This window comes from Paracoccus sp. NIOT.M2S5SZ12 (assembly GCF_057748165.1).
Window position 1 is genome coordinate 1 of sequence record NZ_JBYLFR010000003.1, and the last position, 55595, is coordinate 55595.

Annotated in this window: 56 protein-coding genes and 1 pseudogene (1 of these 57 running past the window's edge); 50 read left to right on the top strand and 7 right to left on the bottom strand. The window is 69.7% G+C overall.

Annotated elements, in window-relative coordinates; translation table 11 throughout:
• Nucleotides 1-305 precede the first annotated feature (305 nt).
• A complete protein-coding gene (locus AC2SGK_RS03505) occupies nucleotides 306-1109 on the bottom strand; it encodes an IclR family transcriptional regulator (protein ID WP_488322206.1) in 804 nt (267 codons plus the stop codon).
• A gap of 78 nt (nucleotides 1110-1187) precedes the next feature.
• Between AC2SGK_RS03505 and AC2SGK_RS03510 the strand changes: the two genes are divergently transcribed.
• The 8 genes from AC2SGK_RS03510 to AC2SGK_RS03545 are packed head-to-tail and all read left to right on the top strand — an operon-like array spanning nucleotide 1188 to nucleotide 11578.
• Nucleotides 1188-2822, top strand: a complete 1635-nt coding sequence (locus AC2SGK_RS03510; RefSeq protein ID WP_488322207.1) for a M81 family metallopeptidase — start codon at nucleotides 1188-1190, stop codon at nucleotides 2820-2822.
• Nucleotides 2777-4342 (top strand): ABC transporter substrate-binding protein, encoded by a 1566-nt coding sequence (locus tag AC2SGK_RS03515; protein WP_488322208.1) that lies wholly within the window; start codon nucleotides 2777-2779, stop codon nucleotides 4340-4342. The genes AC2SGK_RS03510 and AC2SGK_RS03515 overlap by 46 nt, the downstream gene beginning before the upstream one ends.
• 52 nt (nucleotides 4343-4394) lie before the next feature.
• Nucleotides 4395-5336 (top strand): ABC transporter permease, encoded by a 942-nt coding sequence (locus tag AC2SGK_RS03520; protein WP_488322209.1) that lies wholly within the window; start codon nucleotides 4395-4397, stop codon nucleotides 5334-5336.
• On the top strand, nucleotides 5336-6211 hold the full coding sequence (locus AC2SGK_RS03525) for an ABC transporter permease (protein ID WP_488322210.1): 876 nt from the start codon (nucleotides 5336-5338) through the stop codon (nucleotides 6209-6211). Before AC2SGK_RS03520 ends, AC2SGK_RS03525 begins: the two co-directional genes overlap by 1 nt.
• Nucleotides 6211-7884: an ABC transporter ATP-binding protein gene (locus AC2SGK_RS03530; protein WP_488322211.1), complete on the top strand. Its 1674-nt coding sequence runs from the start codon at nucleotides 6211-6213 to the stop codon at nucleotides 7882-7884. Before AC2SGK_RS03525 ends, AC2SGK_RS03530 begins: the two co-directional genes overlap by 1 nt.
• Nucleotides 7868-9037, top strand: coding sequence for a M20 aminoacylase family protein (locus AC2SGK_RS03535; protein ID WP_488322212.1), 1170 nt, complete (start codon nucleotides 7868-7870; stop codon nucleotides 9035-9037). The genes AC2SGK_RS03530 and AC2SGK_RS03535 overlap by 17 nt, the downstream gene beginning before the upstream one ends.
• On the top strand, nucleotides 9034-10164 hold the full coding sequence (locus AC2SGK_RS03540) for a M20/M25/M40 family metallo-hydrolase (protein WP_488322213.1): 1131 nt from the start codon (nucleotides 9034-9036) through the stop codon (nucleotides 10162-10164). Before AC2SGK_RS03535 ends, AC2SGK_RS03540 begins: the two co-directional genes overlap by 4 nt.
• A 7-nt stretch (nucleotides 10165-10171) precedes the next feature.
• Complete coding sequence (locus AC2SGK_RS03545; RefSeq protein ID WP_488322214.1) at nucleotides 10172-11578, top strand: amidase; 1407 nt, start codon at nucleotides 10172-10174, stop codon at nucleotides 11576-11578.
• Here the strand turns inward: AC2SGK_RS03545 and AC2SGK_RS03550 are convergent.
• Nucleotides 11575-12519 carry an NAD(P)-dependent oxidoreductase gene (locus AC2SGK_RS03550; RefSeq protein ID WP_488322215.1) on the bottom strand — a complete coding sequence of 315 codons (945 nt, stop codon included), beginning with the start codon at nucleotides 12517-12519 and terminating at the stop codon, nucleotides 11575-11577. The two genes, AC2SGK_RS03545 and AC2SGK_RS03550, sit on opposite strands and share 4 nt — an antisense overlap.
• Nucleotides 12520-12560: 41 nt before the next feature.
• Here AC2SGK_RS03550 and AC2SGK_RS03555 point away from each other — a divergent pair, with 41 nt between their 5' ends.
• The 7 genes from AC2SGK_RS03555 (at nucleotide 12561) to AC2SGK_RS03585 (ending at nucleotide 19272) form a co-directional block, all read left to right on the top strand.
• Nucleotides 12561-14051 (top strand): aldehyde dehydrogenase family protein, encoded by a 1491-nt coding sequence (locus AC2SGK_RS03555; protein ID WP_488322216.1) that lies wholly within the window; start codon nucleotides 12561-12563, stop codon nucleotides 14049-14051.
• A 129-nt stretch (nucleotides 14052-14180) separates the two neighbouring features.
• Nucleotides 14181-14348, top strand: coding sequence for a 50S ribosomal protein L33 (gene rpmG / locus AC2SGK_RS03560; protein WP_022707377.1), 168 nt, complete (start codon nucleotides 14181-14183; stop codon nucleotides 14346-14348).
• A gap of 145 nt (nucleotides 14349-14493) precedes the next feature.
• Nucleotides 14494-14952: a (2Fe-2S)-binding protein gene (locus tag AC2SGK_RS03565; RefSeq protein ID WP_488322217.1), complete on the top strand. Its 459-nt coding sequence runs from the start codon at nucleotides 14494-14496 to the stop codon at nucleotides 14950-14952.
• Nucleotides 14952-17177 (top strand): xanthine dehydrogenase family protein molybdopterin-binding subunit, encoded by a 2226-nt coding sequence (locus tag AC2SGK_RS03570; RefSeq protein ID WP_488322218.1) that lies wholly within the window; start codon nucleotides 14952-14954, stop codon nucleotides 17175-17177. The genes AC2SGK_RS03565 and AC2SGK_RS03570 overlap by 1 nt, the downstream gene beginning before the upstream one ends.
• Nucleotides 17174-17788, top strand: coding sequence for a hypothetical protein (locus tag AC2SGK_RS03575; protein ID WP_488322219.1), 615 nt, complete (start codon nucleotides 17174-17176; stop codon nucleotides 17786-17788). The genes AC2SGK_RS03570 and AC2SGK_RS03575 overlap by 4 nt, the downstream gene beginning before the upstream one ends.
• Nucleotides 17789-17908: 120 nt before the next feature.
• The gene (locus tag AC2SGK_RS03580) at nucleotides 17909-18742 is read left to right on the top strand and encodes an XdhC family protein (RefSeq protein WP_488322220.1); all 834 of its coding nucleotides are present in this window, start codon (nucleotides 17909-17911) and stop codon (nucleotides 18740-18742) included.
• A complete protein-coding gene (locus AC2SGK_RS03585; protein WP_488322221.1) occupies nucleotides 18739-19272 on the top strand; it encodes a nucleotidyltransferase family protein in 534 nt (177 codons plus the stop codon). Before AC2SGK_RS03580 ends, AC2SGK_RS03585 begins: the two co-directional genes overlap by 4 nt.
• Here the strand turns inward: AC2SGK_RS03585 and AC2SGK_RS03590 are convergent.
• Nucleotides 19269-20291 (bottom strand): AbrB family transcriptional regulator, encoded by a 1023-nt coding sequence (locus AC2SGK_RS03590; RefSeq protein ID WP_488322222.1) that lies wholly within the window; start codon nucleotides 20289-20291, stop codon nucleotides 19269-19271. The genes AC2SGK_RS03585 and AC2SGK_RS03590 overlap by 4 nt on opposite strands.
• Before the next feature lie 154 nt (nucleotides 20292-20445).
• Nucleotides 20446-21207 (bottom strand): annotated as a pseudogene (locus AC2SGK_RS03595) (alpha/beta fold hydrolase); the annotation flags it as partial.
• Here AC2SGK_RS03595 and AC2SGK_RS03600 point away from each other — a divergent pair.
• From AC2SGK_RS03600 to cysE, 31 genes are all read left to right on the top strand, one after another.
• Nucleotides 21104-21985 carry a LysR family transcriptional regulator gene (locus AC2SGK_RS03600; protein ID WP_488322223.1) on the top strand — a complete coding sequence of 294 codons (882 nt, stop codon included), beginning with the start codon at nucleotides 21104-21106 and terminating at the stop codon, nucleotides 21983-21985. The pseudogene AC2SGK_RS03595 and the gene AC2SGK_RS03600 overlap by 104 nt on opposite strands.
• 87 nt (nucleotides 21986-22072) lie before the next feature.
• The gene (locus AC2SGK_RS03605; protein WP_488322224.1) at nucleotides 22073-22543 is read left to right on the top strand and encodes a formate dehydrogenase subunit gamma; all 471 of its coding nucleotides are present in this window, start codon (nucleotides 22073-22075) and stop codon (nucleotides 22541-22543) included.
• Nucleotides 22540-24057 (top strand): formate dehydrogenase beta subunit, encoded by a 1518-nt coding sequence (locus AC2SGK_RS03610; protein ID WP_488322225.1) that lies wholly within the window; start codon nucleotides 22540-22542, stop codon nucleotides 24055-24057. Before AC2SGK_RS03605 ends, AC2SGK_RS03610 begins: the two co-directional genes overlap by 4 nt.
• On the top strand, nucleotides 24054-26990 hold the full coding sequence (gene fdhF / locus AC2SGK_RS03615) for a formate dehydrogenase subunit alpha (protein ID WP_488322226.1): 2937 nt from the start codon (nucleotides 24054-24056) through the stop codon (nucleotides 26988-26990). Before AC2SGK_RS03610 ends, fdhF begins: the two co-directional genes overlap by 4 nt.
• A 3-nt stretch (nucleotides 26991-26993) precedes the next feature.
• Complete coding sequence (gene fdhD, locus AC2SGK_RS03620; RefSeq protein WP_488322227.1) at nucleotides 26994-27821, top strand: formate dehydrogenase accessory sulfurtransferase FdhD; 828 nt, start codon at nucleotides 26994-26996, stop codon at nucleotides 27819-27821.
• The gene (locus AC2SGK_RS03625) at nucleotides 27811-28011 is read left to right on the top strand and encodes a formate dehydrogenase subunit delta (protein ID WP_488322228.1); all 201 of its coding nucleotides are present in this window, start codon (nucleotides 27811-27813) and stop codon (nucleotides 28009-28011) included. The genes fdhD and AC2SGK_RS03625 overlap by 11 nt, the downstream gene beginning before the upstream one ends.
• Nucleotides 28012-28080: 69 nt before the next feature.
• Nucleotides 28081-29037: a diacylglycerol/lipid kinase family protein gene (locus AC2SGK_RS03630; protein ID WP_488322229.1), complete on the top strand. Its 957-nt coding sequence runs from the start codon at nucleotides 28081-28083 to the stop codon at nucleotides 29035-29037.
• A 4-nt stretch (nucleotides 29038-29041) separates the two neighbouring features.
• Nucleotides 29042-29833, top strand: a complete 792-nt coding sequence (locus tag AC2SGK_RS03635; protein WP_488322230.1) for a metallophosphoesterase family protein — start codon at nucleotides 29042-29044, stop codon at nucleotides 29831-29833.
• A 187-nt stretch (nucleotides 29834-30020) separates the two neighbouring features.
• On the top strand, nucleotides 30021-31700 hold the full coding sequence (gene rpsA / locus AC2SGK_RS03640; RefSeq protein WP_488322231.1) for a 30S ribosomal protein S1: 1680 nt from the start codon (nucleotides 30021-30023) through the stop codon (nucleotides 31698-31700).
• Between the two features lie 229 nt (nucleotides 31701-31929).
• A complete protein-coding gene (gene ihfB, locus AC2SGK_RS03645) occupies nucleotides 31930-32214 on the top strand; it encodes an integration host factor subunit beta (protein ID WP_488322232.1) in 285 nt (94 codons plus the stop codon).
• A 55-nt stretch (nucleotides 32215-32269) separates the two neighbouring features.
• Nucleotides 32270-32662, top strand: a complete 393-nt coding sequence (locus tag AC2SGK_RS03650) for a LapA family protein (protein WP_488322233.1) — start codon at nucleotides 32270-32272, stop codon at nucleotides 32660-32662.
• Nucleotides 32663-32665: 3 nt separating this feature from the next.
• Nucleotides 32666-33301 (top strand): phosphoribosylanthranilate isomerase, encoded by a 636-nt coding sequence (locus AC2SGK_RS03655; protein ID WP_488322234.1) that lies wholly within the window; start codon nucleotides 32666-32668, stop codon nucleotides 33299-33301.
• 233 nt (nucleotides 33302-33534) lie between these two features.
• Nucleotides 33535-33936 (top strand): permease, encoded by a 402-nt coding sequence (locus AC2SGK_RS03660; RefSeq protein ID WP_488322235.1) that lies wholly within the window; start codon nucleotides 33535-33537, stop codon nucleotides 33934-33936.
• Between the two features lie 40 nt (nucleotides 33937-33976).
• Complete coding sequence (locus AC2SGK_RS03665; protein ID WP_488322450.1) at nucleotides 33977-35236, top strand: DNA-packaging protein; 1260 nt, start codon at nucleotides 33977-33979, stop codon at nucleotides 35234-35236.
• Between the two features lie 83 nt (nucleotides 35237-35319).
• Nucleotides 35320-36504, top strand: coding sequence for a phage portal protein (locus AC2SGK_RS03670; protein WP_488322236.1), 1185 nt, complete (start codon nucleotides 35320-35322; stop codon nucleotides 36502-36504).
• A 3-nt stretch (nucleotides 36505-36507) separates the two neighbouring features.
• Nucleotides 36508-36738, top strand: coding sequence for a GTA head formation protein, RCAP_rcc01685 family (locus AC2SGK_RS03675; RefSeq protein WP_488322237.1), 231 nt, complete (start codon nucleotides 36508-36510; stop codon nucleotides 36736-36738).
• Nucleotides 36739-36741: 3 nt separating this feature from the next.
• Nucleotides 36742-37272: an HK97 family phage prohead protease gene (locus AC2SGK_RS03680; RefSeq protein ID WP_488322238.1), complete on the top strand. Its 531-nt coding sequence runs from the start codon at nucleotides 36742-36744 to the stop codon at nucleotides 37270-37272.
• A 104-nt stretch (nucleotides 37273-37376) separates the two neighbouring features.
• A complete protein-coding gene (locus AC2SGK_RS03685; protein ID WP_488322239.1) occupies nucleotides 37377-38540 on the top strand; it encodes a phage major capsid protein in 1164 nt (387 codons plus the stop codon).
• A 193-nt stretch (nucleotides 38541-38733) separates the two neighbouring features.
• Complete coding sequence (locus AC2SGK_RS03690) at nucleotides 38734-39348, top strand: head-tail connector protein (RefSeq protein ID WP_488322240.1); 615 nt, start codon at nucleotides 38734-38736, stop codon at nucleotides 39346-39348.
• The gene (locus AC2SGK_RS03695; RefSeq protein ID WP_488322241.1) at nucleotides 39348-39686 is read left to right on the top strand and encodes a head-tail adaptor protein; all 339 of its coding nucleotides are present in this window, start codon (nucleotides 39348-39350) and stop codon (nucleotides 39684-39686) included. Before AC2SGK_RS03690 ends, AC2SGK_RS03695 begins: the two co-directional genes overlap by 1 nt.
• Nucleotides 39683-40102 carry a DUF3168 domain-containing protein gene (locus AC2SGK_RS03700; RefSeq protein WP_488322242.1) on the top strand — a complete coding sequence of 140 codons (420 nt, stop codon included), beginning with the start codon at nucleotides 39683-39685 and terminating at the stop codon, nucleotides 40100-40102. Before AC2SGK_RS03695 ends, AC2SGK_RS03700 begins: the two co-directional genes overlap by 4 nt.
• Before the next feature lie 12 nt (nucleotides 40103-40114).
• A complete protein-coding gene (locus AC2SGK_RS03705; protein WP_488322243.1) occupies nucleotides 40115-40528 on the top strand; it encodes a phage major tail protein, TP901-1 family in 414 nt (137 codons plus the stop codon).
• Entirely contained in the window at nucleotides 40528-40842 is a 315-nt protein-coding gene (locus tag AC2SGK_RS03710; protein WP_488322244.1) for a gene transfer agent family protein, read from the top strand. Before AC2SGK_RS03705 ends, AC2SGK_RS03710 begins: the two co-directional genes overlap by 1 nt.
• 53 nt (nucleotides 40843-40895) lie before the next feature.
• Nucleotides 40896-41141 carry a phage tail assembly chaperone gene (locus AC2SGK_RS03715; RefSeq protein ID WP_488322451.1) on the top strand — a complete coding sequence of 82 codons (246 nt, stop codon included), beginning with the start codon at nucleotides 40896-40898 and terminating at the stop codon, nucleotides 41139-41141.
• Complete coding sequence (locus AC2SGK_RS03720) at nucleotides 41098-41739, top strand: phage tail tape measure protein (protein ID WP_488322245.1); 642 nt, start codon at nucleotides 41098-41100, stop codon at nucleotides 41737-41739. The genes AC2SGK_RS03715 and AC2SGK_RS03720 overlap by 44 nt, the downstream gene beginning before the upstream one ends.
• Before the next feature lie 12 nt (nucleotides 41740-41751).
• Complete coding sequence (locus tag AC2SGK_RS03725; protein ID WP_488322246.1) at nucleotides 41752-42384, top strand: phage distal tail protein, Rcc01695 family; 633 nt, start codon at nucleotides 41752-41754, stop codon at nucleotides 42382-42384.
• On the top strand, nucleotides 42381-43217 hold the full coding sequence (locus AC2SGK_RS03730) for a DUF2163 domain-containing protein (RefSeq protein ID WP_488322247.1): 837 nt from the start codon (nucleotides 42381-42383) through the stop codon (nucleotides 43215-43217). The genes AC2SGK_RS03725 and AC2SGK_RS03730 overlap by 4 nt, the downstream gene beginning before the upstream one ends.
• Nucleotides 43210-43638, top strand: coding sequence for a C40 family peptidase (locus AC2SGK_RS03735; protein WP_488322248.1), 429 nt, complete (start codon nucleotides 43210-43212; stop codon nucleotides 43636-43638). Before AC2SGK_RS03730 ends, AC2SGK_RS03735 begins: the two co-directional genes overlap by 8 nt.
• 24 nt (nucleotides 43639-43662) lie before the next feature.
• The gene (locus AC2SGK_RS03740) at nucleotides 43663-47544 is read left to right on the top strand and encodes a baseplate multidomain protein megatron (protein ID WP_488322249.1); all 3882 of its coding nucleotides are present in this window, start codon (nucleotides 43663-43665) and stop codon (nucleotides 47542-47544) included.
• The gene (locus AC2SGK_RS03745) at nucleotides 47534-48244 is read left to right on the top strand and encodes a DUF2793 domain-containing protein (RefSeq protein WP_488322250.1); all 711 of its coding nucleotides are present in this window, start codon (nucleotides 47534-47536) and stop codon (nucleotides 48242-48244) included. The genes AC2SGK_RS03740 and AC2SGK_RS03745 overlap by 11 nt, the downstream gene beginning before the upstream one ends.
• A gap of 77 nt (nucleotides 48245-48321) precedes the next feature.
• On the top strand, nucleotides 48322-49149 hold the full coding sequence (gene cysE / locus AC2SGK_RS03750) for a serine O-acetyltransferase (protein WP_488322251.1): 828 nt from the start codon (nucleotides 48322-48324) through the stop codon (nucleotides 49147-49149).
• Here cysE and AC2SGK_RS03755 read toward each other — a convergent pair.
• Both AC2SGK_RS03755 and AC2SGK_RS03760 read right to left on the bottom strand, forming a co-directional pair.
• Complete coding sequence (locus tag AC2SGK_RS03755) at nucleotides 49146-50204, bottom strand: quinone-dependent dihydroorotate dehydrogenase (protein WP_488322252.1); 1059 nt, start codon at nucleotides 50202-50204, stop codon at nucleotides 49146-49148. The two genes, cysE and AC2SGK_RS03755, sit on opposite strands and share 4 nt — an antisense overlap.
• A complete protein-coding gene (locus tag AC2SGK_RS03760) occupies nucleotides 50201-50536 on the bottom strand; it encodes a DUF952 domain-containing protein (protein WP_488322253.1) in 336 nt (111 codons plus the stop codon). Before AC2SGK_RS03760 ends, AC2SGK_RS03755 begins: the two co-directional genes overlap by 4 nt.
• Before the next feature lie 141 nt (nucleotides 50537-50677).
• Here AC2SGK_RS03760 and AC2SGK_RS03765 point away from each other — a divergent pair, with 141 nt between their 5' ends.
• From AC2SGK_RS03765 to dacB, 3 genes are all read left to right on the top strand, one after another.
• Complete coding sequence (locus tag AC2SGK_RS03765; protein ID WP_488322254.1) at nucleotides 50678-52279, top strand: bifunctional metallophosphatase/5'-nucleotidase; 1602 nt, start codon at nucleotides 50678-50680, stop codon at nucleotides 52277-52279.
• 80 nt (nucleotides 52280-52359) lie between these two features.
• A complete protein-coding gene (locus AC2SGK_RS03770; protein WP_488322255.1) occupies nucleotides 52360-52959 on the top strand; it encodes a nicotinate-nucleotide adenylyltransferase in 600 nt (199 codons plus the stop codon).
• Nucleotides 52947-54320, top strand: coding sequence for a D-alanyl-D-alanine carboxypeptidase/D-alanyl-D-alanine endopeptidase (gene dacB, locus AC2SGK_RS03775; RefSeq protein WP_488322256.1), 1374 nt, complete (start codon nucleotides 52947-52949; stop codon nucleotides 54318-54320). The genes AC2SGK_RS03770 and dacB overlap by 13 nt, the downstream gene beginning before the upstream one ends.
• Here the strand turns inward: dacB and AC2SGK_RS03780 are convergent.
• Nucleotides 54317-54739: a tellurite resistance TerB family protein gene (locus tag AC2SGK_RS03780; protein ID WP_488322257.1), complete on the bottom strand. Its 423-nt coding sequence runs from the start codon at nucleotides 54737-54739 to the stop codon at nucleotides 54317-54319. The two genes, dacB and AC2SGK_RS03780, sit on opposite strands and share 4 nt — an antisense overlap.
• Before the next feature lie 88 nt (nucleotides 54740-54827).
• Here AC2SGK_RS03780 and AC2SGK_RS03785 point away from each other — a divergent pair, with 88 nt between their 5' ends.
• On the top strand, nucleotides 54828-55595 hold the beginning of the coding sequence (locus AC2SGK_RS03785) for a lysine--tRNA ligase (protein ID WP_488322258.1). 819 nt of this gene lie beyond the right edge of the window; only the first 768 of its 1587 coding nucleotides appear in the window; it begins with the start codon at nucleotides 54828-54830; its stop codon lies off the right edge, out of view.

Sequence of the window (55595 nt, forward strand, 5' to 3'; positions counted from 1 at the left end):
ATCTGAAACACTGCCCGACCAATCCGCAACAGACATGACAATCCCTCCCAATCCCAGAGAAAGATGAACCAGAAACGCAAGGCAAATGCAACTGTAGTACTAGGCTCCAGACTCATTGATCGTCAACCCCGTCAGTTCCGAAGCTTCAATCACACGGACCGAAATACATAGGTAAAATCGATTGTTTACAGGTCTAGAATGCTGCGAAACGCTGTCCGGGCTTCGGCTCAGTGCCGCCGTTTCCGCGCTCTGGGCGCAAAGCGGCAGCGGTGGTCATCGTCGGTCTGGCGGTCCTCTTCCGCGCGTCAGGCGGCGGTGATGCTGCGCACGGCTTCTGCGGCCAGGGGGGCGACGCGGCGGCGGAACTCCTCCGGCTCCCATTCCGACAGCGAGGCGACGATGTGGATCGCGCCCACCGGACGGCCCGATGCGTCGGGAATGGCCACGCCAAGCGCGACCTCGCCCATCAGCATCTGCTCCAACGCCAGCGCGTGGCCGGTCTCGCGCACCAGGGCCAGTTGCACGCGGATCGCGTCGGGGTCGGTCAGCGTGCGGGGCGTGACCGGGTGCAGCGGGGCCTGCGCCAGGATCGCGTCGGCCTCGGTCGGGGGCAGCATGGCCAGCACGGCCCATCCCCCCGAACTGCCCGTCACCGGGACACTCTTGCCCACCAAGGTGGCAAAGAACGTCTCGCGCTTGCTCTGCATGCGGGTGACATAGACCATGCGCTTGCCGTCGAACAGCGACAGGTCCACCCGTTCGCGCACGCTGCGGCGCAGCTCCAGCAGGATGGGATTCGCGCGCCGCACCAGCGGGTTCAGGCGCATGAAGTCATGCGTCAGGTCCAGGATCGGCAGATGCGGGCGGAAGCCGCGCCCGTCCTCGGCCTGGATCAGATAGCCCAGCCTGCGCAGCGTGTGGACCAGACGCTGCGCCGCGCTGCGCGTCATGCCGCTGCGTGCGGCGATCTGGGCCAGGGACAGCGGCCCCTCGGCGCCGCGGAACGCCTCCAGCACGCTTATTCCGCGGGCAAGCGACTGCACGAAGAGCGGGTCGGCCGGGCCCGATCCGTCCTCCGCGGACGGGTCGGAGTGAAAATTGCGCTCCATGCAGTCTCCGGCGTTGACAGGATCAATTTTGGCTCAATACACTCGCAATACAATGCAACTGTATCGGATGGCAATACATTGCGACAGACCGACCCTGCTGCGACCTCTGCTGACCGCCCGGACCGGCGGGCCTATCGCGTCGCGCTGGCGGGTTTCGTGCATGAGAGCAACTCCTTTGCCCCCAGCCCCGCCGACCGCGCGGCCTTCGCGCAGGGCGGCGGCTATCTGCCGCTGAGCCGGGGGGCGGAGATCCTGGCGCGCGCGCCGGGGGTGAACCTGCCGGTGGCCGGGGCGATCGAGCATGCGCGGGGGCAGGGCTGGGACCTGCTGCCGCTGGTCTGGGCGGGGGCCGTGCCCTCCGCGCCGGTCACCGCCGACTGCTTTGCCGCGATCACCGAGGAGATCCTGCGCGGCCTGCGCGAGGCCGGACCGTTGGACGGGGTGTTCCTGGACCTGCACGGGGCGATGGTGGCCGAGGGGGCGCCGGACGGCGAGGGCGCGCTGCTGGCGCGGGTGCGGGCGGTGGTGGGACCCGACGTGCCGGTGGTGGCGGCGCTGGACCTGCACGGCAACATCAGCCCGCTGATGGTCGAGAGCGCCGACCTGATGGTGGGGTTTCGCACCTATCCGCATGTGGACATGGCCGAGACCGGGCGGCGCGCGGCCGCGTGGCTGGACCGGCTGATGGCGGGGGCGCGCCCGGCGCGGGCCTTCCGGCAAGGGGATTTCCTGATCCCCATCGCCTGGCAGGCGACCGACCGGCAGCCCGCGCGCGACCTTTATGCGCAGGTGGCGGCGGGCGATGACCAAGGCGCCTGCCTGTCGCTGTTCATGGGCTTTCCGGCCGCCGACTTTGCCGATTGCCGCCCGTCGGTGCTGGCCTATGCCGACACGCAGGCCGAGGCCGATGCGCTGGCCGACGGCCTGGCCCAGGCCCTGCGCGGGGCCGAGGAGGGGTTCCGGGGCGAATGCCTGGACCCGGCCGAGGCGGTCGCCCGCGCCATGCGCCATCAGGGCGGCCCGATGATCCTTGTCGACACGCAGGACAATCCCGGCGCGGGGGGCGATTCCGACACGACCGGCATGCTGCGCGCGCTGGTCGCGGCGGATGCGCAGGACGCGGCCATCGGGCTGATCTGGGACCCCGAGGCCGCCCGCGCCGCCCATGCGGCGGGGCAGGGCGCCACCCTTGCGCTGGCCCTGGGCGGGCGGTCCGGCACGCCCGGCGACGCGCCCTTCGAGGGCCGCTTCACGGTCGAGCATCTGTCGGACGGCGCCTGCCACGCCACGGGTCCCTATTACGGCGGCGCGCATCTGACGCTCGGGCCCGCGGCCTGCCTGCGCATGGGCGGGGTGCGCGTGGCCGTGGCGTCGGAAAAGGCGCAGATGGCCGACCGGCAGATGTTCCGCTTCCTGGGCATCACCCCCGAGGATCAGGCCGTCTTGGTCGTCAAAAGCTCGAACCACTTCCGCGCCGATTTTGCGCCTATCGCGGCGGAAATCCTGACCTGCGCTGCGCCGGGACCGATGCCCGTCAGCCCGGCGGCGCTGCCCTTCCGCTGCCTGTCTCCCGGCCTCCGGATGGAGCCGGGAGGCGCCCCTTCACCCCATCCGCGCAAGGCTGACGCCAAGATCGGCCGCGCAACCCGACCAACAGAGAGGATGCCATGTTCAAGACCATCTCCGCGGGGCTTCTGGCCTCGACCATGCTGACCGGCGCGGCCTGGGCCGAAACCACGATCAAGGCCGTGATGCATTCCGGCCTGCGCGTGCTGGACCCGGTGATCACCACCGCGCACATCACCCGCAACCACGCCTACATGATCTATGACGTGCTGATCGCGCAGGACAGCCAGTTCCAGCCGCAGCCGCAGATGGCCGACTGGACCGTGTCGGAGGACGGGTTGACCTATACCTTCACCCTGCGCGACGGGCTGACCTTCCATGACGGCGCGCCGGTGACGGCGGCCGATGCGGTCGCCTCGCTGAACCGGTGGGCGCAGAAGGATGCCGGCGGGCAGGTCATCATGGACCGCACCGCGAGCCTAGAGGCCACAGACGACAAGACGATCACCTGGACCCTGACCGAGCCTTTCGTCCCGATGCTGGACGTGCTGTCCAAGCAGTCCGCGCTGCCACCCTTCATCATGCCCGCCCGCGTGGCCGAGACATCGGCCGACGAGGCGATCACCGACTATACCGGTTCCGGCCCCTTCCGCTTCGTCGAGGCCGAGTTCCAGCCCGGCCTGAACGTGGTCTATGAGAAGTTCGACGAATACGTCCCGCGCGACGAGCCCGCCGACTGGATGGCGGGCGGCAAGGTGGTGAACGTGGACCGCGTCGAATGGGTCAACATGCCCGACGTGCAGACCGCCGTGAACGCGCTGTCGGGCGGCGAGATCGACTATATCGAGGCGATGCAGGTCGACCTGATCCCGCTGCTGGAGGGCGATCCGAACATCGTCGTCGAAAAGCGCGAGCCGACCGGCATGCAGACCATGACGCGGATGAACTTCCTGCACCCGCCCTTCGACAATCCGCAGGTCCGCCAAGCCGCGCTGAAGGCCGTCACGCAGGAGCCGGTCCTGGCCGCCATGGTCGGCAACCCCGAATACTACCAGGTCTGCGGCGCGGTCCTGGGCTGCGGCACGCCCCTGGAGAGCGAGGCCGGGGCCGAGACGCTGACCCAGGGCGGCGGCACCGAGGAGGCGCGCGCGCTGCTGGAGCAGGCGGGCTATGACGGCACGCCCGTGGTCATCATGGCGCCGACCGACCTTGTGGCGCTGGTGACCCAGCCCGTGGTCGTGTCGCAGGCGCTGCGCGATGCGGGCTTCACCGTCGACATGCAGCCGATGGACTGGCAGACGCTGGTCACGCGCCGCGCGAGCCAGGGCGCGCCCGCCGAGGGCGGCTGGAACATCTTCATCACCAACTGGATGGTGCCCGAGATCTCGAACCCGATCTCGAACCCGATGCTGAACGGGCGGGGCGACGACGCCTGGTTCGGCTGGCCCACCGACGAGACCATCGAGGCGCTGAAGGAGGAGTTCATCGACGCCCCCGACGCCGCCGCCCAGAAGGCCGTGGCCGAGAAGATCCAGGCCCATGCGCTGGAGAACGGCCTGCTGATCCCCCTGGGCCAGTACACCCTGCCGCAGGCGCGCCGGACCACCATCACCGAGATGATCGACAGCCCCGTGCCGGTCTTCTGGGGCCTGCAGAAATCCGAGTGAGCCATGCCGGGGGCGGTCCCGCCGCCCCCATCCACCTGATGAGGGAAACCTGATGCTGGGCTATGTCTTGCGGCGGATTCTGGCTGTCATTCCGGTGATGCTGCTGGTCGCTGTCTTCGTCTTTCTGCTCTTGCGCCTGACGCCGGGCGACCCGGCCGCGATCATCGCGGGCGACATGGCCACCCCCGCCACGCTGGAGCGCATCCGCGAACAGATGGGCCTGAACCAGCCGCTGCACGTGCAGTTCATCACATGGGTCGGACAGCTGCTGCGCGGCGATCTGGGCGTGTCGCTGATCTCGAACACGCCGGTGGCCACGATGGTCGCGGACCGCATCGGGCCGACGCTGTCCATCGCGGTGCTGACCATCCTGATGTCGGTGGCCATCGCCGTGCCGATGGGCGTGCTGGCCGCGTGGAAGCACCGCAGCATCGCCGATTACGCGGTGATGACGTTTTCCGTGTTGGGCTTTTCGGTGCCGGTCTTCGTGATCGGATACCTGTTCATCCTGATCTTCTCGCTGCAACTGGGCTGGTTCCCGGTGCAGGGCTTCACGCCGCTGTCGGCGGGCCTGGGCGGGTTCTTGTCAAACGCCTTCCTGCCCGCGCTGACGCTGTCCACGATCTATGTCGCGCTGATCGCGCGCATGACGCGGGCCAACATGCTGGAGGTCCTGGGCGAGGACTACATCCGCACCGCCCGCGCCAAGGGCGCCCCGGAACGCAGGGTACTGTTCCGCCATGCGCTGAGGAACGCGGCCGTGCCGATCCTGACCGTGATCGGCACCGGATTTGCCCTGCTGATCGGGGGCGTGGTGGTGACGGAAACGGTCTTCAACATCCCCGGCGTGGGCCGCCTGACCGTCGATGCGATCCTCGCGCGCGACTATCCGGTCATCCAGGCGATGATCCTGCTGACCAGCTTTCTCTATGTGCTGGTGAACCTGCTGATCGACCTCAGCTACAGCCTCTTTGACCCAAGGATCCGTTACTGATGGCACAGGCACCGCAACCGACCTCGGCGATGCAGCCGGTCCTGCGCGCGCTGCGCCTGCCCCGGTTCGGGCTGGGCAGCCGCATCGCGGCCGCCGTGCTGGCCGTCATCGTCGTCCTGACGCTGCTGGCGGGCTGGATCGCGCCGCACGACCCGCTGACCATGAACCCGCTGGCCCGCCTGAAGGGACCCATCGAGGGCCACCCGCTCGGCACCGACAATTTCGGCCGCGACATCCTCAGCCGCGTGCTGATCGGGGGTCAGCTGTCGCTGATCATCGGCATCGCCACCGCGGTGGTGTCGGTCCTTCTGGGCCTGGTCATCGGCATGATCGCGGGCTTCTTCCGCACGGCGGACGCGATCATCATGCGGGCGATGGATGCGCTGATGGCGATCCCCTCGATCCTGCTGGCCATCGCGCTGGTGGCGCTGAACGGGCCGTCGGTCGGATCGGTCATCGCCGCGATCACCATCCCCGAGATCCCCCGCGTCGTGCGTCTGGTCCGCGCCGTGGTCCTGTCGGCGCGCGAGGAGCCCTATGTCGAGGCCGCGATCGCGCTCGGAACGCCGATGCGCAAGATCCTGGTGCGCCACCTGGTGCCGAACACCACGGCGCCCCTGATCGTGCAGGGCACCTACATCCTGGCCAGTGCCATCCTGACCGAGGCGATCCTGTCCTTCCTGGGCGCGGGCGTCAGCACCGAGACTCCCACCTGGGGCAACATCATGGCCGAGGGTCGGCTGTTCTTCCGCATCAAGCCGGAGCTGATCCTCTATCCCGGCATCGCGCTGTCGCTGTGCATCCTGTCGATCAACCTTCTGGGCGATGCGGCACGCGACATGCTGGACCCGCGGCTGAAGAAGAGGGCAGGCTGATGCAGTTCAAGACACGCAACTTCGACGCGGCCGACGTGGTGCTGGAGGCCCGCGACCTGACCGTGACCCTGCCCGAGACGCCGGGAAACCCCGCGGTCCTGAAGGGCATCGACGTGACCATCCGCGCGGGCGAGACCGTCTGCCTGGTGGGTGAATCCGGGTCGGGGAAATCGGTCACCTCGCTGGCGATCATGGGACTGCTGCCCGACGCGCTGCGCGTCGCGGGGGGCACGATCCGGCTGCAGGGCCGCGATCTGCTGCCCCTGACGCAGGCCGAGATGCGCGACCTGCGCGCGGCCCGCGTCGCGATGATCTTCCAAGAGCCGATGACCGCGCTGAACCCGGTGCTGCGCGTGGGCGACCAGATCATGGAGGTGATGGAGCTGCACACCGACCTCTCCGCCACGGAACGCCGCCGTCGCGCCGTGGCGATCATGGAGCAGGTCCATCTTCCCGATGTCGAGCGCATCTTCCGCAGCTATCCGCATCAGCTGTCGGGCGGCCAGCGCCAGCGGATCATGATCGCGATGGCGCTGGTGCTGGAGCCCGTCCTGCTGATCGCGGACGAACCCACGACCGCGCTGGACGTGACCACGCAGAAGCAGATCCTGGCGCTGATCGACGAATTGCAGAAGGACCACGGCACGGCGGTGCTGTTCATCACCCATGACATGGGCGTCGTCGCCGAGATCGCCGACACCGTCTATGTGATGAAGCAGGGCGAGATCGTCGAGCATGGCGCGGTGGGCGCGCTGCTGCGCGACCCGCGGGCGGACTATACCCGCAAGCTGCTGAAGGCCGTGCCCAGCCTGTCGCCCCGCGAGGCGCGGCCCGTGACGGAGGACGCCGTCCTGCGGGTCGAGCGGCTGAACAAGGTCTATGGCGGCGGCGGCATCCTGCGCAAGCTTCCGCAAGCGCATGCCGCCAAGGATGTGACCTTTGCGCTGCCCCGCGGCCGCACCCTGGGGATCGTGGGCGAGAGCGGGTCCGGCAAGTCCACCGTCGCGCGCTGCATCATGCGGCTGATCGACCCCAGTTCAGGGCGCATCCTGCTGGACGATGCCGACATCGCGACCCTGTCGCGGGCGGCGCTGCGCCCGCACCGCCGGAAGCTGCAGGTGGTGTTCCAAGACCCGATGCGGTCGCTGAACCCGCGCTGGACCATCGGCGAGAGCCTGATCGAGGGGCCGCTGAACTATGGCGCCAGCCGTGCGGACGCGATGGCCGAGGCCGCGCGCCTGATGGGCGTCGTCGGCCTGCCCGCCGACGCGCTGGCCCGCTATCCGCACCAGTTCTCGGGCGGGCAGCGGCAGCGCATCGCCATCGCCCGCGCGGTGATGATGCGCCCTGACGTGCTGGTCGCGGACGAGGCCGTGTCGGCGCTGGACGTGTCGGTGCAGGCGCAGGTGCTGGACCTTCTGGACCAGCTGCAGCGCGACCTGGGCATCGCCATCGTCTTCATCACCCACGATCTGCGCGTCGCCGCCCAGATCTGCGACGAGGTGATCGTCATGCAGCGCGGCGCCGTGGTGGAACACGGCCCCGCGGGCGAGGTGCTGGCCGCGCCCGCCCATCCCTATACCCGCGCCCTGATCGAGGCCGCCCCCGGCCGGTCATGGGACTTCCAGAACTTCCGTGCCATGCCAGAGGTGAGACATGCCGAACCTGCCTGAGATCGATGCCGCCGTCCCGGAACTGACCGAGATTTTCCGCGACCTGCACGCGCACCCGGAGATCGGCATGGAGGAGGTCCGCACCAGCGCGGTCGTCGCGGCCAAGTTGCGCGAATGGGGCGTGGACGAGGTCCACGAGGGCGTGGGCAGTACCGGCGTCGTGGGCATCGTGCATGGCCGGGGTCAGGGCAACCGCCGCATCGGCCTGCGCGCCGATATGGACGCGCTGCCGATCCAGGAGGCGACGGGGCTGCCCCATGCCTCGACCCAGGCCGGCAAGATGCATGCCTGCGGCCATGACGGGCACACGACCATGCTGTTGGGGGCCGCGCAGTATCTGGCGCGGACGCGCAACTTCGACGGCACCGCGGTCCTGATCTTCCAGCCCGCCGAGGAGGGTCTGGGCGGCGCCCGCGCTATGATCGCGGACGGGCTGTTCCAGCGGTTCCCGGTCGACGAGGTCTATGGCATGCACAACCAGCCGACCGGCCAGCCGGGCCGCGCGACGCTGTGCAAGGGGCCGGCCATGGCGGGGGCGTCCTTTTTCGACATCACCGTAACGGGCAAGGGCAGCCATGCCGCCATGCCGCAGCAGTCGCGCGACGCGCTGGTCGCGGCATCGGGGCTGGTGGGGCAGTTCCAGACGATCCTGGGCCGCAACGTCGCGCCGCTGGATCAGGCCGTGCTGTCGGTGACCCAGATCCATGCGGGCAGCGCCTATAACGTCGTGCCCGAGACCGCGACACTGGCCGGCACGATCCGCTTCTTCCGCCCCGAGGTCCGCGACCTGATGCAGGCGCGGATGCGCGCCATCTGCGAGGGTGCCGCGCAGGCTTTCGACCTGCGGATCACCTGCGACTTCCGCGAGATCTTCGACGTGCTGGTGAACGACGCCGAGCTGTCGGACGCCTGGACCCAGGCCGCCGCCGACGTGCTGGGCGCGGACAATGTGCGCGACGATTCCCAGCCCTTCACCGGGTCCGAGGATTTCGCCGACATGCTGCAGCAGGTCCCCGGCGCCTATGGCAACCTGGGCCATGCGGGCACGGTGCCGCTGCACAATCCGGGCTTTGTGCTGGACGAGGGCATCCTGCCCGTCGGCGCGTCGATCTATGCCCGGCTGATCGAACGCCGCCTGCCGGTGGCGGCATGAGCGCGTTGGACCTGCCCTTCGACGCGGAGGAGATGCTGACGGGCCTGCGTCCCTGGATCGAATGCGAAAGCCCGACCTGGGACGCGGGCGCCGTCAGCCGGATGATGGACCTGGCCGCGCGCGATCTGTCCGCGATCGGCGCCACGGTCGAGACGGTGCCGGGCACCATGGGCTTCGGCACCTCGATCCGCGCGACCTTCCCGCATGCCGACCAAGGCAAGCCGGGCATCTTGGTGTCGGGGCACATGGACACGGTCCATCCCGTCGGCACGCTGGAGAAGCTGCCCTTCCGGGTGCAGGACGGCAAGGCCTGGGGGCCGGGCATCATGGACATGAAGGGCGGCAACTACGTCTTTCTTGAGGCGATGCGCCAGATCGCGCGGGCGGGACTGACCACGCCCCTGCCGGTCACGTTTCTCTTCACCCCCGATGAAGAAGTCGGCACCCCCGCCACCCGCGGTCTGATCGAGGATGCCGCCCGCGGCCAGCGCGCCGTGCTGCTGCCCGAACCCGCGCTGCCCGACGGGGGCGCGGTGATCGGGCGATACGCCATCGCGCGGTTCGACCTGCTGACCCATGGCCGGCCCAGCCATGCGGGCTGGGCGCTGAAGGACGGCCGGTCCGCCATCGCCGCCATGGCCCGCCGCATCCTGGAGATCGAGGCGATGACCACCGAGGACTGCACCTTCTCGGTGGGGGTCATCCATGCCGGCCAATGGGTGAACTGCGTGGCCTCGGAATGCCGGGCCGAGGTCCTGTCCATGGCCAAGACGCAAGCCGACCTGGACCGCGGTGTCGCGGCCATGCTGGCGCTGCAGGGCGAGCGGGACGGGGTGGAGTTTACCGTCACCCGCGGCGTCACCCGCCCGGTCTGGGAGCCGCAGCCGGGTACGATGGCGCTCTATGACCTGGCGCGCGACCTGTCGGCGCAGATCGGGTTCGACCTGTCCTCGGACCGGTCGGGCGGCGGGTCGGACGGCAACTTCACCGGCGCGATGGGCGTGCCCACGCTGGACAGCATCGGCGTGCGCGGCCGCGGCCTGCATACGCTGGACGAACATATCGAGATCGACAGCCTGCCCGAGCGCGCGCGCCTGGCCGCGGGCCTGCTGACCCGGATCATCTGAGGACCCCATGACCGCATTTGCCGACCTGACCGCCGCCGCGATGACCGCGGCCTTTGCCGAGCGCAGCCTGTCCCCGGTCGAGGTGACCCGCGCCGTGCTGGAGCGCATCGACGCCTGCGAGCCGGTGCTGAACGCGATGTGGACCGTCGATCACGACCAGGCGCTAAAGGCCGCCCGCGCGTCCGAGGACCGCTGGCGGCGCGGAGAACCGCTGACGGTGGGCGGCGTGTCGCTGGACGGCGTGCCCATCACCGTCAAGGAGAACATCGCCACCCGCGGCGTGCCCATGCCCCTGGGCACCGCGGTCAGCGACATGACGCCCCGCGCCGAGGACGCGCCCCCCGCCGCCCGCATGCGCGAGGCGGGCGCGGTCTTTCTGGGCCGCACGACCATGCCCGATTTCGGGATGCTGTCCTCGGGCCTGTCCAGCTTTCACCGGCTGGCGCGCAACCCGTGGAACACCGCGATGAACCCCGGCGGCTCCAGCGCGGGGGCGGGGGCGGCGGGGGCTGCGGGCTATGGGCCGATCCATCTTGGGACCGACATCGGCGGATCGATCCGGCTGCCCGCCGCGTGGTGCGGGCTGGTGGGGCTGAAGCCCAGCCTGGGGCGCGTGCCGATCGACCCGCCCTTCATGGGGCGCGCGGCGGGGCCGATGACGCGGACCGTCACCGACGCGGCCATGGCCATGGCGGTGCTGTCCCGGCCCGATGCGCGCGACCACATGTCCCTGCCGCCCGCCGATATCGGCTGGCTGGACCTGGACCGCGACCTGGACGGGTTGCGCATCGGCCTGCTGATGGATGCGGGCTGCGGCATGGCGGTCGATCCCCAGGTCCGCGACGCGGTGACGGCCGCGGCGGCGCTGTTCGAACGGGCGGGCGCCGAGGTCCAGCCGATCGAGCCGTGGATGAGCCCCGACCTGCTGCAGGGCCTGGACGATTTCTGGCGCACGCGGGCGGGGCTGGACGTGCAGGCGCTGTCGCCCGAACAGCGCGCGAAGATCCTGCCCCTGGTGCGCGAATGGGCCGAATCCGGTCTGGGCCGGGCCGGTGAGGATGTCTGGCGCAGCTATGGCGCGACGGTCGAGATCCGCCGCCGCACCACCGTGGCGACGCAGGGGTTCGACCTGATCCTGTCGCCGGTCTCTCCGAATGTCAGCTTTCCGGCGGACTGGGCCTATCCCAACGCCAATGACGTGGCGCGCGCCATGAGCCATATCGGCTTCACCGCGCCCTTCAACATCGGCGAACAACCCGCGATCAGCGTACCCTGCGGCCATGACGCGGCGGGCGTGCCCATCGGGTTGCAGATCGCGGGGCGGCGCTTCGACGACATGGGCGTGCTGCGTGCCGCCCGCGCGTGGGAGCGCATGGCCCCCCCCGCGCGGCCCTGGCCGCAGGTCGCGGCCTAGTCGTGGCCGCTCCGGTCCCGGCCGAAGGCCTCGGCCGCCTGCGACAGATAGCTGTCGGAGAAGCCGTCCCGCGTCAGCGACTGCAGCGCGGCGTCCACCCCGGTCGCCGCGTGGTGATCCGCGCCGACGTCGCGCGACAGCTGCAGGTAATAGGCCAGGTCCTTGGCGGCATTGGCGACCGAGAACTTCATCCCCGACACGTCGCCCTCCAGCAGGAAGGGCGCGATGCGGTCCAGCGCCGCGCCGTGCCCGCCGCCCTTGGCCAGCGCGTCGACGAAGACCGTGTCGCGGATGCCCGCGCGGCGCGCGCAGGCGGCGGCCTCGCTGATCAGCGTGGCGCAGCCGATCGAGACGTAGTTGTGCAGAAGCTTCAGCGTGTGGCCCGCGCCCACCTCTCCGGCATGGACGATGTTCTCGGCGAAGGCGCCCAGCAGGGGGCGCATGCGGTTGAAGAGGTCGCCATCCGCGCCGACCAGCAGGTTCAGCCGCCCCTGTTCCGCCTCCAGCGGCGTGCGGGTCATGGCGGCGTCCATGAACGCGCCGCCGGCCTCGCGCGTGCGATCGGCCAGGGCCTGGGTCGAGCTGGGGATCGCGGTCGAGCAGTCCACGATCACCGTGCCGGGGCGCATCGTGGTCAGCAGGCCGCCGTCGCCCAGCAGCACCGCCTCGACCTGCGGCGTGCCCGAGACGCAGAGGATCACCGCGTCGCAGGCCGCCAGATCGGCCAGCGCCCCGACGCGCGTCGCGCCAAGCGCCTCAAGATCCTCGGAGGGCTGGTTGCCCGGATGGTCCAGGAACATCAGCGGCCAGCCCTTGGCCGCCAGGTTGCGCGCGATGCCATGCCCCATCAGGCCCACGCCCACCATGCCCACCGTCATCTTTTCCATCGTCCGCTCCTCCTCTGTCAGGGGGGCAGCTTGGCCCCTGCGGGGGCGGGTCACAAGACGCGGATGCGATTTTTCTCCAGACGACAGGAGCGACCATGACCGCCGCCGACACCCTCTCCGCCGCGCCCGCGCTGGATGCGCTGACCCGCATCGACACGACCCGGATCTTCGTGGGCGGCGCCTGGCGCACCCCTGACGGCGGCCGCACCCTGCCGGTCGAGGACCCGTCCACGGGCCGCGTCATCGGCGCCATCGGGCAGGGAGCGGCGGCGGACGTCGATGCGGCCGTGGCCGCGGCCCAGGGCGCGCTGGCCGGGGACTGGGGCGCGCTGACCGCGACCGACCGGGGCCGCATCCTGACCCGCATGGCCGCCCGCGTGGAGGCGCGAGCCGAGGACCTGGCCCTGATCGAGACGCTGGACGTGGGCAAGCCGCTGGACCAGTCGCGCCGCGATTCGGCGGCGCTGGCGCGCTATCTGGAGTTCTATGGCGGCGCGGCCGACAAGCTGATGGGCACGACGATTCCCTATCAGCCGGGCTATGCCGTCTATACGCTGCGCGAGCCGCACGGGGTCTGCGGGATCATCATCCCGTGGAACTATCCCATGCAGATCCTGGGCCGGGCGGTGGCGGCGGCGCTGGCGGCGGGCAACGCCGTGGTGCTGAAGCCGGCCGAGGACGCCTCGCTCTCGGCGCTGGTCTTCGCGCAGATCGCGGCCGAGGCGGGGCTGCCCGCGGGGGCGCTGAACGTGGTGACGGGCCTCGGTGCCGAGGTCGGCGCGGCGCTCTCCGCCCATCCGGGCGTGCATCACCTGTCCTTCACCGGATCGGTCGCCACGGGCGCCGCGATCCAGCGCGCGGCGGCGGCCCATGTCGTGCCGCTGACGCTGGAGCTGGGCGGCAAGTCGCCCCAGATCGTCTTCGACGACGCGGACCTGGACCGGGCGGTGCCGGTGCTGGTCTCCTCCTGCCTGCAGAATGCGGGGCAGACCTGCTCGGCCGCGTCGCGCGTGCTGGTCCAGCGCGGCGTCTATGACGCGGTGCGCGCGCGGATGGCCGCGATCTATGACGGGCTGGTCGCGGGTCCGGCGCAGGACAGCCGCGACCTGGGGCCGCTGGTCTCGGCGCGGCAGCGGCGGCTGGTGCAGGGTTTCATCGACCGCGGACAGGCCGAACTGGCCGTCGCGGGGCAGGGGCGCATCCATCCCGACGCCGATCCGGCCGGGCATTTCGTGCGCCCGACCCTGTTCGCGGAGGTGCCGCCGGACCACGACCTGGCCCAGCAGGAGATCTTCGGCCCGGTGCAGGTGCTGATGCCCTTCGACGACGAGGCCCACGCCCTGCGCCTGGCCAACGGCACCGATTACGGCCTGGTCGCGGGGGTCTGGACCCGCGACGGGGGGCGGCAGCTGCGCATGGCTGCGGCGCTGGATTGCGGGCAGGTCTTCGTCAACAACTATGGCGCGGGCGGCGGGGTCGAGCTGCCCTTCGGCGGCACCGGACGCTCCGGGCACGGCCGCGAGAAGGGGTTCGAGGCGCTCTACGGCTTCACCCGCGTCAAGACCGTGGCCATCCATCACGGCTGATCGCGGCTTTTTCCGGTCCGCGCGGGGGTTTGGCGGTTGACTTCGCCGCCCGCGCGGCTAAAAGGCGGCTTCGATACGAATTCCACGGGGTTTGCGGCGCGCGATTGCCCCGAAGCAGGAGCAACAACCATGGCGAAGCCGACCACCATCAAGATCCGGCTGAACTCGACCGCCGGCACCGGCCACTTCTACGTGACCAAGAAGAATGCCCGCACGATGACCGAAAAGATGACCGTCCGGAAATACGACCCGGTCGTGCGTCAGCATGTCGAATACAAGGAAGGCAAGATCAAGTAAGATCGCGCCTGTCCGAGGACGCCCTGCGTCCGAAGACCGCCAAGGACCGCCATCCCCCGGGGATCGGCGGTCTTTTGCCGTCCGGGCCCGGCGGGCGTCGCGGCCCCGGCTTGTGCGCGCGGGGCGGCTGCGGCACGATGTGGCCATGCAACTGATCGTCAACGGACAAAGCCACGACCTGGACGCCGATCCGCAGATGCCGCTGCTGTGGGCGCTGCGCGATCTTCTGGGTCTGACGGGCACGAAATACGGCTGCGGCATCGCGCAATGCGGAGCCTGCACGGTGCACATGGACGGCATGGCCGTCCGTGCCTGCCAGATCACCCTGGCCGAGGTCGGCGGAGAGATCACCACCATCGAGGGCCTGGGCACGCCCGAGGCGCCCCATCCCGTGCAGGCCGCCTGGATCGCGGGGCAGGTCGCGCAATGCGGCTATTGCCAGTCGGGCCAGATCATGCAGGCGGCGGCGCTGCTGTCGCTGAACGCCGAGCCGGACGACGCGGCCATCGACGCGGCCATGTCCGGCAACCTGTGCCGCTGCGCCACCTATCCGCGCATCCGCGCCGCGATCCGCGACGCGTCCCTGCGCATGGGCGGCGTCTGATGGCGCGCATCGGGCGGATCGCGCGGCGCGGCTTCCTGATCGGCTCGGTCGCGGTGGCGGGGGGCGTGGCCTTCGGGGCCTGGCGCTATGCCCGGCCCCTGCCGGACCCCTTCGCGGGCAGCGGGGAACGCGCGCTGAACCCCTATGTGCTGATCGACGCCGAGGGCGTGACGCTGGTCGCGCCGCGCGCCGACAAGGGGCAGGGCGCGCGCTGGCTGCAGGCGGCGCTGATCGCCGAGGAGCTGGACATCGACCCGGCCACCGCGCGCATCGTGCCCGGTCCGGTCAGCCCGACCTATTACAACCGCGCGCTGATCGCGGATTTCCTGCCCTTCGCGCCCACCGATACCGGCTGGCTGGCCGAGACGGCGCGCAGTGCCGCCGACATCCCGGCCCGGCTTCTGGGATGGCAGATGACGGGCGGGTCCAGCTCGACCCCCGACGGGTTCGACAAGCTGCGCGAGGCAGGCGCGGTCGCGCGCGAGACGCTGAAGGAGGCAGCCGCCCGCCGCCACGGCCTGTCCCGCGCCGATCTGGACACCGAGGACGGCGCGGTCCTCCTGCCCGACGGGCGGCGCATCCCCTATCCCGACCTGGCGGTCGAGGCGGCGGCCCTGGAGCCGGTGACCGACATCGTCCTGCGCGACCGGTCGCAATGGCGCTGGCTGGGCAAGCCCATGGCGCGGGCCGACGTGGTCGCGAAATCGACCGGGCGGCAGGTCTATGGCATCGACCTGGCCATGCCCGAGATGCTGCATGCGACGGTGCGCATGGCGCCCTGGGGCGGGAGCGTCGCGCGGCTGGACCCGGTCGCGGCCGAGAGCCTGCCCGGCGTGCTGCGCGTGTTGCCAATCGACGGGGGCGTGGCGGTCCTGGCGCGCGACACCTGGTCGGCGATGCGCGCGGCCGCGGCGCTGGACGTCGATTTCGCGGGGCCCGACCGGCCCGGCGATCAGGACGCCATCTGGGCGGGGCTTGCCGCCGCGCATGAGGCGGGCGACATCGACAGCCGCAAGCGCGACGACGGCGACGTGGACGCGGCCATCGGCGCGGATGCCATGACGGCCGAATATCGCGCGCCCTTCCTGGCCCATGCGCCGATGGAGCCGATGAACGCGACCGTTCTGGTCACCGACGGTGCCTGCACCATCTGGGCCGGCACGCAGGTCCCCGATTTCGCGGTCGCCCGCGCCGCCGCCCTGACCGGCCTGCCCGAGACCGCGATCCGGCTGGAGAACCAGATGATCGGCGGCAGCTTCGGCCGGCGGCTGGAGATCGACTTCATCGAGCAGGCGGTCCAGGTCGCGATGGCCGTGCCCGGCTGCCCGGTCAAGCTGACCTGGACGCGCGAGGAGGATTTCGCCCATGACCAGGCCCGCCCCGCCCAGATCGCGCGGATGCGCGGGCGCGTGACGGCCGACGGGGTGCAGGCGCTGGACCTGACGGTGGCCAGCCCCTCGGTCATCGCGTCCTGGTTCGGCCGCGTCAGCAGCGCGCCGCCCGGCCCGGATGTCAGCATCACCACCGGGGCCTGGGACCAGCCGCTGGCCATCCCGAACTTTCGCGTGACCGGCCTGCGCGCGCCGGAAACGGTGCCGGTCAGCAGCTGGCGGTCGGTCGGGGCCTCGACCAACGGGTTCTTCCTGGGAACCGCGCTGGACGAGATGTTCGCGGCGGGGGGCATCGACCCGATGGAGGGGCTGCTGCGGCTGTGCGATCATGAGCCATCGCGCGCGGTGCTGGAGGCGCTGCGCGACCTGTCGGGCTGGACCGGCCGTCAGGCGGGGCCGGGGCGCGGGCGGGGCGTGGCGTTCTGCCTGTCCTTCGGCGTGCCCTGCGCCGAGGTCGTCGAGGTCGAGGAGACGCCCCTAGGCCTGCGCCTGACCGCGGCCTTTGCCGTGGCCGATGTCGGCATCGTGCTGGACCCGGTCAATGCCGAGGCGCAGCTGTCGGGGGGGATGCTGTTCGGTCTGGGCCATGCGATGAACTGCGAGCTGACCTATCGCGGCCACCGGCCCGATCAGACGAACTATCACGCCTATGAGGGGCTGCGCATGCACCAGACGCCCCAAACCGCCGTGCGCCTGCTGGAGAACGGCCCCCTGCGCGGGCTGGGAGAGCCGGGCGTGCCGCCCGCCGCCGCGGCCCTGGGCAACGCGATCTTTGCCGCGACCGGCCAGCGCCTGCGCGAGATGCCCTTTGCCCGCGGGGTGCGCTTCGCATGATGCGGGTCCTGGCGCTGATGCTGATGGTCGCCCCGGCCTGGGCGGAGGAGGTGATGCCCTCGATCGTGGCCCCGCCCGAGGAGGGTTCGGTCAGCACCGCCGACGGGCTGGCCGCATGGGAGCGGGTGCATGAGGTCGTCTCGCATCCGCGCTGCGCGAACTGCCATGTGGGCGGCGACCATCGCCCGATGTGGTCCGGCCCCGAATATCCCCAAACCCGCCCGCATGGCATGAACATCAGCGGCGGCGACAGCCGCATGGGCATCGAGACGCTGCCCTGCGCCACCTGCCACATCACCGGCGACAGCCTGGAGTCGGCCCCCCATGCCGCGCCGCAGGCGATGATCCCCTGGCAGCTGCCCCCGGTCGAGATGGCGTGGTACGGGCTGGACGGTGCGGCGATCTGCCGCCAGCTGCGCGACCCCGCCACGAATGGCGGGCGCGACTGGGTCGAGCTGGCCGAGCATTTGCGGGACGACGCCAGCCATGGCGGCTTCGTCGCCTGGGGCTTCCGGCCCGGCGGCGGGCGAGAGCCTGCGCCCCATGGGCTTCAGGCGCATATCGACGACGTGCTGAAATGGGGTGCAGCCGGGCAGCCCTGCCCGGAATAACGCCGCCCGCGAAAAAGCCGCGGCCCTGCCGCGAATTTCGGCATCCATTTTGGGCTTCGCGCGTTAGCGTGGCCAGAGTGGCGCGAAAAAGTTGCGCCGCCCCTGCCGAAAGCCCATGCCATGTCGATCTCCGCCCCCATCGCCGCCGTCTCCGATTGCCCCGTCAAGGCGCTGCTGCGCCGTCCCGGCGGCGCGCTGGCCCTGCTGACCGGGGCCGAGGGCGGCTTTCCCCGCCGCCCCGGCGCGATGATGGCGCTTTGGGCGGACGGCACACGGGTCGGACGGCTGGGCGCGGGCTGCATCGACGCCGACATCGCCGCGCATCTGGATGCGCCCGGTCCCGTCACGCGGCTGACCTATGGGCGCGGCGGGCCGGTCGATCTGCCCTTGCCCTGCGGCGGCACGGTGCAGATCGCGCTGATCCATCGGCCGGACCCGGACTGGCTGGGTGCGATCTGGGACGACCGCATCCGCCGCCGCACCGGGCGTTGGTGCCTGAACCTGCGCACCGGCGCGCCCTGCCGCGCTGGCCAGCCCGACCCCGACGATTTCGCCCTGACCCTGCCGCCCCCGCCCGCCTTCCAGATCCATGGCGAGGGCGACGAGGCGCAGGCGCTGCGCACCTTGGTCGCGGCGATGGACCTGCCCGCGCTGGGGCAGGAGGCGCGGCCCGATGCGCATACGGCGGTCGTCACGCTGTTTCACGACCACGACCGCGAACTGCCCGCGCTGGAACGGGCGCTGCGGTCGGAGGCGTTCTATATCGGCGCGCTGGGGTCGCGCCGCGCGCAGGCCGCGCGTCTGGCGGCCCTGGCGGACCGGGGCTTTGACGAGACAGTGCTGGCGCGTATCACCGGTCCCATCGGCGTGACCGCGCCCGCGCGCGACCCGCGGCTGATCGCGGCATCGGCGCTGACGCAGATCCTGGCCGCGCATGAGGCGCTGATCGGGTGATCCGCACGGGCCTGCTGCTGGCGGCGGGGGCCTCGCGCCGCTTTGGCCCCGAGGACAAGCTGCTGGCGATGCTGCGCGGTCGTCCTCTGGTGGACCATGCGGCGCAGGCGATGCGGGACTGTCCGCTGGACCGGCGCATCGCGGTCATCGCCAACCCCGCGCTGCTGCCGTGGTTGGACGGGTTTCAGGTCATCCGCATCGACCCCGGCGATCAGTCTGCCAGCCTGCGCGCCGGGCTGGAGGCGGCGGGGTCGCCCGACCGGCTGCTGGTGGCCTTGGGTGACATGCCGGACGTGACAGGAGCGCATCTGGCGGCGGTGCTGGACGCCGCGACCGACGATTTGCCCGCCTGCAGCCATGACGGGGAGGCGCCTTTGCCTCCGGCCTGCTTTCCGCGCGCGAGCCTCATGGCGCTTGCATCGCTTCAGGGCGACCGGGGGGCGGGTGCCCTGCTGCGCGCCCTGCCGCCCGCGCAGCATGTCGCGGCGGCGGGGCTGCTGCGCGATATCGACCGGCCGGACGACCTCTAGCGGCGTCCAAAGAGCCGCGCGGCCAGGGGCGCCAGGACGATGACCAGCACGATCCGCAGGATGTGGTGGCTGACCACATAGGCCAGATCGGCGCCGGCGATGATGGCGATGACGACCATCTCGGCTTGGCCGCCCGGCAGGAAGGCCATGAAGGCGTCCAGCGCCGGGGCGAGGCCCAGCAGATAGATCGCCTCGACGAAGACCAGGCTGATCACCGCCAGGATCAGCGCATAGAGCAGCCCCGCCGCCACGAAGACGCGCAGCTCGCGCCCGGTTATGCCCGCGTATTTCGCGCCGACCGCGATGCCGATGAAGAACTGCGCGGCCTGGATCATCTCCGCCGGGGGGCGGGTCTGGATCAGTCCCGCCAGCGACAGGCCCGCCGTCAGGATCATCGGCCCCAGGATCGACGCGCCGAAGAGCCCGACCCGTTCGCCGATCTTCCAGCCCGCCAGCCCCGCCGCCAGCATCAGGGCGATCTGGTCCCAGCCCATCGACGCGATGGGCGCGCCGGGCGGCTGCGACAGGTCCAGCCCCCACCAGACCGTCAGGATCAGCGGCGCGACCGTCACGATGACCAGGATGCGGGTCGCGTGGATCAGCGACAGGGCGCGGATGTCGCCCCCTGCCTCCTCTCCGAAGACCAGCATGTCCTGAAGCCCGCCGGGCATGGCGCCGTACCAGGCCGTCGGATGATCCAGCCCGAAGCCCCGCCTGAGCAGCGGATAGCCGACCGCCGCGATCACCGCGATGAAGAGCGGCACCACCGCCAGCGAGGTGGCCATCGCGGGCAGCCCGGCCAGGACCTGGGGCGTGATCGACGCGCCGACAGCCACCCCCAGGATGGTGCGCAGGAAGGTGCCGACCGGCCCCGCCCCCGCCATGCGCATGCCCGCCAGCGCGGCGATCAGGCAGGCCAGCATCGGTCCCAGCAACCAGGGCAGCGGCAGGCCCAGCCCGATGAACAGCGCCGCACCCGCCAGGGCGGTGGCAAGGGTGGCAAGCCGGGCTGGGATCACGGGAAGGGCCTTTCGTTCTGCCGCGCCGTTTCAGCGCATCCGCCGCCCGGTGGCAAGGGGGGGCGGCGTGATCGCGCGCGATGGCGTCGATCAGACGGGCCAGCGCGCGCGGCTGCGTCAGGAAGGGCGCATGGTCCCACGGGCGCGGGTGCAGCGTGACGCCCGGCACGCGTGCGGCCATCGCGCGCTGCAGGGCGGGGGCGATGGCGCGGTCGCCCTCGCACAGGACATAGTGGCGCGGCACGGCGGCGGCGGCGGGGCCGGGAAAGGGGTCGCGCATCACGCCCTGTGGCTGCGGCCTCAGCCGGCGCAGCGCGTGGCGCGCCGTCGCGGGGGCTGTGTCATGCAGCATCATCGCCCGCGCCGCATCGGGCGGCAGGATCAGCCGGCCGTCCGCGTCGCGCGGCCAGCGGCGGGGTGCTGCGGGCAGCAGACGCTCCAGCGTGGCCAAGCTGTCGCCGGGACGGGGCAGATAGCTGCACAGGTGGATCAGGGCCGCGGGCGGGTGGCGCGCGGCAAGCGCCTCGGCCGGGATGCCGCCCATCGAATGACTCAGCACGATGCGCGCGGGCGGCAGGGCGCGGACCGCGCGGGCCAGCGTTGTGCCGGGCGCCCCCGGCAGGTCGGGGCAGGCCACGCGCCAGCCGCGCGCCCGGAGCGCCGCCGCGACGCGCGCCCAGCACCAGCCGCCATGCCAGGCCCCGTGGATCAGCAGGATGTCGATCATCGCGTCAGCGTGGCCGCGCCGCAGCCCGGATGCAAGGCTTGACCCCGCCCGCCGCGCAGGCCCTGATGGCGCGGGGGAGGACGCGATGATCGACAAGCTGGAGATGTTCCTGGCCGTGGCCAAGGAGGGCCATTTCGGCCGCGCGGCCGCCACGCTGGGCATCACCCAGCCCAGCCTATCGGCGGGCATCAAGCAGCTGGAGGCGCAGCTGGGCGTCCTGCTGATCTTTCGCGGCGCGCGCTATGGCGGGCTGACGCCCGAGGGGCAGGCGGCGCTGGTCTGGGCGCGGCGCATCGTGGGCGATGCCCGCCAGCTGCGCGACGAGATGCGCGCCACCCGCCACGGGCTGACCGGGCAGCTGCGCATCGCCGTGGTGCCGACCGCGCTGACCTGGGCGGCGCGGCTGGCCGCGCGCTATGGCGCGGCGCATCCGAATGTGGGTCTGACGATCCTGTCGCGCAGCTCCGCCCAGATCCTGACGATGATCGAGGATCTGCAGGTGGATGCCGGGATCTCCTATCTGGACAACGAGCCGCTGGGCCGGGTCAGCGCGGTGCCGCTCTATGACGAACGCTACAGCCTGGTGGTGCCTGCGGATCATCCGCTGGCCGGGGCGGGGGTGCTGGACTGGGCGGCGCTTGACGGGCTGCGGCTGTGTCTGCTGACGCCCGACATGCAGAACCGCCGCATCATCAACCGCCGTCTGGCCGAGGCGGGCGTCACCCCCCTGGCCATGGTCGAGAGCAATTCGACCGTGGTGCTGGTCTCGCAGGTGCTGGCCGGGGGCTGGGTCACGATCCTGCCGCAGGACATCGCGGGGTTCCTGGCGCAGGGCAAACCGCTGGCTCTGGTGCCGCTGGCGCCCGAGGGGCCGGGCCATGCCGTGGGCCTGATCGCGCCTTGGCGCGAGCCGCATACCCCCGTGCTGGAGGCGCTGCTGACCGAAGCGCGGCGGATGGTATCATAGGCTGATCCTATCGCATGACGGAACTGCGATATTGATTTGCGATCATTCCGGGGGTTCAGTGGCGGCGATGTGACAGAAAGGCCAGCCATGCGTGACCCCGCGCCAGCCACCCCCTCGGTTGAGGATATCCGCCAGATCGCCGCCCCCCTGGCGGGGCTAGAGGGGCCGATGCTGCCCATGCTGCATGCGATCCAGGCGGAATGGGGACATGTGCCGCCCGCCGCCGTCCCGGCCCTGGCCGATCTGCTGAACCTGGGCCGGGCCGAGGTGCAGGGCGTCATCAGCTTCTATCACGATTTCCGCGACCATCCGGCGGGGAGGCAGGTGCTGAAGATCTGCCGGGCCGAGGCCTGTCAGGCCATGGGCGGCGCGGGCATGGCGGCCGAGGTTCTGGACCGGCTGGGCATCGACTGGCACGGCACCACCGCCGATGGCGGGGTCACAGTCGAGCCGGTCTACTGCCTGGGCCTGTGCGCCTGCGCTCCGGCCGCGATGCTGGGCGGCCGGCTGATCGGGCGGGCCACCGCCGAAGGCCTGGCGCGGGAGGTCGGCGCATGAGGATCTGGGTGCCGATGGACAGCGCCGCCGTCGCGCTGGGGGCCGATGCGGTGGCCCAGGCCATCGCGGATGAGGCGGTGGCGCGCGGCCTGGATGTGCAAATCATCCGCAACGGGTCGCGCGGCATGGTCTGGCTGGAGCCGCTGGTCGAGGTCGAGCGCGACGGGGTCCGCCAGGCCTATGGCCCGGTCGCGCCGGGGGATGCGTCGGCGATCCTGGACGGGACCGCGCAGGGGCATGGCCCGGTCGAGGCGATCCCCTTCTTTGCGCGCCAGACGCGGTTGACCTTCGCGCGCTGCGGGGTGATCGACCCGCTGGACCTGGACGATTACGCGGCTCATGGCGGTCTGGCGGGCCTTCGCCGCGCCATCGGCATGGAGGGCGCCGCGATCGTGGCCGAGGTCACGGCCAGCGGGCTGCGCGGGCGCGGCGGCGCGGGCTTTCCGACCGGCATCAAGTGGAGGACCGTGGCCGAGGCGCAGGCCGACCAGAAATACATCGTCTGCAATGCCGATGAGGGCGACAGCGGCACCTTTGCCGACCGGATGATCATGGAGGGCGACCCCTTCACCCTGATCGAGGGCATGGTCATCGCCGGTCTGGGGGTGGGGGCCACGCGCGGCTATGTCTATCTGCGCAGCGAATATCCCGTGGCGATCCGGGTGATGCGGGACGCGGTCCGGATCGCGCGGACGCGGGGGATGCTGGGCGCGGATGTGCTGGGATCGGGGCGGGCCTTCGACATGGAGATCCGCGTGGGCGCGGGTGCCTATGTCTGCGGCGAGGAGACGAGCCTGTTGAACAGTCTGGAGGGCAAGCGCGGCACGGTGCGCGCCAAGCCCCCGCTGCCCGCGCTGGAGGGGTTTCTGGGGCGGCCGACGGTCGTGAACAACGTGATCAGCCTGGCGACCGTGCCGGTGATCTTCGAGCGCGGTGCGCAGCATTACGCCGATTTCGGGCTGGGCCGGTCGCGGGGCACGGTGACGTTGCAGATCGCCGGTAACGTGGCGCGCGGCGGACTGTTCGAGACTGCCTTCGGGCTCAGCCTGGGCGAGGTGGTCAACGATATCGCGGGCGGCACGGCGACTGGGCGTCCGGTCAAGGCGGTGCAGGTCGGCGGGCCTCTGGGCGCCTACATGCCGGTGTCGAAATTCGACACGGCCATGGGATACGAGGATTTCGACGCGGCGGGCGGGTTGATCGGCCATGCCGGGCTGGTGGTCTTTGACGACACCGCCGACATGCTCTCCATGGCGCGTTTCGCGATGGAGTTCTGCGCGGTGGAGAGCTGCGGCAAATGCACCCCCTGCCGGATCGGCGCGGTGCGGGGTGTCGAGACCATCGACCGGATCGCCGCGGGCGATGCCGGGGCCATCCCGCTGCTGACCGACCTTTGCGAGACGATGCGCGACGGATCGCTGTGTGCGCTGGGGGGCTTCACGCCCTATCCGGTGCTGTCCGCGCTGACGCAGTTCCCCGATGATTTCAGCGTCCTGAAGGAGGCTGCCGAATGAAGGACTTCATCCTCCCCCCATTCCCGCCCGGCGACGACCGCGACATGGGCACCCCCGCCCGCCACGGCCCGCCCGTCTGCCTGACCATCGACGGGGTGCAGGTCACCGTGCCTGCGGGCACGTCGGTGATGCGCGCGGCCATGATGGCCGAGGTGCAGATCCCCAAGCTCTGCGCCAGCGACAACCTGGAGGCGTTCGGGTCGTGCCGTCTGTGCGTGGTCGAGATCGAGGGGCGGCGCGGCACGCCCGCCAGCTGCACCACGCCCGTGGCCGAAGGCATGGTCGTGCATACCCAGACCGAGCGCATCCGCCGTCTGCGCAAGGGGGTGATGGAGCTTTACGTCAGCGACCATCCGCTGGACTGCCTGACCTGCGCGGCCAATGGCGATTGCGAATTGCAGGACGCGGCGGGGCAGGTGGGGCTGCGCGATGTGCGCTACACCCCGGGCGCGAACCATTTCGACGCATCGGGCAGTGGCGCGCGGAGCCAGGCCGAGGCGCGGCTGCGCGGGGGCCACGACAATCCGCTGTTCATCCCCAAGGACGACAGCAACCCCTATTTCACCTATGACCCCAGCAAATGCATCGTCTGTTCGCGCTGCGTGCGCGCCTGCGAGGAGGTGCAGGGGACCTTTGCGCTGACCATCGAGAGGCGGGGCTTCGACAGCCGCGTGGCGGTGGGCGGCGAGAATTTCCTGGAAAGCGACTGCGTCAGCTGCGGGGCCTGCGTGCAGGCCTGCCCGACCGCGACGCTGCAGGAGAAGTCGGTGGCCGAACTGGGCACGCCCACGCGATCGGTCATCACCACCTGCGCCTATTGCGGGGTGGGCTGCAGCTTCAAGGCCGAGATGAACGGCGACATGCTGGTGCGCATGGTGCCGTGGAAGCATGGCAAGGCCAATCGCGGCCACAGCTGCGTCAAGGGGCGCTTCGCCTATGGCTATGCCGCGCACAAGGACCGCATCCTGTCGCCGATGATCCGCGAGAGCATCGACGAGCCCTGGCGCGAGGTCGGCTGGGACGAGGCGCTGGACTTCGCGGCCACCCGCCTGCGCGCGATCCAGGAGCGGCACGGGCGGCGGTCGGTGGGGGTCATCACCTCCAGCCGCTGCACCAATGAGGAGACCTATCTGGTCCAGAAGATGGCCCGCGCCGTCTTCGGCAACAACAACACCGACACCTGCGCGCGGGTCTGTCATTCGCCGACGGGTTACGGGCTGGGCAAGACCTTCGGCACATCGGCCGGCACGCAGGATTTCGATTCTGTCGAACAGACCGACGTGGTGCTGATCATCGGCGCGAACCCCACCGACGGGCACCCGGTCTTTGCCAGCCGCCTGAAGAAGCGCCTGCGGGCGGGGGCGCGGCTGATCGTCGTCGATCCGCGCCGCACCGATATCGTGCGCAGCGCCCATGTCGCGGCGGATCACCACCTGCCGCTGCGTCCCGGCACCAACGTGGCCGTGGTCAGCGCCATGGCGCATGTGATCGTGACCGAGGGGCTGATGGATGAGGATTTCATCCGCGCCCGCTGCGACTGGGACGAGTTCCAGCATTATGCCGAGTTCATCGCCGACCCCCGCCATGCGCCGGAGACGGTGGAGGCGGTGACGGGCGTGCCGGCCGCCGACCTGCGCGCGGCGGCGCGGCTGTTCGCGACGGGCGGCAATGGCGCGATCTATTACGGGCTGGGCGTGACCGAGCACAGCCAGGGATCGACCACCGTCATGGCCATCGCGAACCTGGCGATGCTGACCGGCAATATCGGCCGGCCCGGCGTGGGGGTGAACCCGCTGCGCGGCCAGAACAACGTGCAGGGCGCCTGCGACATGGGGTCCTTCCCGCATGAGCTGCCGGGATACCGCCACGTCAAGCTGCCCGAGGTGCGCGCGGTCTTCGAGGCGGCCTGGGGCGTCGAGATCGACCCCGAGCCGGGGCTGCGCATCCCCAACATGCTGGACGCGGCGGTGGAGGGGACCTTCAAGGGCCTCTATTGCCAGGGTGAGGACATCCTGCAGTCGGACCCGGACACGCATCACGTCGCGGCGGGCCTGAGGGCGATGGACTGCGTGATCGTCCACGACCTGTTCCTGAATGAGACCGCGAATTACGCGCATGTCTTCCTGCCCGGATCGTCCTTCCTGGAGAAGGACGGCACCTTCACCAATGCCGAACGCCGCATCAACCGCGTGCGCCGCGTGATGGCGCCCCGCAACGGATACGAGGACTGGCAGGTCACGCAGATGCTGGCCAATGCGCTGCTGCGCGCCGATGGGCGGGCGGCCTGGCATTACACCCATCCCAGCCAGATCATGGAGGAGATCGCCGCGACCACGCCCAGCTTCGCGGGCGTCAGTTATGAGCGGCTGGAGGTTCTGGGATCGGTGCAGTGGCCCTGCAACGAGGCCGCGCCCGAAGGCACGCCCCTGATGCATGTGGACGGGTTCCAGTCCGGGCGCGGGCATTTCATGGTCACGGAATACATCCCCACGGATGAACGCACGGGTCCGCGCTTTCCGCTGCTGCTGACCACGGGGCGCATCCTGTCGCAATACAATGTGGGCGCGCAGACCCGGCGGACCGACAACACCGCCTGGCACCCCGAGGACATCCTGGAGATGCACCCCCATGACGCCGAGACGCGCGGCATCGCCGAGGGCGACTGGGTGCGGCTGGCCAGCCGGGCCGGAGAGACGACGCTGCGCGTGACGCTGACCGACCGGGTGGCGCCGGGGGTGGTCTATACGACCTTCCACCATCCGGCCACGCAGGCTAACGTGGTGACGACCGATTTTTCGGACTGGGCGACGAACTGCCCGGAATACAAGGTCACCGCCGTGCAGGTCAGCGCTTCGAACGGTCCGTCGGACTGGCAGGAGCGCTACCGCGAGCAGGCCGAGAGGTCGCGGCGGGTCCTGTCAGCCGCGGAGTGAGTGATGCGCCTTCCCGACCCCGTCCGTGCCGTGCGCGCGACCCAGATGCGCGCCGACGGCACGCAGGCCCCGGTGACCCGCACGGTGCCCGAGGAGACGCCGGTGGCCATGGTCTATGGCGGCACCACGCAGGCGGTAATGATGGCGACCCCCGCCGATCTTGAGGATTTCGCGGTGGGGTTCTCGCTGACCGAGGGGATCGTGAGCGATCCGGCCCAGATCCTGCGGCTGGAGGTGCTGGCGCACCCGAAGGGGCTGGAGGCGCAGATGTGGCTGCCCGAGGACCGGGCCGAGGCGCTGGCCGCGCGGCGGCGCTTCATGGCGGGGCCGGTGGGCTGCGGCCTCTGCGGCATCGACAGCCTGGAGGAAGCCTTGCGCGACCTGCCCGACCTGACCGGGCGGGGCCCGGTGATGGGTGCGGCCCAGATCGCGGGCGCGACCGAGGCCTTGCGCGACTGGCAGCCGCTGCATGACCAGAGCCGCGCGGTCCATGCGGCGGGATTCCTGGTGCCGGGGCGGGGGATCGTTCTGGCGCGCGAGGATGTGGGGCGGCACAACGCGCTGGACAAGCTGATCGGCGCGATGGCGCGGCAGGGGGTCGATGCGGGGACGGGGGCCTTCGTGCTGACCAGCCGCGTCTCGACCGAGATGGTGCAGAAATGCGCGATCGCCGGGGGGGCGGTGATCGTGGCGGTGTCCGCCCCCACCGCCCATGCGCTGCGCCTGGCCCAAGGGGCGGGCATCACCCTGGCGGCCTTCGCCCGCGGTGCGGGGTTCGATCTGTTCACCCATCCAGACCGGCTACGCGCCGAGGTGTCCGATGTCGCCTGAGAAGATGGTCATGATGGCCAACCAGATCGCCGCCTTCTTCGACACGCAGGCGGGCGATCCCGCGCCGCGCATCGCGGCCCATCTGCGCGATTACTGGGAGCCGCGGATGCGCGGCCAGCTGGTCGATTTCGTGCGGGCGGGCGGGCAGGGGCTGACGCCTTCGGCGCTGGCGGCGGCCCGGCTGCTCTAGGATGCAACCCGTCGCGGGCGTCGGGTGTTCGGTGTGACGATGAGCACCACCTCCGGAGACAGGCCACCGATGCAGAGCGACAGCCAGGACTTCGACCTTGCGCGGGCCAAGGTCTGCGTGGTGATGAATCGTGGCTCGGGCAAGAAGAAGCATCTGGAGCTGCGCGCCCTCCTGGAGGAGCGTCTGGCCCCGGCCTGCGGGCATTACGAACTGCGCGAGAGTCGCAAGGGCAGCGACTTGCCCGCGCTGGCACGGCGCGTTGCGGGCGAGGGGTTCAATCTGGTGATCGCCGCGGGGGGGGACGGAACGCAATCGGCGGTGGCCGGGGCGCTGACCGGGTCTGAGACGGTGATGGGCGTGCTGCCCGGAGGCACGTTCAACTATTTCGCGCGCGACCTGGGTGTGGGCGAGACCGTCGAGGATGCACTGGACACGATCTTGAACGCGCGGGTCGAGACGGCGGATGTCGGCGATGTCAACGGCCTGATCTTTTTGAACAACGTCAGCCTGGGCGCCTATCCGCAGATCCTGAAGACGCGCGAGGGAATCTATCGCCGCTGGGGGCGGTCACGGATCGCGGCCTATTGGTCGGTGCTGGTCGCGCTGCGCCGTCTGCGCAGGCCGATGCAGCTGGTGGCCCGGGTGGACGGGCAGGAGAGCCGCTATACCAGCGCCTTGGTCTTTGTCGCCCGCAGCGCCTATCAGCTGGACAGCTTCGGCCTGGAGGGGGCGGAGGAGATTCGCAGGGGCGAGTTCGCCGTCCTGATCGCCAAGGCGAAGCGCCCGCTGCCGCTGATGCGCTCGGCCCTGCGCATGGCGATGGGGAAAAGCGCCAAGGACGATGATTTCGACCTGATCCTGACCGACAGCCTGACCATCGAGACGCCCAAGCCGCGTCAGCTGGTGGCGCATGACGGAGAAAAGACGACGCTGGAGAGCCCGTTCCGCTTCGAGGTGCGCCATGACGGGCTACGCGTGCTGTTGCCGCGCGACGGCACCGACAAGACCGACCGGCCCGAGGCGTGATCCCTTGGCACGTGTCCTGCACCTGACCGACCTGCATTTCGGCTTTCACCGCGAGGCCCTGATTGCCCCCCTGCTGGAGCGGATCGCCGCGCTGCGGCCCGATCTGGTGGTGGTGGGCGGCGACATCACCCATCGCGCGCTGCCGGTGCAGATGCGCAAGGCCCGCGCCTTCCTGGACCGGATCGAGGCACCGGTCATCTGCATGCCGGGCAATCACGACGTGCCGCTGTGGAACCCCCTTGCGCGGTTCTTCTGGCCCTTCGCGGGGTTCCGGCGCCATTTCGGGCCTGTCCTGACCCCCGTCGCGCGGGCCGGGGAGGTGCGGGTCATGGCGCTGAACAGCACCGACCCCTATGCGTGGCAGCGCGGCAAGATCCGCGACGGAGAGATCGGGCGGCTGATCGGGAATGTCGATCCGCTGGGGACCAACATCGTGGCGCTGCACCATCCGCTGCAGCACCTGCCGCGGGTGACGAAGGTTCCGGCGCGGCGCGCATCCGAGGCGCTGTATCGGCTGGAGGCGTCGGGGGTGCATGTGATCCTGTCCGGTCATCTGCATCGCTGGGCGGTGGACGAACTGCTGGCCACGGGGCGCCACCCGAGGCTGCTGCAGATCCAGACCGGCACCGCGCTCTGCGCCCGCGTCAGCGACATGCGCAACGAGTTCGTGGTGATCGACGTGGACGGGCCGGAGCTGTCCTTGGAGCGCCATGTCGCCCCGATGGAGGGCCGCGATTTCGACGCCCCCGAGATCGCCAGATACAGCCGCGCGTCGGGGGTCTGGCGTCGCGTTTAGGCGTTGAGTTTTGCGGCGATCGGGGCTATGGGAAGCCCAGTCAATGCGGCGACAGGGTCAGAACAGACCGCTTCTCATCGGGTCGGGCGTCATGCCGCGACCCTTTGGGGTTGCCCCAAAGGCGTCATAAAGACCGGCGGAGCCAACCGTCAGGCCGGAAAACAGACACAAAGGATACTGAACACGTATGTGCGCTAAAGCGACCATGGAGGAATTCGAGGCCCTTCTGAACGAAAGCTTCGAGATCGACACGCCGGACGAAGGTTCGGTGGTCAAGGGCCGCGTCATTGCCATCGAGGCAGGACAGGCCATCATCGACGTCGGCTACAAGATGGAAGGCCGCGTCGATCTGAAGGAATTCGCCAATCCCGGCGAGGACGCCACCATCAAGGTCGGCGACGAGGTCGAGGTCTATCTGGACCGCGTCGAGAACGCCCGTGGCGAAGCCTCGATCAGCCGTGAGAAGGCGCGCCGCGAGGAAGCCTGGGACCGTCTGGAGAAGGCCTACGAGAGCGAGGAGCGCGTCGAGGGCGCCATCTTCGGTCGCGTCAAGGGCGGCTTCACCGTCGATCTGGGCGGCGCCGTGGCCTTCCTGCCCGGTTCGCAGGTCGATGTGCGTCCCGTGCGCGATGCCGGCCCCCTGATGGGTCTGAAGCAGCCGTTCCAGATCCTGAAGATGGACCGTCGCCGCGGCAACATCGTCGTGTCGCGCCGCGCCATCCTGGAAGAGAGCCGCGCCGAACAGCGCGCCGAGGTCATCGCCAACCTGACCGAAGGCCAGTCGATCGACGGCGTGGTCAAGAACATCACCGAATACGGTGCGTTCGTTGACCTGGGCGGCGTCGACGGCCTGTTGCACGTCACCGACATGGCCTGGCGCCGCGTCAACCACCCATCCGAGATCCTGGCGATCGGCGAGACCGTCAAGGTCCAGGTCATCAAGATCAACAAGGACAGCCACCGCATCAGCCTGGGCATGAAGCAGCTGCAGGCCGATCCGTGGGATACGGTCGCCGAGAAGTTCCCGATCGGTTCGGTCCATCAGGGCCGCGTGACCAACATCACCGACTACGGCGCGTTCGTCGAGCTGGAGGCCGGTGTCGAGGGTCTGGTCCACGTTTCGGAAATGAGCTGGACCAAGAAGAACGTCCACCCGGGCAAGATCGTCTCGACCTCGCAGGAAGTCGAAGTGATGGTTCTGGAGATCGACGAGGCCAAGCGCCGCGTGTCCTTGGGCCTGAAGCAGACGCAGCGCAACCCGTGGGAAGTGTTCGCCGAGACCCATCCGACCGGCACCGTCATCGAGGGCGAGGTCAAGAACATCACCGAGTTCGGTTTGTTCGTCGGCCTGGAAGGCGACATCGACGGCATGGTCCACCTGTCGGACATCAGCTGGGACACCCGCGGCGAAGACGCGATCCAGGACTTCCGCAAGGGCGATGTGGTGAAGGCCGTCGTCCAGGACGTGGACGTCGAGAAGGAACGCATCAGCCTGTCGATCAAGTCGCTCGAGAACGAGAACATGGCGGAAGCCGTGGACGGCGTGAAGCGCGGCTCGGTCATCACCGCAGAGGTGACCGCCATCGAGGAAGGCGGGATCGAGGTCGAGTTCAACGGCGTCAAGTCGTTCATACGCCGCAGCGATCTGGCCCGCGACCGTCAGGACCAGCGTCCCGAGCGCTTCAGCGTCGGTGACAAGGTCGATGCGCGCGTGACCAATGTCGACACCAAGACCCGCCGTCTGGGCCTGTCGATCAAGGCGCGCGAGATCGCCGAGGAGAAAGAGGCCATCGACCAGTACGGCAGCTCGGATTCGGGCGCGTCGCTGGGCGACATCCTGGGTGCGGCGCTGAACCGCAACAGCTGATCGGACCTGTCCGACCGACCTTGGCCCGCCCCGGATCGTCCGGGGCTGGCTTTTTTTTGCCGGTCGCCATGGGCCTGTCCCGCTAGCCGCTTGCGCGGCGCTGCCAAAGCTGGCAACGCTGTGAAACCAATGACTTCTGTCGGGCGTTGGATCTGGCTGCACGGGACGCGTCGCGGCCCTGCAGGCGCTTCGCGACCGACAGGAGGGACCCGTCGAGAAGGGGGAAGACATGATCCGGTCGGAGTTGATCCAGAAGATCTCGGACGAAAACCCGCATCTGTTCCGTCGCGATGTCGAGCGGATCGTGAACACCATCTTCGAGGAGGTCATCGACGCCATGGCGCGCGGTGCTCGGGTCGAGTTGCGCGGCTTTGGCGCGTTCTCGGTCAAAAAGCGCGACTCGCGCACCGGCCGCAATCCGCGCACCGGCGAATCCGTCGATGTCGAGGAGAAGCATGTCCCCTTCTTCAAGACCGGCAAGCTGCTGCGCGACCGCCTGAACGGCGACGCCTGATCCACCGCCCTATCCGATCCTGCCCCGGCGCGGGGCTGCCATCCGAGGAATCCCGATGCGCTTCATCCGTCTGATTTTCGTGGCCGCGCTGGCCCTTCTGCTGGTCGCGGTCGCACTGGCCAACCGGGGCATGGTGACGTTGAACGCCTTTCCGGCCAATTTTGGCGGCTTTCTGGGCGGAACGTGGTCGGTGGAACTGCCGCTGTTCCTGGTGATCGTCGCGACCTTCGCCCTCGGGATGCTGGCCGGACTGGTTTGGGAATGGCTGCGGGAATCGCATATCCGCCGCGAGGCGCGCCGCACCCGCACCGCCGCCGCCCGGCTGGAAAGCGAGGTCGACCATCTGCGCGACCGTCACGCCGCGCCGCGCGACGAGGTTCTGGCCATTCTGGAGCAGCCGTCGCATCCGGCGGCGGCGCCCTCCACAACCCTGCCGGCGGTTCGCTGAGCCGTGGCGGAGGTCAAGATCTGTGGCCTGACCGAAGCTGCGCATGTGGTGGCGGCGGTGGATGCCGGGGCGCGGTTTCTGGGTTTCGTGTTCTTTCCGAAATCGCCGCGGGCGGTGACGCCCGAGCAGGCCGCGGCTCTGGCCGCAGAGGTGCCGGTGGGCATCGCGCGGGTGGGGCTGTTCGTCGACCCGGACGATGCGCTGCTGGACAGGGTGCTGTCGGCGGTGCCGCTGGACGTGATCCAGCTGCACGGGCATGAGACGCCGGACCGCGTGGCGGAGGTCAAGGCGCGTTTCGGATTGCCGGTGATGAAGGCCGTGGGCCTGTCGGGACCCGAGGATCTGGCGCAGCTGATCGACTATGGCGTCGTGGCGGACATGCTGCTGGTGGATGCCAAGCCGCCCAAGGGTGCGGTTCTTCCGGGGGGCAACGGCCTGGCCTTCGACTGGCGGCTGCTGTCGGGGCGTCGATGGCTGCGGCCGTGGATGCTGGCCGGTGGGCTGACGGCCGAGAATGTCGCCGAAGCGGTGCAGCTGACCGGGGCGCCGGTGGTCGATGTCAGCTCGGGGGTCGAATCCGCGCCGGGCGTCAAGGATGTTGCGCGGATCCGGGCCTTCGTTGCGGCCGCGAAGGGGTGATTCCGGGCGGTGTTGCGCGGCGTCCGCTTGGGTGTTGCGCGGTGCAAGCTACTGTTTTCATGAGATAATGATTGTTGCGGGTTCGCCTTTAGGTTTAGCCGTTGACTTTGCGAACGGCCCAAGGTAGAACACTTACATGCTGGAAGAGGTGGGCAAGCGGCCAAGGGGCAACCCTTGGGCCGCTTTTTTGCTTCTTGGCTCGTGCGGACAGGTCACGAGGCGGGGCAGATCGCATGAACGATATGGAATGGGGCGGGGTCGGGAAAACCGAAGGACCTTTCACGGCCGGCGCCTTGCCTGACAAGGCAGGGTTCCGGATGCCCGAGATCGCCGAGGGCGAGGACGAGATCGACGTCCTGCGCTGGCTGTTCTGGGACTATGTGAAGGACCTTCGGGGGCATCAGGCCGAGCTTGAGGCGCTCAAGTCGGGGGAGCTGGACCCCGCCAAGCTGAAAAAGGCCATGGAGACGGCGAAGACGGTCCGCGAGGCCGTCCAGCTGCTGATGGCGGAGAGGAGCAAGGTTGACAAACTTCGCAAGGACATCGCGGGCGGCGTCGGAGGGGGCAGCCTTGACCTCGGCGCCGCACGAGACGAGATCGGGCGCCGCCTGGCTTGCCTCCGCCGGGCCGGTTGAGGTCGAGGAGTTCCTGGGCGGGCTGTCGGAGAACGCGCTGATGAGCCTGCCTTGGCTGTTCGAGTTCTGGGCGCTGCCGCATCAGCTGCCGCCCGAGGGCGACTGGAAGTCCTGGGTCATCATGGGCGGACGCGGCGCGGGCAAGACCCGCGCCGGGTCGGAATGGGTGCGCAGCCTGGTCGAGGGGCCCACGGCCGCGGCGCCCGGGAAGTGTCATCGTGTGGCCCTGGTCGGGGAGACCTTCGACCAGGTGCGCGAGGTGATGGTGTTCGGCGAGAGCGGAATCCTGGCCTGTTCGCCTCCCGACCGGCGTCCGGTCTGGGAGGCGGGGCGCAGGCGGCTGGTCTGGGCGAACGGCGCCACGGCCACGGTCTATTCCGCGCATGAGCCGGAGGCCCTGCGCGGGCCACAGTTCGACGCGGCCTGGGTCGATGAGCTGGCCAAGTGGAAGAAGGCCGAGGATGTCTGGGACATGCTGCAGTTCGCGCTGCGGCTTGGCGAGCATCCCCAGCAGGTCGTGACCACGACGCCGCGCAATGTGGGCGTGCTGAAGCGCATCCTGGGGAACGCCAGCACGGTGGTGACCCATGCGCCGACGGATGCGAACCGCGCCTATCTGGCGGAGAGCTTCCTGGCCGAGGTCGAGAGCCGTTATGGCGGCACGCGATTGGGGCGCCAGGAGCTGGACGGCGTGCTGCTGGACGATGTCGAGGGAGCGCTTTGGACGACGGCGATGCTGGAGGAGGCGCGCGTGGCCGAGGTGCCGACCCTGGACCGCGTCGTGGTCGCGGTCGACCCGTCGGTGACGGGCGGGCGGGCCAGCGACGAATGCGGCATCGTCGTGGCGGGCGTGTCCATGCAGGGCGAGCCCAAAAATTGGCGCGCCTATGTGCTGGAGGATGCGAGCGTGCGGGGCGGGCCCACGGATTGGGCGCGCGCCGCCATCGCCGCGATGGACCGCCACGGCGCCGAGAAGCTGGTGGCCGAGGTAAACCAGGGCGGCGACCTGGTCGAGAGCGTGGTCCGCCAGATCGACCCGCTGGTGCCCTTCAAGGCGCTGCGGGCGTCGCGGGGCAAGGGGCTGCGCGCCGAACCGGTCGCGGCGCTCTACGAGCAGGGGCGCATCAAGCATCTGCGGGGCGCCCTGGGCGCGCTGGAGGATCAGATGTGCCAGATGACGGTGCGCGGCTTTGAGGGCCGCGGCAGTCCGGACCGGCTGGATGCGCTGGTCTGGGCGGTGCACGAGCTGATGATCGAGCCTGCCGCCGGGTGGCGGCGGCCGCAGATGCGGCGGCTGTAGCGGCCGCGCGGACAGATGGACCACAGGCAAGGGCCGCCCGTCACGGGGCGGCCCTTTTGCATGGCCGAGGCATGGAGGCGAACATGGCGTTTCGATTGTTTTCGCGGGAGGAGAAGTCGTCCCCCGCACCGGAGAGGAAGGCCAGCGCGACCGGCCGGGTGGTGGCCTTTGCCAGCGGCTCGGGCCGCCCGATCTGGTCGGCGCGCGATACCGGCACGCTGACGCGGGCGGGCTTCATGGGCAACCCGGTCGGTTTCCGCAGCGTGCGGCTGATCGCCGAGGCGGCGGCGGCGGTGCCGCTGGTCTGCGCGGACCGCGATCGCCGCTATGAGGTGCATCCGGTGCTGGACCTGCTGCGGCGCCCCAATCCGGGCCAGGGCCGGGCCGAGCTGTTCGAGGCCCTGTTCGGGCAGATCCTGCTGTCGGGCAACGGCTATCTGGAGGCGGTCGGTGCGGATGGCGCGGGCGTTCCGGAGGAGCTGCACGTGCTGCGGTCGGACCGCATGAGCGTGGTGCCGGGTGCCGATGGCTGGCCCGTCGCCTATGAATATGCGGTGGGCGGGCGCAAGCACCGCTTCGACATGACCGGCAGTCCCGATCCGATCTGCCACATCAAGGCCTTCCATCCGCAGGACGACCATTACGGCCTGTCGCCGATGCAGGCGGCCGCCGTCGCGCTGGACGTGCACAACAGTGCCAGCGCCTGGTCCAAGGCGCTGCTGGACAATGCGGCGCGGCCCAGTGGGGCGATCGTCTACAAGGGCATGGACGGGCAGGGGGTTCTGAGCCCCGAGCAGTATGACCGCCTGGTGGGCGAGATCGAGATGAACCACCAGGGCGCGCGCAACGCGGGTCGCCCGATGCTGCTGGAGGGGGGGCTGGACTGGCGTCCGATGGGCTTCAGCCCGTCCGACATGGAGTTTCACGAGACCAAGCTGTCGGCGGCGCGCGAGATCGCGCTGGCCTTCGGCGTGCCGCCCATGCTGCTGGGGATCCCGGGGGACGCGACCTATGCGAACTATGCCGAGGCGCATCGGGCCTTCTACCGCCTGACCGTGCTGCCGCTGGCGACGCGGGTCGCGGCGGCGGTCGCGTGGTGGCTGTCCGAGCATCAGGGCACCGAGATCGAGCTGCGCCCCGATCTGGACCAGATCCCGGCCCTGGCGGAGGAGCGCAACCAGCAATGGGCGCGCATCAGCGCCGCGGGCTTCCTGACGGATGCCGAGAAGCGCGCCCTGCTGGGCCTGCCGCCGCTGGACGGGGCGTGAGGCATGGAAGGGTCGCGTTTCGTCAAGGACGGGCTGTGGCACGACACGCGCCTCGAGGCGCAGGAGCGGATCATGGCGCTGCAGTTCGGCCAGGTCGAGAAGCGCCTCGAACGCATCGAGGCGCTGATCGAGGGGTTGGAGCGGCGGCTGTGGATGACGGTCTATGGCGTGGTCGCCGTGATCCTGACGCAGGCCGTCCAGGGAGTAATCGAATTTGCGCCGAAGGGAGTGTGATGCATGGTTCCGGGACTTGAGGTGAAGTTCACGGGCGGGCCGCCGGTCCTGTCCGAGGGGCAGGTGATCGAGGGCTATGCCAGCCTGTTCGGCCTGACCGACCAGGGCGGCGACGCGGTCCTGCCGGGCGCCTTTGCCGCATCGCTGGCGCGGATCGAGGCGCGCGGCGACAAGGTGCGCATGCTGTGGCAGCACGACCCGACCCGCCCCATCGGGGTCTGGGACGAGGTCCGCGAGGACGGCAAGGGCCTGTGGGTCAAGGGCCGTCTGCTGCCCGAGGTGGCGCAGGCCCGCGAGGCGGCCGCGCTGATCCAGTCGGGTGCGATCGACGGGCTGTCCATCGGCTATCGCACGCTGCGGGCCGAGCGCGACAAGACTGGCCGCCGCGCCCTGGCCGAGGTCGAGCTGTGGGAGGTGTCGCTGGTGACCTTTCCGATGCTGGCCGAGGCGAAGGTGGGCCGCAAGGACACGGACGCGCTGCGCGACGTCGCGGCGCTGTTCGTGCAGGCGGCCGAGGCCCTGCGGGGCGTATGAGTTTCCGGACCGGGTGCGCCCGGTCCGTCCACGGGTTCGGACCTGCCCCGAGGGGCCGTCCGACGACAGGGGCGCGGCCCCGATCACCAAACGAGGAGACGAGGATGACCGAGGTGAAGGCCGCGGGCGGGGGCGACATGCCCGCCGACCTGAAGGGGGCCATGATGGGGTTCGTCAGCGAACTCAAGGGCTTCCGTGACGACATTCAGACCAAGCTCAACGCACAGGAACAGCGCATGACCATGATCGACCGCAAGACCGCCCTGCGGGGCCGCGCCCCCCTCTCCGCCACCGCGGAGGTCGAGGTGCCCCATCAGAAGGCGTTCAACGCCTATCTGCGCAGCGGCGACGATGACGGGCTGCGCGGCCTGGCCATCGAGGAGAAGGCCCTGTCGGTGGCCAGCGACGGCGGCTTCCTGGCCGCGCCGCAGGTGGCGCAGAGCGTACAGAACACGCTGTTCTCGACCACCTCGCTGCGCCGCGTCGCCAATGTGGTGACGATCGAGGGCAGCGTCTACGAGGTGCTGGTCGAGAAGGGCGAGATGGCATCGGGCTGGGCCACGGAGGCCGCCTCGGTCGAGACGGGCAATTCGCAGCTGGACCGCATCTCGATCCCGGTCCACGAGCTGTCGGCCATGCCCAAGGCCAGCCAGCGCCTGCTGGACGACGCGGCCTTCGACGTCGAGGGCTGGCTGGCCGAACGCATCGCCGACCGCTTCTCGCGCGCCGAGGCCAATGCCTTCCTGCGCGGCGACGGCGTGGACAAGCCGCGTGGCATCCTGTCCTATCCCACCGCGGCGGATGCCACGGTGGCGGCCGGGCAGATCGGCTTCGTGACCACCGGTGCAGCGGGCAACTTTGCCGCCGCCGCGCCGATGGACTGCCTGATCGACCTGATCTATGCCCTGGGTGCCGAGTATCGCGCGAACGCGTCGTTCCTGATGAATTCCAAGACCGCCGCCCGCGTCCGCAAGATGAAGGATGCCGACGGCCGCTTCCTGTGGACCGACCCGCTGACCGCGGGGCAGGTGCCGCAGCTCTTGGGCTATCCGGTCATGATCAGCGAGGACATGCCCGACATCGCGGCCAACAGCTTCTCGATCGCGTTCGGGGATTTCCGTTCGGCCTACACGATCGTCGAGCGGCCTGACCTGCGCGTGCTGCGCGACCCGTTCAGCGCCAAGCCGCATGTTCTGTTCTATGCCACCAAGCGTGTCGGCGGCGGGGTCACCGACTTCCGCGCCGTCAAGCTGCTGCGCTTCGCCTGATCCCGGCGGGGATCGGGTGAGGGACGGGACGCGCCAGGTGCCGGGCATTCCGGTTTAGCAACTGTCCGCGCGCGCTGATGGCTGGCGCGGGGCGCGTCCCGGTTTTCCCCGGGGCCAGGATCGCAGGCGGGGCTCCGTTCGGGGGCCCCGCCCATGGTGGAACATGCGGACGGCACGACGGGAGGTTCGCAACATGATGCTGATAGAGGAAACGGCGCCCGCGGCGGAGGCGCTGCCGGTGGCCGCCCTGCGCGCGCATTTGCGTCTGGCCCAAGGTTTCGACGGCCCCGACGAGGCGGCCGAGACGGCGGCGCTGGCGGGCTTTCTGCGTGCCGCGATCGCGATGATCGAGGCGCGAACCGGCAAGGTGCTGCTGAAGCGGCGCTTCCGGATGCAGCTTGACGACTGGCGCGACAGGCTGGGACAGTCGCTGCCCCTGGCGCCGGTCCATTCGGTCGAGCGGATCGAGATCGAGGACGGGGCGGGGCTGCGCACCCAGATCCCGGCCGAGAGCTGGTGCCTGGTGCCGGATATCCAGCGGCCGGTGATCCTGCCCAAGGGGGTGGTGCTGCCGCATGTGCCGCGGCGGGGATCGGTGACGGTGACATTCACGGCGGGCTTCGGCGACAGCTGGGCGCAGGTTCCCGCGGATCTGGCGCAGGCGGTGATCCTGTTGGCGGCCCGCTACTATGACGACCGCAGCCAGGACAGGGGCGGCCATGCGCTGCCCTTCGGCGTAAACGCCCTGATCGAGAAGTGGCGCGCCGTGCGCACGCTGGCCGGGCGCGGCAATCGGGAGTGGCGGTGATGGGCGTGCCGGACATGAACACGCGCCTTGCCCTGGAGACGCCCGAACGGCAGCCGGACGGAATGGGCGGCCATCGGACAATTTGGCGCCCCCTGGGGTGGCTGTGGGCGCGGCTTGAGGCGCGATCCGGGCGCGAGCAGGGCAATGGCGTCGGCATGGTCAGCGTCGTTCAGTGGCGCGTGACGCTACGCGCGGCGCCGGTGGGCGATCCGCGCCGGCCGCGATCGGGGCAGCGCCTGCGTCACGGCACGCGGCTGTTCCTTATCGAGGCGGTGGCCGAGGCCGATGCCGGCGGCCGGTTTCTGGATTGCTTTGCCCGGGAGGAGGAGAGCGTATGAGCTATGGTGCGGGGGTCGCCTTGCAGGCGGCCGTCTATCAGCGTCTGCGGGCCGATGATGCGCTGGCGGACCTGGTCGGCGACGCCATCTTTGACGCGATGCCGGTGACGGCGCCAAGCGGCATCTATGTCTCGCTTGGCCCGGAAGAGGCGCGCGACGCCAGCGACGCCACGGCGCGCGGGTCGGTGCATGATTTCGTGATCTCGGTGATGGCGGGCAGCGACAGCGGCGCGGGCTTCGGCGCGGTCAAGGCGGCGGCGGTGGCCGTGGCCGACGCGCTGGAGGCGGGCGGGCTGTCGCTGGCGCGGGGACGGATGGCCGGAATGTGGTTCCTGCGTGCCAGTGCGCGCCGGATGAAAAGCGGTGCGGGACGTCAGGTCGACCTGACCTTTCGTGCGCGCATCGACATGAACTGAGGAGACAGGACGATGGCAGTGCAGAACGGGCGTGATCTTCTGATCAAGATGGACATGACGGGGGACGGCTCTTTCGTCACGGTGGCGGGCCTGCGCGCGACGCGCCTGTCCTTTAACGCCGAGAGCGTCGACGTGACCAGCATGGACAGCCCCGGCGGCTGGCGCGAGTTGCTGGGCGGTGCGGGCGTGCGCAGCGCGCAGGTCGCGGGGTCGGGCGTCTTTCGCGACGAGGCGACGGACGGTCGCGCGCGCCAGGCCTTCTTCGACGGCGAGACGCCGACGGTTCAGGTGATCATCCCCGATTTCGGCCGGATCGAGGGTCGTTTCCAGATCACCGGGCTGGAGTACTCGGGCAACCATGACGGCGAGGCGACCTATGAGATCGCGCTGGCCTCGGCCGGGGTGCTGAGCTTCGAGGCGCTGTGATGGCCAATCCGTTCCGCGGAGAGGTCGCGCTGATGCTGGACGGGCGCGAGCATGTCGCGCGTCTGACCCTAGGCGCGCTGGCCGAGCTGGAGGCCGAGCTGGGGGCGGACGGGCTGACCGGCCTGATGGAGCGGATGGACACCGGCCGCATCGCCAGCCGCGAGATCATGGCAGTGTTGGTCGCGGGGCTTCGGGGCGGGGGATGGTCGGGGCGTGCCGCCGATCTGGTCGCAGTCGAGATCGGCGGCGGCCCCCTGGAGGCCGCGCGCTTGGCCGCGCGGCTTCTGGCGCTAGCCTTTCGCGCGCCCGAATGATCGGCGGGCCGGGAGGGCCGCGCGGCCGGAGCGGTTTGGACTGGGCGGGGCTGATGCGGGCGGGAATTCAGGATCTTCGCCTGCATCCCGATCAGTTCTGGGCGCTGACCCCGGCGGAGCTGGCGCTGATGCTGGGCGTGGGTCCGGCGCCCGTGCGCATGACGCGGGACCGACTGGCCGACCTGGCGTTCCGATATCCTGACACGCCCGGTCCGCCGGACGCGTCCGTCGCTGAACCTGCGGGGGAGAAGACCGATGACGACACGAGACAGGGCCGAACTGCTGGAGCAGATGGATGACGATCTGGGCCGCAATGCCCGCATGGCAGGCGAGTTCCAAGCCGAGCTGGCCCGACTGCGCCAGTCGATGATGTTCACCACGCGCGAGGTCGGCACGCTGTCCTCGGGGCTGGAACGCGGGCTGGGCCGCGCCATGGACGGGCTGCTGCTGGATGGCGGCAAGCTGTCGGATGCGCTGAAATCCATCGGCCGGTCGCTGGCCGACACGGTCTATGGCATCGCCATGAAGCCGGTCGAGAGCGCCCTGGCGGGCACGATCGCCAGCGGGCTGGGCGGGCTGATGGGCGGGGTGATGCCCTTTGCCAAGGGCGGTGCCTTCTCCAGCGGGCGCGCGGTCACCGGGGGCGTGGTGGGCGGCCCGACCGCCTTTCCGATGCGCGGTGGCCAGGGCCTGATGGGCGAGGCGGGGCCTGAGGCCATCATGCCGCTGCGGCGCGGACCCGACGGCAAACTGGGTGTCGCGGCGGCCGGCGGTGGCGGTTCGGTTTCGGTGACCTTCAACATCCAGACCCCGGATGTGGCGGGATTCCAGCGCAGCCAGTCGCAGATCGCCGCCCAGATGTCGCGCGTTCTGGCGCGTGGCGAACGAAACAGCTGAGAGGAGACGGGCATGGCCTTTCACGAGGTGAGATTTCCGACGAACCTGTCCTTCGGCGCCATCGGCGGGCCCGAGCGGCGGACCGAGATCGTGACCATGGCCAGCGGCTATGAGGAGCGCAACACTCCTTGGGCGCATTCGCTGCGCCGGTTCGATGCGGGAATGGGCCTGCGGTCGCTGGACGATCTGTCGGCCGTCATCGCGTTCTTCGAGGCGCGGGCCGGGCAGCTGCACGGGTTCCGCTGGAAGGACTGGTCGGACCACAAGAGCTGCCTGCCCTCGGCGGCGCCGACCTTCGAGGATCAGGTGATCGCCGTCGGAGACGGTCAGACCCGCAGCTTTGCCCTGACCAAGGCCTATCGGTCGGGTGCGGTCCGCTATCAGCGGCCCATCACCAAGCCGGTGCGGAACAGCGTGCGCGCCGGCATCGGCGGTAACGAGGTCTTTCCCGAGATCAACTTCACGGTGGATCACCAGGCGGGGCGCATCATCTTCAACGAGGCGCCCGATGTCGGCGCCGACATCACCGCAGGGTTCGAGTTCGACGTGCCGGTCCGCTTCGACACCGACCGAATCGCGGTGTCGGTGGCGTCGTTCCAGGCCGGGCAGGTTCCGGACATTCCGGTGGTCGAGGTGCGGATATGACGACGACGACCTTGGCCCGTGCCTGGTCCGTGCGGCGCGCGGACGGGATGACCCTGGGCTTTACCGACCACGACAGGACGCTGACCTTCGGCGGTGTCGTCTTTCGTCCCGATCGGGGCCTTACGGCGCGGGCCGTCGTTCAGGCGACCGGCCTGTCGGTGGACAACACGGAGGCTGTGGGCGCGCTGAACGACGACGCCATCACCGAGCGCGACCTGATGGCGGGCCGGTGGGACAAGGCCGAACTGCGCCTGTGGGAGGTCGACTGGACCGATGTGAGCCTGCGTCGGCTGGTGTTCCGGGGGGCCTTGGGGGACGTGTCGCGCGGCAACGGTCAGTTCCGCGCGGAGTTGCGAGGGCTGTCCGATGCGCTGAATGCGCCGCAGGGACGGGTCTATCACCCGCGCTGCCACGCGCGTCTTGGCGACGGGTCCTGCCGTGTCGATCTGTCCCGCGAGACCGTGTCGGTGGAGCGGGTGCTGCAGGATGTGGCGGAGGGACGCATCTTCACCTTCGCGGCGTTCCCCGCCTATGACGCGGCTTGGTTCGAGCATGGTCGCGTCGAGGTTCTGTCCGGTGTCGCCGAGGGGCTGCACGGCATCATCAAGAACGATCGCGTCCATCCCGATGGGCGCCGGGTGTTCGAGCTGTGGTCGGCCCTGGGCATCGCACCGCAGCGTGGCGACCGCGTCCGGTTCACCGCAGGCTGCGACAAGGCCGGCGCGACCTGTCGGCTGAAGTTCGGCAATTTCATGAACTTCCGCGGTTTTCCTCACCTGCCGTCGGAGGATTGGCTGATGGCGCCCCAGGCTGCCGGAGGTCGTCGTGACTGACCCCGTCGTTGCGGCGGCCCGGCGCTGGCTGGGCACGCCCTATGTCCATCAGGCGTCGGTGGCGGGCAGCGGCAGCGACTGCCTGGGCCTGATCCGCGGTGTCTGGCGCGAACTTCATGGCGATGAACCCGAGGCGCCGCCGGCCTACACCGCCGATTGGGCGGAATGCGGCAGTGCGGAGGTGCTGCTGGCTGCGGCGACGCGGCACCTGCTGCCCGTCGACCCTGCGACCGCCCTGCATCCGGGACAGGTGCTCTTGTTCCGGATGCGGCAAGGGGCCATCGCCAAGCATCTGGGCATCCTGTCGGAGGCCGGCGATGCCGCGCGGTTCATCCATGCCTATACCTGTCACGGTGTCATCGAGAGCCCGCTGACCCCGCCCTGGCGGTCGCGGATCGTCGCGCGGTTCCGCTTTCCCTGACCCATTCGAACGAAGGAGGCCCTCATGGCCACGATTGTCCTGTCTGCCGTCGGCGCATCGCTTGGGGCGGGCTTGGGGGGGGCCGTGCTTGGCCTGTCGGGCGCGGTTCTGGGACGTGCGGCCGGCGCGGTGCTGGGCCGGGTCATCGACCAGCGCCTGCTGGGCGGCGGTGCGAAGGCGGTCGAGACGGGGCGCATCGACCGCCTGCGCATCCAGACCGCGGGCGAGGGCATGGCCATTCCGCGCATCTGGGGACAGATGCGCGTGCCCGGTCACGTGATCTGGGCGTCCCCCCTGGAGGAGATCACCCGGACCGAGGATGCAGGCGGCGGCAAGGGTGCGCCGCGCGCCCAGGTCACGCAGGTCAGCTATCGGCTGTTGGTCGCTTTGGCCCTGGCCGAGGGGCCGATCCTGTCGGTCGGCCGGGTCTGGGCAGACGGTGAGGAGATCGCCCAATCCGATCTGAACATGCGCGTCTATCCCGGCAGCGAGACGCAGATGCCCGATCCGGCGATCGCGGCGATCGAGGGCGACATGGCCCCGGCCTATCGGGGGACGGCCTATGTCGTTCTGGAGAACCTGAGCCTGGAGCGGTGGGGCAACCGCATGCCGCAGCTGAGCTTCGAGGTCACCTGCCCGGCGCGCGACGGCAGCGGTCTGGTGCGCGACGTGTGCGCCGTGGCGCTGATCCCCGGGACCGGCGAATACAGCCTGGCCACGACCGCGGTGACCGAGGGCGGTGATCTGGGCGAAAGCCGCAGCTTCAACACCAACACGCCGATGGGCGGCACGGATTTCAGCGCATCTCTGGATATCCTAGGTCGCGAGCTGCCGAATGTCGGATCGGTCTCGCTGATCGTCTCTTGGTTTGGCAGCGATCTGCGCATCAATCGCTGCACGGTGAGGCCGAAGGTCGAGTTCAAGGAGGTCGACGGCGCCGAGATGCCGTGGCGGGCCGGTGGCATCGACCGTGCCGGTGCCATGGAGGTGTCGCGCAAGCACGGGCGGCCGATCTATGGCGGCACTCCGTCGGATGCATCGGTCATCGAGGGGCTGCGCGCCCTGACGGCATCGGGCCGCAAGGCGATCTTCTATCCGTTCATCCTGATGGAGCAGCTGGGCGGAAACGGTCTGTCCGACCCGTATGGTGCGGGCGAGCAGCCGGTCATGCCGTGGCGCGGGCGCATCACGACCAGCATCGCCCCCGGCCGTGCGGGGTCGCCCGACGGCACGGCGGCGGCGGCGGCCGAGGTCGCGGCGTTCTTCGGCACGGTGCAGCCTGGCCATTTCACCCGCGACGGCACGACGATCCGCTATGCGGGTCCAGATGAATGGTCCTATCGCCGGTTCATCCTGCACTATGCCCATGTATGCGCGGCGGCTGGAGGGATCGACGCATTCCTGATCGGGTCCGAGATGGTCGCGATGACGCAGATACGGGCGGCTGGCAACAGCTATCCCGCCGTCGCGGCCCTCCGTCAGCTGGCGGCCGATGTCCGATCGATCCTAGGACCAGCGGTCAAGATCGGTTATGCCAGCGACTGGTCCGAATATTTCGGGCACCATCCCGGCGACGGGTCGCTGTTTTTCCATCTGGACGCGCTGTGGTCAGACCCGAACATCGATTTCATCGGCATCGACAACTACATGCCGCTGTCGGACTGGCGCGATGGCGATGATCATCTGGACGCCCATTGGGGTCGGATCGACAATATCGACTATCTGCGAGCGAACGTGGCGGGGGGCGAGGGCTATGACTGGTACTATGCCAGCCAAGCCGATCGCGATGCGCAGCGGCGCACGCCGATCACCGATGGCGGCTATGATGAGGCTTGGGTCTGGCGCTACAAGGATCTCAAGAGCTGGTGGCAGAACCTGCATTATGACCGGCCGGGCGGGGTCCGCAAGGTCGAGGCGACGGGCTGGGTTCCCGGATCGAAGCCGATCTGGTTCACCGAGTTCGGCTGCGCGGCATTGGACAAGGCCACGAACCAGCCCAACAAGTTCCTGGACGCGATGTCGTCCGAGAGCATGCTGCCGCATTACTCGAACGGCACCCGCGACGATGCGATCCAAGCGGCCTATGTCGAGGCGACGATGGCACATTGGCGCGACCCGCAGAACAACCCGGTGAATGCGGATGGCATGCGGATGCTGGACCTGGACCGGGCCCATGTGTGGTGCTGGGACGCGCGACCCTATCCGGCCTTTCCGGGCCGTCAGGACCTGTGGTCGGATGGCCCCGCGTGGGAGCGCGGCCACTGGCTGAACGGTCGCGCGGGTGCGGTCACACTGCGTGCCGTGGTCCGTGACCTGTGCCGCGCGGCGGGGGTCGAGGCGGTCGACGTGTCGAACATCTCCGGCATCGTGCGGGGCTATGCGCTACAATCGTCGGAATCCGCGCGGGCGGCGCTGCAGCCGCTGATGCTGACCCACGGTTTCGACGCAATTGAGCGCGACGGCCTGCTGCGCTTCGTCGCGCGGAACGGCCTGGCCCGGGCGGCCATCGGGCCGGAGGATCTGGCCGTGACGGGCGAGGTCACCGGCTTCGAGACCGTCCGCCAGACCGAGGCGAGCAACGTGGGCATGCTGCGCCTGAGCCATGTCGCGGCAGGCGGCGACTATGCGGTCGCGACGGCCGAGGCGAGCCTTGCCGACATCGACCGGCGTGCGGTGTCCGAAAGCGAGTTCGCCATGGTGCTGACCCGGCCCGAAGGGCGGGCCGTGGCCGACCGCTGGATTGCGGAGGCGGAGGTCGCCCGCGATACCGCACGGTTCGCCCTGGCGCCGTCGCGGGCGGATCTTGGGCCGGGCGACGTGATCACCACCCGAATGCCCGGACAGGAGACGCTGCGCTGGCGGATCGACCGTGTCGAACGGGCGGGCGCCATCACGGTGGATGCGGTCCGCGTGGACCCGGGGCTCTATACGCCGCGGCTGAACCATGAGGATCAGGGCGGCATCGGCGTCTACCGTCCGCCGATGCCGGTCTTTCCGGTCTTCATGGACCTGCCGCTGCTGCGCGGGGACGAGGTGCCGCATGCGCCGTGGCTGGCGGTTGCGGCGCATCCCTGGCCGGGCGCCGTCGCGGCCTATGGATCGGCGGAGGCGGAGGGCGGCTTTGCGCTGAACCTGACGCTGCAGCGCCGCGCGCTGATCGGTCGGACGCTGACGCCGCTGGCGAAGGCGCGACCCGGCGTGATCGACCGCGGCGCGCCGCTGCGGCTGCGCCTGGTGACCGATCCGCTGCGGTCGGTCACCGAACGGGCGCTGCTGTCCGGCGCGAACGCCCTGGCGATCGGCGACGGCACCATCGACCGGTGGGAGGTGCTTCAGTTCGCGCGGGCCGAATTGGTCGCCCCGAACGTGTGGGAGATCAGCCAGCGTCTGCGCGGGCAGGCGGGGACGGATGCGCTGATGCCGCAGGTCTGGCCGGTGGGCAGCCTTGTCGTGCTGCTGGATGGCGGTCCGCGGCAGCTGGACCTGCCGCCCTCGGCACGCGGGGCGGAGCGGTTCTGGCGCGTGGGCCCGGCGCTGCGGTCGCCCGACGATCCCAGCTATCGCAGCCGCACCACCGTCGCGCCCGGGGTTGGCCTGCGCCCCTATGCGCCCTGCCATCTGCGGATGGAGGGGCGGACCGTCACCTGGGTCCGGCGCAGCCGGATCGAGGGGGACGGATGGGACGGGGCCGAGATCCCGCTCGGCGAGGAGACCGAGCGCTATCTGCTGCGCCTCGTCCAGAACGGCGGCGTCGTGACCGAGGTCCAGACCGACAGTCCGGTCTGGACCATGCCGGATGCCGTCCGGTCCCAGCTGCGTGCGGGCGTCGTAACTGTCGAGCTGGCCCAACTGTCGCGCACCTTCGGGCGCGGCCCCTTTGCAAGGAGAGACTTCGATGTCCAGTGAAACGACCCGCCTGAAGATGGCGCTTCTGCAGCCGGCGCAGGCGCAGAAGCACGTCACCGTCAACGAGGCCCTGATGCGTCTGGACGGCATGGTCAACCTGGTCCTGCAGAGCGTCTCGGTCACGACGCCGCCGGGTGCGGTTCTGGACGGTCAGTGCTGGGGCGTGCCGGTGGGCGCGCAGGCCGCATGGGCCGGGCAAGGGGGCAAGGTCGCGGTGGGCGCCAATGGCGGCTGGATCTTCCTGCCGCCCCAAGGCGGCATGCGCGCCTTCGTCGCGGATCGCGGTGTCGAGGCGATCCATGACGGCACCGGCTGGTCCGTGGGTGCGATGAGCCTGGGCAGCGGTGGATCGGGGCTGAGCGTCGGCATGGCCCAGGGCGAGGTCGTGCTGACCAGCGGGGGCACCGCCACGACCCCCGTCTTCATCCCGTCGGGCGCGATGGTCATCGGGGCTGTGGCGCGGGTGACGACCGCGATCACCGGGACCGCGACCGGGTGGCGCCTTGGCACGACCGGTGCGCTGAACCGGTTCGGTCAGGGACTGAGCAAGCAGCAGGGATCGTGGGCGCGCGGGATGCTGGGCGCTCCGATGACATACTACGCGGCCGAGCCGCTGATCGTGACGGCGGAGGGCGGGACGTTCACCGCGGGACGCATCGCGCTGGCGGTCCATTGGCTGGAACTGCGTCTGCCCTCCTGACGTGCTTTGGCCCGCCCATCTTTTCCAGCGGCGACCTTTATCCTATGTAGGGGGCTGGACAGATCGGGTGGGCCAGAATGAACATGCACCATACGGACAAGACTCCCTTGTCGCTGGACCGCGACGCGATCTGGGCGCAGTTGCGCGACGAAGGTCGGATGGCGGCCGCCTCCGAGCCTCTGCTGGGCGCTCTGATCCATGCGGGGCTGCTGCATCACAGGAGCCTGGAGGCGGCGCTGGCGTTCCGGTTGTCGCTGAAACTGGCGTCGGGCGAGATGAGCGAGCAGATCCTGCGCGAGATTGCCGATCAGGCCTATGCCTCTTCCTCCGAGCTGGGAGATGCGGCGCGCGCGGACCTGATGGCGGTCTATGACCGCGATCCCGCGACGCACCGGCTGATCCAGCCGCTGCTGTTCTTCAAGGGGTTCCAGGCCGTGCAGGCCTATCGGATCGCGCATTGGCTGTGGCGAGAGAGCCGCCACGATCTGGCCTATTTCGTGCAGATGCGCTGCTCCGAATGCTTTGGCGTCGACATTCATCCGGCCGCCTGGATCGGCACGGGCATCATGATCGACCACGCCCATTCCATCGTCATCGGAGAGACCGCGACGGTCGGAAACGACGTGTCGATGCTCCATTCGGTGACCTTGGGCGGCACCGGCAAGGAGGACGGCGACCGTCATCCCAAGATCGGCGACGGCGTCCTGATCGGCGCAGGCGCGAAGGTCTTGGGCAACATCCGTGTGGGCCATCACTCGCGCATCGCGGCCGGTTCGGTCGTCTTGCACGACGTGCCGTCCTGCAAGACGGTCGCGGGCGTGCCGGCGCGGGTCATCGGCGATGCCGGCTGCCCCGAGCCGTCGCACAGCATGAATCAGCTGCTGGGTGCCGGAGAGTACCGCTAGATCAAGTCGCGGCCGCGCGATCCCGTCAGTTCCGGCAGACTGATCCGTTCCCGGGCCAGCCGGTCGTCCAGCTGTTCGGCCAAGCGGGCAGGCAGAGACAGTCCCAGATAGATCATGGCCGAATAGATCTGCACCACGCTGGCCCCGGCCTGAAGCTTTCGCCATAGCGTCCCGATGTCCGATACGCCGCCAACCCCTATCAGCGGCATCGCGCCCTGCAATTCGCGGTGCAGCAAGGCCAGGACGCGGGTCGAGCGTTGGAACAGGGGTCGGCCAGATAGACCGCCCGTCTGTCCGGCATGCGGTCCACCGATTCCGTCGCGCGACAGGGTGGTGTTCGTCGCGATGATGCCGTCCAACTGCGCCTCCCGCGCGACCGAGGCGATCTGGATCACCTCGGCGTCGGTAAGGTCGGGCGCGATCTTGACGAAGATCGGGACGCGGCGGTCCATTGCGTCGCGCGCCGAAATGACCCGTGCCAGCAGCGCCGCCAAGGCGTCCCCGCCCTGAAGATCGCGCAGCTTTTCCGTATTGGGCGATGAGACGTTGACCGTCGCGAAATCTGCGCTGGATCCGGCGACCTGCAGGACGCGGGCGAAGTCCTCGGCCCGGTCCGCGCTGTCCTTGTTCGCCCCGAGGTTCAGACCGACCGGAACCGCAGCGTTCCGCGCAGCCATCCGCTGTGCGATGACCGTAGCCCCGTCGTTGTTGAAGCCGAAGCGGTTGATGATGGCCTGTTCGGCCGTCAGGCGGAACAGCCTAGGCTTTGGGTTGCCGGGCTGCGGACGCGGGGTGGCGGCCCCGACCTCCAGAAAGCCGAAGCCCGCGCGTGACAGCGGTCCGATGACGCGGCCGTTCTTGTCGTAGCCGGCCGCCAGTCCGATGGGATTGGCAAGCGGCATGCCGGCCAGTTCGACCTGCAGGCGATCCGACGTGACAGGACCGCCATGCAGCGGCACCAATCCCCGCTCCAACGCCATGATCGACAGGTCGTGCGCGCGTTCCGGGTCGAGACGGTGCAGGGCCTTCAGCCCCAGCTTCTCCCGAATGCTCATGCCAGATTACCGGTCTGATGGACGCCGTTCCGGACCTGAAGGTCCCGGACCCACAGGACGTCCGCCATCGACAGCGGCCGATAGAGGTGGGGAAACAGCGCGCCGCCCCGCGACGGCTCCCATTTCAGGTCGGCCGACAGCCTGTCGGCGTCGCAGGCCAACAGGACCAGGCCCTCCGCCCCGGTAAAGTGACGCGACAGCGTTTCGCCCAGCTGTTCGGCCGTAGAGAAATGCACATAGCCGTCGGCCAGATCCACGGGGGCGCCGCGGCTCTGGCCGTCCTGCTGCAACTGCGCCCATTCGTCGGCGCGAAAGACCTTGTAAATCTGCATGTCGGCATTTGCCGCGACCCAGTGCGTGGGGTCAAGGCGTCTTCGCCGTGCCGCCATGGAACTGTCATGACGATTTGACCCCGTGCGATGCCTGCGCCAAGCTGGCCCGTGAGATCAACAGGGACACCAGGGGAATCGCGCATGAAACGACGCCTTCTTGCCGCCACGTCAGTCTTCGCCATGCTTGCAGGAGCAGCGCAGGCCGAGACGGTGCTGCACATCCTTCACACCAACGACGTCCACAGCCGGATCGAGCCCATCAGCGACCGCGACAGCACCTGCGACGCCGAGCAGACGGCGGCGGGCGAATGTTTCGGCGGCATGGCGCGAATCGCGACCAAGATCAACGAGCTGCGCGACCGGATCACCGCCGAGGGCGGAAACGTCATCGTGCTGGACGCGGGCGATCAGTATCAGGGATCGCTGTTCTACACGACCTACAAGGGCAAGGAGGTCGTCGAGTTCATGACCGCCATCGGCTATGATGCGATGGCGGTGGGCAACCACGAATTCGACGATGGCCCGGAGGGGCTGGCCGTGCTGACGGATGGCGTCGAATTCCCCGTCCTGTCCAGCAACATCGACGTGTCGCAGTCGAACGTGCTGGCCGACAAGGTCGCCAAGCACGCCATCCTGGAGGTCGGCGACCAGAAGATCGGCATCGTCTCGGCGCTGGCCATGGACACGCCCGAGACCGCGTCGCCGGGCCCGAACGTCATCTTCCAGGACGATGCCGACAGCCTGGCCGCCGCGGCGGCGGAGCTGGCCGATCAGGGCGTCGACAAGGTCATCGCCCTGACCCATGTGGGCTACCTGCGCGATCTGGAGCTGGCGGCCGAGGTGCCGGGGATCGACGCGATCATCGGCGGTCATTCGCACACGCTCCTGGGTGACATGGAGGGCGCGACGGCGGCCTATCCGACGATGGTCGATGGGGCGGACGGGGCGCAGGTGCCGGTCGCGCAGGTCTATGCCTATGGCAAGTATCTGGGACACCTGACGCTGACCTTCGACGATGCGGGCGTGCTGACATCGGTCGAGGGCGAGCCGATCCTGCTGGACGCTTCGGTCCCCGAGGACGAGGCGATCGCCGCCCGCGTGGCCGAGATGGCCGAGCCGATCGCGGCGCTGCGCGAGGAGGTCGTGGCCAGCACCGCCGCGCCGATCAACGGCGACCGCGACGTCTGCCGGGCGCAGGAATGCGAGATGGGCAACTTGGTGGCCGACGCCATGCTGGACCGGGTCGCCGACCAGGGCGTGACAATCGCGATCCAGAACGGCGGCGGGCTGCGCGCCTCCATCGATGCCGGAGAGGTGACGATGGGCGAGGTCTATACCGTGCTGCCTTTCCAGAACGTGCTGGCCACGTTCCAGCTGAGCGGTGCCGATGTCGTCGCTGCGCTGGAGAACGGCGCCAGCCAGTATGAGGAAGCGGCCGGACGCTTTGCGCAGGTCGCGGGGCTGAAATATACCGTCGATCCGGCAGCGGCGGCCGGGTCGCGCATCAGCGACGTGATGGTCCAGCAGGACGGCGAATGGGTGGCCATCGACCCGGCGGCGACCTATGGCGTCGCCACCAACAACTACATGCGCGGCGGCGGCGACGGCTATGAGGTCTTCGCCACAAAGGGGCAGAACGCCTATGACTTCGGCCCAGACCTTGCCGAGGTCGTGGCCGCCTATCTGGGCGCACAGGAGGGGGGATACACCCCCTATGTCGACGGCCGCATTACGGTGAAGTGACCGACCGGCGCCGGGCCTGCCGGGCCCGGCGTCCGCTTTCGCGCCTTGGCGCGCGGGCAGGGATGCGCTAATCGGGCGCCATGCGGACGGGCTTTCCCATCGCGCGGCCTGGCCAGCGCATCGGTCTTCTGGGCGGGTCCTTCGATCCCGCCCATGACGGCCACCTTCTGATCAGCCGTGTCGCGCTGACGCGCCTGCGCCTGGATCGGGTGTGGTGGCTGGTCTCTCCCGGAAATCCCCTCAAGACGCATGGCCCCGCGCCGCTGGCCGATCGCATTGCGACGGCCCGCCATGTCGCCGCCGATCCGCGTATCGTGGTCACCGACATCGAGGCGCGGCTTGGCCTGCGCCGGACGGTCGATACGCTGGCCGCGCTGCGCCGCCTCTATCCCGGCGTCCGCTTCGTCTGGCTGATGGGCTCCGACAATCTGGTGCAGTTCCATCACTGGGATCGCTGGCGGCGGATCGCCGCGACGATGCCGATGGCCGTCATGGCCCGCCCCGGATCGCGCCTTGCGGCACGGCGATCGGTCGCGGCGGGGGTGCTGGAACGCGCGCGCCTGCCCGAATGGCGCGCGGCGCAGCTGCCGGATCGTGCCGCCCCGGCATGGACGCTGCTGAACCTGCCCATGTCGGCGCAATCCTCGACCCGGTTGAGGGCGGGCGCATGTCCGCGCTGACCCGCAGGCAGGCCCTGGCCATGACGCTGGCCGCCCTGGCCGCGCCCGGCCTGGCCGCGGGGCAGGGGCTGGACCGGCGTCCCCTGCCGCGTCCCGCACCCGACCCCCGCGACATCCTAGCCCGCGCGGCACTGCCCGGTCGGGTGGCCTGGGCGCTGTCCGACGACATGGAGCCGCTGTCGCTGCGGCAGGGTGCGGTTCCGCTGGCTCCGGCCAGCACGATGAAATCCATCACCGCGCTTTACGCATTGGACCGGCTTGGGCCCGCGCACCGCTTCTCCACCCGGGTGATCCGCGATGGCGACACGCTGATCCTGGCGGGCGGGGGTGACCCGGTCCTGTCCACCGACGACCTGGCGCGGCTGGCGGCGCAATTGGCGGACGTGAAGACCGCCCCGCCCGCCCGCTTCATGGTCTGGGAAGGCGCGCTGCCGACGCTGGCCGAGATCGCGCACGAGCAGTCGGACCATCTGCCCTACAATCCCGCCGTCTCGGGGATGATCCTGAACTTCAACCGCGTGCATCTGGGCTGGAGCCGCGTCGGCGTCGACTATCAGCTGAGCGTCGAGGCGCGCGCCGCCGCGAACAGCCCGCGCGCCTACAGCATCACCGCGATGCCCGGCGATCATGCGGATCTGTTCACCTATCGCCATGACGAGGATCGCGAATACTGGACCGTCGCCCGCAGCGCGATGGGCCGCTCGGGCAGCCGCTGGCTGCCGGTGCGCCTGCCCGCGGTCTATGCGGGGGACGTGTTCCAGACGCTGTGCCGCGCGCGCGGTCTGGTGCTGCCGGCGCCAACCGTCGCGCAGCGCGCGCCGCAGGGACAGGTGCTGGCCCAGCATGACAGCCCGCCGCTGAGCGAGCTGGTGCGCGACATGCTGCGCTGGTCCACCAACATCACGGCCGAGGTGCTGGGCCTGCAGGCCAGCGGCGCGCGCGACCTGCCTGCCTCAGCCGAGGCGATGCGGCTGTGGCTGGGCGGTCTGGGGCAGGGGATGCGGCTGGCCGACCATTCGGGCCTGTCCGAGGACAGCCGAATCTCGACCGTCGCGATGACGCGCATCCTGTCGGGTCCGGGGCGCGAGCTGAACCTGTCGCCACTGCTGCGCGCCGATCCGCTGGAGACGGGCGCTGCGGTCCGGGCCAAGACGGGAACGCTGAACTTCGTGTCGAACCTTGCGGGCTACGTGCGCGGACCGTCGGGGCGCGAGGTCGCCTTCGCGATCTTCTGCGCCGATCCGGCGCGCCGCGCGGGCTCCATCGGGCAGGAGATGCCGGCAGGCGTCGCGACCTGGACGCAGGCGGCCAAGGGCCTTCAGGCCGACCTGCTGACCGCCTTCGCGGCCCGGCTGGCCTAGAGCGTCATGTGCCGCACACGGGCTGACAGCTCGATCGCGGCGGCATGCAGGCGGCTGATGTTCAGCTGATCGCGGATCTCGGCCAGCATCACCACCTCCCCCTCGTAGAGGCGGCCGTCGGCGGCGCCCACGTCGCAGGCCAGCGCATAGGCGGTCTCGTAGAGCTTCTCGGGCAGTGCGTCGCGGATCAGGCCGAACAGCGCGTCCACGCCGTCCTCCTCGTCGAACAGCGTCATCACGGTCTGGCTGATCGGCCGGATGCGGTCGTCGTCATAGGCGGCGAAGACCGGCGCGTGATCCACCATGCGCTGGATCGCCACCAGTTCGGCCGTCCGGATCGTGCTGTCCGAACAGGACACCGCCACCATCACCGCGACCAGCGCGTCGCAGGGGGACAGGGAAGGCAGGTCGATGGTCATGGGGCTCTCCGATTGGGTCAGGCGCAAATTATTGACGATGCACGACGCTTTCAATAAGCCATCCGGACCCATCACAGGAGAACCCATCATGACCACCCTGCGCGATGCCGCGATGACCTCGAAGGCCTGGCCGTTCGAAGAGGCACGCCGGGTGCTCAAACGCTATGAGAAGGCGCCGCCGGAAAAGGGATACGTGCTGTTCGAGACGGGCTATGGCCCCTCGGGCCTGCCCCATATCGGCACCTTCGGCGAGGTGGCCCGCACCACGATGATCCGCCGGGCCTTCCAGGAGATCAGCGACATCCCGACCCGGCTGATCTGCTTCTCGGACGACCTGGACGGCATGCGCAAGGTGCCCGAGAACGTCCCGAACCAGGACATGCTGAAGGGCCACCTGCAGCTGCCGCTGACCTCGGTCCCCGACCCGTTCGAGGAGTACGACAGCTTCGGCGATCACAACAACGCCATGCTGCGCCGTTTCCTGGACACGTTCGGCTTCGACTACGAATTCGTCAGCGCGACGGAATTCTACCGGTCGGGCCAGTTCGACGCCGTGCTGCTGCGCGCGGCCGAGAAGTATGACGAGATCATGGAGGTCATGCTGGCATCCCTGCGCGAGGAGCGTCAGCAGACCTATTCCTGCTTCCTGCCGATCAGCCCCAAGACGGGCCGCGTGCTCTATGTCCCCATCAAGCATGTCGATGCCAAGGCCGGCACGATCACCTTCGACGAGGACGGCGAGGAGATCACCCTGCCGGTCACCGGCGGCAATGTGAAGCTGCAGTGGAAGCCCGATTTCGGCGCCCGTTGGGCCGCGCTGGACGTCGATTTCGAGATGTACGGCAAGGATCACAGC

Bases quoted from the DNA above. Each gene is read 5' to 3' on its own strand.
- AC2SGK_RS03505 (WP_488322206.1), bottom strand. From the start codon at position 1,109: ATGGAGCGCAATTTTCACTCCGACCCGTCCGCGGAGGACGGATCGGGC.
- AC2SGK_RS03515 (WP_488322208.1), top strand. From the start codon at position 2,777: ATGTTCAAGACCATCTCCGCGGGGCTTCTGGCCTCGACCATGCTGACC.
- AC2SGK_RS03520 (WP_488322209.1), top strand. From the start codon at position 4,395: ATGCTGGGCTATGTCTTGCGGCGGATTCTGGCTGTCATTCCGGTGATG.
- AC2SGK_RS03525 (WP_488322210.1), top strand. From the start codon at position 5,336: ATGGCACAGGCACCGCAACCGACCTCGGCGATGCAGCCGGTCCTGCGC.
- AC2SGK_RS03530 (WP_488322211.1), top strand. From the start codon at position 6,211: ATGCAGTTCAAGACACGCAACTTCGACGCGGCCGACGTGGTGCTGGAG.
- AC2SGK_RS03535 (WP_488322212.1), top strand. From the start codon at position 7,868: ATGCCGAACCTGCCTGAGATCGATGCCGCCGTCCCGGAACTGACCGAG.
- AC2SGK_RS03540 (WP_488322213.1), top strand. From the start codon at position 9,034: ATGAGCGCGTTGGACCTGCCCTTCGACGCGGAGGAGATGCTGACGGGC.
- AC2SGK_RS03545 (WP_488322214.1), top strand. From the start codon at position 10,172: ATGACCGCATTTGCCGACCTGACCGCCGCCGCGATGACCGCGGCCTTT.
- AC2SGK_RS03555 (WP_488322216.1), top strand. From the start codon at position 12,561: ATGACCGCCGCCGACACCCTCTCCGCCGCGCCCGCGCTGGATGCGCTG.
- rpmG (WP_022707377.1), top strand. From the start codon at position 14,181: ATGGCGAAGCCGACCACCATCAAGATCCGGCTGAACTCGACCGCCGGC.
- AC2SGK_RS03565 (WP_488322217.1), top strand. From the start codon at position 14,494: ATGCAACTGATCGTCAACGGACAAAGCCACGACCTGGACGCCGATCCG.
- AC2SGK_RS03570 (WP_488322218.1), top strand. From the start codon at position 14,952: ATGGCGCGCATCGGGCGGATCGCGCGGCGCGGCTTCCTGATCGGCTCG.
- AC2SGK_RS03575 (WP_488322219.1), top strand. From the start codon at position 17,174: ATGATGCGGGTCCTGGCGCTGATGCTGATGGTCGCCCCGGCCTGGGCG.
- AC2SGK_RS03580 (WP_488322220.1), top strand. From the start codon at position 17,909: ATGTCGATCTCCGCCCCCATCGCCGCCGTCTCCGATTGCCCCGTCAAG.
- AC2SGK_RS03600 (WP_488322223.1), top strand. From the start codon at position 21,104: ATGATCGACAAGCTGGAGATGTTCCTGGCCGTGGCCAAGGAGGGCCAT.
- AC2SGK_RS03605 (WP_488322224.1), top strand. From the start codon at position 22,073: ATGCGTGACCCCGCGCCAGCCACCCCCTCGGTTGAGGATATCCGCCAG.
- AC2SGK_RS03610 (WP_488322225.1), top strand. From the start codon at position 22,540: ATGAGGATCTGGGTGCCGATGGACAGCGCCGCCGTCGCGCTGGGGGCC.
- fdhF (WP_488322226.1), top strand. From the start codon at position 24,054: ATGAAGGACTTCATCCTCCCCCCATTCCCGCCCGGCGACGACCGCGAC.
- fdhD (WP_488322227.1), top strand. From the start codon at position 26,994: ATGCGCCTTCCCGACCCCGTCCGTGCCGTGCGCGCGACCCAGATGCGC.
- AC2SGK_RS03625 (WP_488322228.1), top strand. From the start codon at position 27,811: ATGTCGCCTGAGAAGATGGTCATGATGGCCAACCAGATCGCCGCCTTC.
- AC2SGK_RS03630 (WP_488322229.1), top strand. From the start codon at position 28,081: ATGCAGAGCGACAGCCAGGACTTCGACCTTGCGCGGGCCAAGGTCTGC.
- rpsA (WP_488322231.1), top strand. From the start codon at position 30,021: ATGTGCGCTAAAGCGACCATGGAGGAATTCGAGGCCCTTCTGAACGAA.
- ihfB (WP_488322232.1), top strand. From the start codon at position 31,930: ATGATCCGGTCGGAGTTGATCCAGAAGATCTCGGACGAAAACCCGCAT.
- AC2SGK_RS03650 (WP_488322233.1), top strand. From the start codon at position 32,270: ATGCGCTTCATCCGTCTGATTTTCGTGGCCGCGCTGGCCCTTCTGCTG.
- AC2SGK_RS03660 (WP_488322235.1), top strand. From the start codon at position 33,535: ATGAACGATATGGAATGGGGCGGGGTCGGGAAAACCGAAGGACCTTTC.
- AC2SGK_RS03665 (WP_488322450.1), top strand. From the start codon at position 33,977: ATGAGCCTGCCTTGGCTGTTCGAGTTCTGGGCGCTGCCGCATCAGCTG.
- AC2SGK_RS03670 (WP_488322236.1), top strand. From the start codon at position 35,320: ATGGCGTTTCGATTGTTTTCGCGGGAGGAGAAGTCGTCCCCCGCACCG.
- AC2SGK_RS03675 (WP_488322237.1), top strand. From the start codon at position 36,508: ATGGAAGGGTCGCGTTTCGTCAAGGACGGGCTGTGGCACGACACGCGC.
- AC2SGK_RS03680 (WP_488322238.1), top strand. From the start codon at position 36,742: ATGGTTCCGGGACTTGAGGTGAAGTTCACGGGCGGGCCGCCGGTCCTG.
- AC2SGK_RS03685 (WP_488322239.1), top strand. From the start codon at position 37,377: ATGACCGAGGTGAAGGCCGCGGGCGGGGGCGACATGCCCGCCGACCTG.
- AC2SGK_RS03690 (WP_488322240.1), top strand. From the start codon at position 38,734: ATGATGCTGATAGAGGAAACGGCGCCCGCGGCGGAGGCGCTGCCGGTG.
- AC2SGK_RS03695 (WP_488322241.1), top strand. From the start codon at position 39,348: ATGGGCGTGCCGGACATGAACACGCGCCTTGCCCTGGAGACGCCCGAA.
- AC2SGK_RS03700 (WP_488322242.1), top strand. From the start codon at position 39,683: ATGAGCTATGGTGCGGGGGTCGCCTTGCAGGCGGCCGTCTATCAGCGT.
- AC2SGK_RS03705 (WP_488322243.1), top strand. From the start codon at position 40,115: ATGGCAGTGCAGAACGGGCGTGATCTTCTGATCAAGATGGACATGACG.
- AC2SGK_RS03710 (WP_488322244.1), top strand. From the start codon at position 40,528: ATGGCCAATCCGTTCCGCGGAGAGGTCGCGCTGATGCTGGACGGGCGC.
- AC2SGK_RS03715 (WP_488322451.1), top strand. From the start codon at position 40,896: ATGCGGGCGGGAATTCAGGATCTTCGCCTGCATCCCGATCAGTTCTGG.
- AC2SGK_RS03720 (WP_488322245.1), top strand. From the start codon at position 41,098: ATGACGACACGAGACAGGGCCGAACTGCTGGAGCAGATGGATGACGAT.
- AC2SGK_RS03725 (WP_488322246.1), top strand. From the start codon at position 41,752: ATGGCCTTTCACGAGGTGAGATTTCCGACGAACCTGTCCTTCGGCGCC.
- AC2SGK_RS03730 (WP_488322247.1), top strand. From the start codon at position 42,381: ATGACGACGACGACCTTGGCCCGTGCCTGGTCCGTGCGGCGCGCGGAC.
- AC2SGK_RS03740 (WP_488322249.1), top strand. From the start codon at position 43,663: ATGGCCACGATTGTCCTGTCTGCCGTCGGCGCATCGCTTGGGGCGGGC.
- AC2SGK_RS03745 (WP_488322250.1), top strand. From the start codon at position 47,534: ATGTCCAGTGAAACGACCCGCCTGAAGATGGCGCTTCTGCAGCCGGCG.
- cysE (WP_488322251.1), top strand. From the start codon at position 48,322: ATGAACATGCACCATACGGACAAGACTCCCTTGTCGCTGGACCGCGAC.
- AC2SGK_RS03755 (WP_488322252.1), bottom strand. From the start codon at position 50,204: ATGAGCATTCGGGAGAAGCTGGGGCTGAAGGCCCTGCACCGTCTCGAC.
- AC2SGK_RS03760 (WP_488322253.1), bottom strand. From the start codon at position 50,536: ATGCAGATTTACAAGGTCTTTCGCGCCGACGAATGGGCGCAGTTGCAG.
- AC2SGK_RS03765 (WP_488322254.1), top strand. From the start codon at position 50,678: ATGAAACGACGCCTTCTTGCCGCCACGTCAGTCTTCGCCATGCTTGCA.
- AC2SGK_RS03770 (WP_488322255.1), top strand. From the start codon at position 52,360: ATGCGGACGGGCTTTCCCATCGCGCGGCCTGGCCAGCGCATCGGTCTT.
- dacB (WP_488322256.1), top strand. From the start codon at position 52,947: ATGTCCGCGCTGACCCGCAGGCAGGCCCTGGCCATGACGCTGGCCGCC.
- AC2SGK_RS03780 (WP_488322257.1), bottom strand. From the start codon at position 54,739: ATGACCATCGACCTGCCTTCCCTGTCCCCCTGCGACGCGCTGGTCGCG.